Origin of the sequence: Amycolatopsis australiensis, from assembly GCF_900119165.1 — a bacterium.
GTDB lineage: Bacteria > Actinomycetota > Actinomycetes > Mycobacteriales > Pseudonocardiaceae > Amycolatopsis > Amycolatopsis australiensis.
Genome location: NZ_FPJG01000006.1, coordinates 6,250,747 through 6,308,417 on the forward strand (window position 1 = coordinate 6,250,747; position 57,671 = coordinate 6,308,417).

Sequence of the window (57,671 nt, forward strand, 5' to 3'; positions counted from 1 at the left end):
GCAGCACGTCCGCGTTGACCGTGTAGTTGCTCCACGCCACGTTGCCCAGCAACGCGTAGGGATCGGTCACCTTCTTCCAGGGGATCGCCTTCTGCGGAGCGGCTTGCCGGACGCACATGCCCGCGCGGCCGGCACCGCAGGCGGCCGTCTCGAACGCGCCCTCCATGTCCATCAGGTACCGGGCCTCCTTGCCCGCCGCGTACCCGTCGAAGTCGTCGCTGTAGGGCAGGTTCAGCGAGCCCGCCGGCGGGCTCGTCGCGGTGCCCTTGCCCTGGCCGGTGGTGGTCGTGACGGTGTAGAGCCGCCCGGGCTGGACGGTCAGCGAGAAGGACCCGCCGGACGGGGTGACGTCGGCCGTGTGCACGAAGAAGTCCGCCGGATTGTTCGAGTTGAGGTCGGTGGACCACACGTGCACCGGGCCGGTGGACAGGCCGCCGGTGGTGGTGAAGGTCAGCGTCTGGGCCGCGCCGGCGTCCATCGTCTCGATGACCGTGCTGTAGTCACCGGTGTTCGGCGCCTTCAGCGTGACGGAGCTGCCGTTGGCGCGGTTCCCGCCGAGGTAGCCGCTGGAGGTGTCGAGGTACTTCCAGCCCGGGGCGGTGAACTGCGTCGTGTGCGCCAGTGCCCAGGTGTCCTTGCCGACCGCGTAGGAGCCCGACCACGGCTGGTTGGCCAGCACCAGCCCGACGGTCGGCCACGGGATGTTCGGCGTGGTCGCGGCGATCAGGTCCCAGTTGAGGTAGGCGGTCATCTTGCCGTCGAGGTAGACGCGGTTGATGCCGCGGGCCAGCGGCTTGGCGCCGTCGTTGTAGTCCTGGGAGCCGTTTTCGCTCGACCACAGCGTCTTGCCGGTACCGACGACGTCGGACGGCACGCCGCAGGAGGTCTGCGCGCTGAGGTAGCCGCAGGTGTAATGGGCGCTGAGCACGTCGGTCGCGTTGCGGTAGGCCGTGTTCGTCGAAATGGCGCTCGCCGGACCCCAGTCCCCCGGCCACGAGTCGCCGGAGATGATCTTCACGGCGCTGTAGCCGTTGGCGTTGAGCGCGTTGCGCATGGTGACGGTCCAGTCGGCGCTCCACTGCTTCTCGTTCTGGACGGTCGTGAGGTAGTCGATGGTGAGCCCGTGCTGCTTGGCGCAGCCGAGCCACGAAAGGTAGTAGCCGACCAGGTCGTTCGAGAAGAACGTGCCGTTGCCGATCCAGCCCGGCGCGCCCCACGGCAGGCCGACCAGCTTGATGCCCGGGTTGCGCGCCTTCGCCTGTTCCATGATCCACCACTCGTAGCCGCGGCCGCAGTCGAGGTCGCCGCGGAAGTGGGCGTGGCTGGGCTCCGCTCCGCTGGTCGAGTTCGTGTCCCCGCCCATCTCCACCTTGAGGATCTGCAGGGCGGCGCCGTAGCCGGGCTTGAACAGGTAGTCGAGGATCTGGCCGCGCTGCGGCTCCGGGTAGTCGATCAGCAGGCGGCTGTTGCCCCCGCCGCCGCTGACCGCGCCGACGCCGTCGAACGTGCGGCCCGCCGAAGCGCCGTCGAGCGTGATCGAGGTGGCGGCCTGGGCCGGCGCGGCGGCGGCCACCACGCACCCGGCCAGGACGAGCGCCGCGACGGCCGCGGTGCGCACCCGCCGGAGCAGGGTTCGGGGCATGGCTGTTCTCGCTTCCGACGAAGGGGTCAGACGGCCGTGACGGTCCACTGGTTGTTGGTGCTGCTGTTGGGCGCCCACAGGACGACGGTGGACCCGGACGTGGTGTTGCCCGCGCCGTCGAGGGCGGTTCCGGTGGCCCGGTTGACGATCTGGTAGCGCCCGTCGCCCAGCGCGGCCAGCCGCCATTGCTGGTTGTCGCTGCCGGTCCACGGCGCCTGCACGGCGCTGACGCCGTTGCCGGTCCGGCCACCGCTGTCGGCGACCATGCCGTTGGTGCGGTTGACGATCCGGTGGTATCCGGTGCCGAGGTCGACGAGCTGCCAGTGCAGGTTGGTCGAGCCGTCGTAGGACCACTGCTTGAGCACCGAGCCGGACGCGACGTTCCCGCCGCTGTCGAGCACCAGCCCGGTGGTGACGTTCGCGATCCGCACCCAGCTCGCCGGCACCGGAGGAGACCCGAGGGCCGGGATCCGGCCCGAGAAGGCCAGCCGCACCACGTACGCCGGGGCGCTGAACGGCGCGGTCGCCGAAGGCATCCGGATGTGCAGCCCGGAGCCGTCCTGGGTGCGGCCGGGCAGGTCGACGAACGACCCGGCGGTGGCGCCGAGCAGCTGCACGGCCCGCAGCGAGCCCAGGTCGATCCGGCCCGTGGCGAGCGTCGCGATGTCCAGGGTGGCGCCGGGCCAGCCGAGAACCGTGGCGTACAGGACGGTTTCGTCCTTGCTACGGGTGAACCGGATGTCGCGGGCGGTGCCCTCGCGCGGGGTCGTGAAGGAGCCGCCGCCCATCTGCGTCGAGCCTTCGCCGTAGGCCGACCAGGCGCGGGTCGCGTAGATCGACTCGCCGAAGCGGGCCAGGTAGTCGCCGATGCCGAGCAGGATCGTGCGCTGTCCCGGAGGGATGGTGCCGTCGGCCGTCGGCGCGATGTTCAGCAGCATGGTGCCGTTCTTGCTGACGCGGTCGATCAGCGCGTGCAGCATGGCCTTCATCGAGTAGTAGCCGATGCCGGTCGTGTAGCACCAGCTGGAGCTGGAGATGCTGTCGTCGGTCAGCCAGTACGGGTTCTGGATGTCGCCGGGGCCGCCGCGCTCGAAGTCGAAGACCTCGCCGCGGTTGTCGAAGCCGTCCTTGTAGGTGGCGACGACGTCCTTGTTCCACGCGACCGCCCGGTTGTAGTAGTACGCCAGGAAGTCCAGCCGCCGCGACTCGTCGACGTGGGACAGGTTGAAGTCCTGCCACAGCAGGTCCGGCCGGTAGCCGTCGACGACCTCGGCGAGCTTGGCGTACCACAGCTGGTTTTCCGCCGCCGAGCCGAGCTGGCCGTACAGCTTGCGCAAGCCCGCGTCCGACTGCGCGGGCACGTGGTCGTAGTAGCCGGTGAAGTGGTAGGCGTGGTGCAGCGACACCATGAACTTCAGGCCGCGGGCGCGGATCGCGTCGGCGTGCAGCCGCACCAGGTCCAGCCGCGGACCCTTGGCGACGGAGTTCCATTCGTTGGCCGCGCTGTTCCACATCGAGAAGCCGTCGTGGTGCTCGGCGACGGGCCCGGCGAAGCGGGCGCCGGCGTCGGCGAACAGCTGCGCCCACTCGGCGGGGTCGAAGTTCCCGCCCGCGGACTTCAGCTTCGGGGCGAACTGGACCCAGGCGCCGGACTTGTCGCGCGCCCCGTTGATGAAGTTGTGGTACGGCCACACCGACGGGTCGCCGTACACGGCCTTGTGGTGGTCGTTCTCCGCCGAGCCGGCGATGTACATGGTGCGCGGGTACCACTCGTTGCCGAAGGCGGGGACGCTGAAGACGCCCCAGTGGAAGTAGATGCCGAACTTGGCGTCCTGGAACCACTCCGCCGCGGGCGGGTGCTGGTCGACCGACGACCAGGTGGGTGTGTACGCGGCCGGGCCGGCGGTGGCCGACGCGGCACCGCCGCGCAGCAGGCCGGCCGCCGCGGCGCCGCTCACGGTGACCAGGCCCAGCATGGTGCGACGGCTGAACGGGGACATGACGGGCGGCCTCCTCGGCTCCGGGACGCGGTTTGAGTTAGCGCTAACATTCACGCCGCCCGACCGTTTCCGGGCGTTCGGACCGGCGGAACTGCACCATGTCTAGGCGCGGGTGACCCGGTGGTCAAGCCCTCTTTCCCGGCCCGGCGGCAAAGCGGGCCGAAACGCCGGGCAGGAACCGACGAAAGATGTGTAAGTTTCATTCCTCGCGCCGGCGGGAAACGCGGCGACGCAATCGCGGCGCACGTCTTGTGAGCGTGAACATCGCCGTGTCACACTGCTGTTCGCCTGGCCCCGGAGCGCGCGAAACAACGGTGACCACTACCGAAGGAGCACCCGTGAAAGTCGCGTCCCCCTCTTCGGCGATCCGCAAGTCCCGGCGCGGATTCGCCTTGCTCACCGGCCTGCTGTGCGCACTGGCGCTGTTGCCCGCCGTGGCCAGGGCCGACAACCCGATCGTCCAGACCATCTACACCGCCGATCCGGCACCCCTGGTCCACGACGGCCGCGTCTACCTCTACACCGGCCACGACGAAGACGGGTCGACGAACTACACCATGAAGGAATGGCGCGTGTGGTCGTCGGCCGACATGGTGAACTGGACCGATCACGGATCCCCGTTGAACCTGGCCAGTTTCGGCTGGGCGAGCGCCAACGCCTGGGCCGGGCAGGCGATCTACCGCAACGGCAAGTTCTACTGGTACGTCCCGATGACGGTCCGGGCGACCGGCGCGATGGGCATCGGCGTCGCCGTTTCGACCAGCCCGACGGGCCCGTTCAGTGACGCGCTCGGCCACCCGCTGGTCGCCAACGGCGAGTTCGATCCCACGGTGTTCGTCGACGACGACGGCCAGGCCTACCTGTACTGGGGCAACCCGCACCTGTGGTACGTCAAGCTCAACCCCGACATGATCTCCTACTCCGGCAGCCCCACCCAGATCCCGCTCACCACCGCCGGCTTCGGCACGCGCCCGGGCAACACCTCGCGGCCGACCCTGTTCGAAGAAGGACCGTGGGTCTACAAGCGCAACGGCCTGTACTACAACGTCTTCGCCGCGAGCTGCTGCCCGGAGTTCATCGCCTACTCGACGGCGCCCGGGCCGACCGGGCCGTGGACCTACCGCGGGACCATCATGCCCACGCAGGGAAGCAGCTTCACCAACCACCCCGGCGTGATCGACTTCAACGGGAACTCGTACTTCTTCTACCACAACGGCGCGTTGCCGGGCGGTGGTGGCTACACCCGCTCGGTGGCCGTGGAGAAGTTCAGCTACCGCGCCGACGGCACGTTCCCCACCATCACCATGACCACGACGGGCGCGCCGCAGGTCGGCACGCTGAACCCGTACACGCGGCAGGAAGCGGAAACGATCGCCTGGGAGTCCGGCGTCGAGACCGAGCCGTCGGGGGAAGGCGGGCGGGACGTCGGCTGGCTCGAGAACGGCGACTGGATCAAGGTGAAGGGCGCCGCCTTCGGCGCCGGCGCCAAGACGTTCACCGCGCGCGTGGCGTCCGCGACCTCGGGCGGCCGGCTCGAGATCCGCCTGGACGACGCCGCCGGCACCCTGGCCGGCACCTGCACCGTGCCCGGCACCGGTGGCTGGCAGACCTGGACGAGCGTGTCCTGCCCGGTGACCGGGACGGCGGGGACGCACGACGTGTACTTCCGGTTCACCGGAGGCGGTGGCTACCTGTTCAACGTGAACTGGTGGCAGTTCGCCGCCTGACGTTTCCCGCACCCCACACCGAAAGGGGCGAGATGCCCGTTCGACCGCTTCACCGCGTGCTGTCCTTGCTCACCGCCACGGCGGCGGCGCTGGCCGTGGCCGCCACGACACCGTCCCCACCGGACGCGGCCGCCGCGCCCGGCAGCCCGGCGCTCACCCCGCCGCTGGGCTGGAACAGCTGGAACAGCTTCGGCTGCAACGTCAGCGAAACCGCCGTCCGCCAGGCGGCCGACGCGATGGTCTCGTCGGGGATGAAGGACGCGGGCTACCAGTACGTCGTGGTGGACGACTGCTGGTTCGACCCGCAGCGCGACACCCAGGGCGCGCTGCGCGGCAGCCCGTCGAAGTTTCCGAGCGGGATGAAGGCGCTGGGCGACTACATCCACAGCCGCGGCCTCAAGTTCGGCATCTACCAGGTGCCGACCGAGCGCACCTGCGCCCAGCGGACCGGCACCTACCCCGGGTCCACCGGCAGCGCCGGGCACGAGGCGCAGGACGCGCAGACGTTCGCGTCGTGGGGCGTGGACTACCTCAAGTACGACTGGTGCTCCCCCGCCGGCACACGGGACGAGCAGGTCGCCCGGTTCACCGTGATGCGCGACGCGCTGCGGGCCACCGGGCGCCCGATCGTCTACAGCATCAACCCGAACAGCTACCACGCCATCACCGGGGACAAGTACAACTGGGGCGAGGTGGCCGATCTCTGGCGCACCACCGAAGACCTGCTCGACATCTGGCAGAACGGCAACACCAACAGCTACCCGATGGGCGTGGGCAACGTCCTCGACGTCACCGCCCCGCTGGCCGCCCAGGCCGGGCCGGGGCACTGGAACGACCCGGACATGCTGGTGGTCGGGCGGCCGGGGCTGTCGCTGACGGAGTCGCGCACCCACTTCGCCCTGTGGGCGCTGATGGCCGCGCCGCTGATGGCCGGCAACGACATCCGCAGCATGGCGGCCGACGTCAGTGCCATCCTCCGGAACCCGCGGCTGCTGGCGGTCGATCAGGACCGGCTCGGCGCGGGCGGGCGCCGGGTGCGCGACGACGGCGACGTCGAGGTCTTCGCCAAGCCGCTGGCGGACGGCTCGGTCGCGGTGGGCCTGCTCAACCGCGGCGGCGGCACCTCGACGGTCGGCACGACCGCGGCGCAGATCGGGCTGGCGGGGTCGGCGTTCACGCTGACCGACCTGTGGACCGGCGGCACGTCGCCGACGAGCGGCCCGATCACCGCGAGCGTGCCCGCCCACGGCATCGCGGTGTACCGGGTGTCCGGCGGCACCCCGCTGGCGGCGACGACGTCCCGGCTGCGCGGCACCGGGTCGGGCCGCTGCCTCGACGTGGACAACGCGTCGACGGCGCCGGGCGCGGGCACGCTGATCTGGGACTGCCAGACCGCGGCGAACCAGCTGTGGACGACCTGGGGAAACGGGGAGATCCGCGTGTTCGGTGACAAGTGCCTGGACGGGACCGCGAGCGGCGCCCGGGTGCTGAGCCAGCCGTGCACGGGCCAGGACAACCAGAAGTGGACCTTCAACCAGGACGGCTCGCTCCGGAACGTCCGTTCCGGACTGTGCCTCGACGCCGAGGGCGCGGCCACGGCCAACGGGACGCACGTGATCCTCTGGAGCTGCAACGGCCAGGCGAACCAGCGCTGGGCACGGGCCTGAGAAGACGCGAGGGCGCCCGGACCGTCATGCGACGGCCCGGGCGCCTCGTGCGTCACCCGGCAACCCCGCCCGGGCTTCCGGCGAACACACGGGTGCCCGGGCCGTCCCCGAACGGCCCGGGCACCCGCCTCTCCCCGGGGGACTCGCCGTCAGCGGTAGCCGGCGGCGATGATGTTGGCCTGGACCGCGTTCTCCGTCGCGTCGGACGGGTAGCCCGCCACCATCGCTCCTTCGTAGAACGTCCCCGCGCTGAGGTTGGCGCCGCCGCCCGGCTTGCAGCAGTCGCCGCCGCTGCCCAGCACGATCGCGCCCTGCTTCTTCATCGGGCTGTACCCCGGCGGGAGCCCGCCGTCCCACAGCGTCGTCAGGCCGCCCGACTGCGCGTCGCTGCCCCTCAACGCGAACCGGGACGTGCCGTTGTTCTTCAGCACCGCCGTGACGAACTTGCCGGTGAACGCGCGCTGGTTCGGGTTCCACGACTGGCTGCCGCCGGGGTAGAGCCCCCATTCCAGGTCGGCCTGCACCCACGGGCCCGTGCCGGCGCAGCCGCCGAACCAGCACTGCGTGCCGAAGTTCAGCGCGTCCATCGCGCCGGCCGCGTCGGCCTTCCTCGTCGTCTCGCTGTTGCCGTAGTCGAAGCAGCAGCCGTTGTTGACGTGCTTCCCGCTGGTCACCATGTACATGCCCTCCGGCGCGCCGCCGGTCGGCACGCCGGTCAGGTGGCCGTCGCGCCAATAGCTGTTGCCGGGATTGATGAACAGCGAATACGCCTTCCGGCCGCCGACCGTGAGCGACTCCGAGGTCGCCTTGGCGGGGCTGCTCTGGCTGGACCCGGGCACGACGCTCGATCCCTGGTACCACAGGTCGTTTCCGTGCCCGGACTGGTCGTAGACCACCGTGATGACGCAGGAAGTCCCGGCGCAGAAGGAATCCTGGGCCGCGGCGTCGGCGGCGCCGCCCGCCGCGACGACACCGACGTCACGGGTCGTGTTGTCCGACGCGCGCCGGACCTGGTACAGCTTCCCGCCGTAGGAACCGAAGAGCGCGCGAACCGTGCTGTGCGCGGCCACGCACGGCGTGCCGCCCGAGGCGTAGATGTCGCACGGGCCCGTTCCGGACGGCGGCGGTGTCCCGGTCGTCCAGCGCTGGTTGGCCTGGCCGTGGCAGGTCCAGAGGATGACCGCCGTGCCGTTGGCGGTGGCGGCGCCGGTCACGTCGAGGCACAGCCCGGACTGGACACCGGTGATCGTCCCGTCGGCGTTCCGCCGCCACTGCTGGTTCGCCGCGCCGGTGCACGTCCAGATGATCACCGCGGTGCCGGGCGCGGTCCGGTTGCCGTAGGCGTCCACGCACCGTGTCCCGCTCATCGCCCGCAGCTCGCCGGCGGCGGTGAACTCGAAGGCCTGGCTCGCCTGCCCGGTGCAGTCCCGGATCTCCAAGGCCGTTCCCGGTGTGTCGACGGCGCCCTTGACGTCCAGGCACCGCCCCGACGCGGCGCTCGTCAAGGCCGTCGCCGCCGCGGCCGCCGGGACCGCGCCGGTCAGCGCGGCCGCCACCAGCACGGCCAGGACCACGAAGGCCCGCGCCGGATTGGCTCGAATGCTCACCAGACCTCCATGAGGTGCCGAATGTTAGCGCTAACATCAAGCCGAAGCTCGAATGACGAGCTCGGTGTCCAGCACCGCGCAGCCCGGCGCGGCCGAGCCGCCCAGCATCGCCAGCAGCTCGGCCGTCATCCGGGTGCCCATCTCTTCGATCGGCTGGCGCACGGTGGTCAGCGGCGGGTCCGTGCGGCGGCCGACCGGCAGGTCGTCGAACCCGATGACGGCGACGTCACCGGGCACCCGCCGTCCCACGCGGCGCAGGGCCCGCAGCGCGCCGACCGCCATCATGTCCGACGCGGCGAAAATGGCGTCGACGTGCGGCTTGCGGTCCAGCAGGCGCGCGGTGGCGTGCTCGCCCGACGCCTGGCCGAAGTCGCCGAACACCACCAGCCCGCGGTGGTCCCGGCCGGCGCCCGCCGCCGCCTGCCGGTAGCCGAGGAGCCGGTCCACGCCCGCGGTCATGTCCTGCGGCCCGGCGATCGTCGCCACCGTCCGCCGTCCCGCGTCGATCAGCCGCTGCGTCGCCCGCTGGGCCCCGCCCCGGTTGTCCACGTCGACGTAGGAGAAGCGGCCGGGCTCCCGCGGGCAGACCGGCCGTCCGGCGAAGACCACGGGGATGCCGAGCCAGCCCAGGTCGAGCGGGCGGCGGCCGTGCATGCCGACGACCAGTGCGCCGTCGACGTGCCCGCCGTCGAGGTAGCGCACCACCGGCGCCTGGTAGTCCTCCGTCGCGGGCACGGTGAGCAGCACGAGCTGCAGGCCCGCGGCGGTCAGCTCCTTGCCCGCCCCGGCGGAGATGCGGGCGAAGTAGGGGTCGGCGAACAGCCGCAGCACCTCCTCGCACACCACCAGCGCGACCGAGCCGGTGCGCCCGCCGGTCGAGGCGCGCGCGGCCCGCTGCCGGGCGTAGCCCAGCGACGACATCGCCGACTCGACCTGCCTGCGCGTTTTCGGCCGGACCCGCGGGAAGCCGTTGAGCACGCGGGACGCGGTGGCGGTGGACACCCCGGCCGCCCGCGCGACGTCGGCCAGGGTCGGACGGAGTTCGGGTGACTCGACGGACGACACGTTCGCTCTCCCAAGACGTCGTTGTCCGGATGGGCTCGCTCGAGGATATCCCCTCCAATCGGCTGACTCAGGCGCGTTGGAGCCGGAATCGCTGGTTCGCACCACCGGTGGCCGTCCACTGGGAGACCCGCGTGCCGTCGGCGGCCGAGGCGCCCCAGACGTCCATCGTCAGGCCGCTCAGCCGGTTGACCAGGCTGACCACGCCGCCGCCCAGGTCGGTGACCCGCCACTGCTGGGCCGCGGACCCGGAGTCGGGCTGCTGGCTGATGTCGGCGCCGGTGCCGGAACCGGCCACCTGGAGCACCAGGCCGCTGTGGCGGGCCCGGACGCGGTAGTAGCCGTCACCGGAGTCGAGGAAGTCGAACTGCTGGTTCTGGCCGCCGGTGGCCGTCCACTGCTGCAGCAGGGCGCCGGCCGCGGTCGAGACGCCGGCGATGTCCAGGAGCTTGCCGCTGTGCTCGGCCGTCAAGGTGTAGCTGACGCCGACCTGGACCGGCGAGCCGGACGGCGGCGGGGTGGTGGAGTCGAACTGGGTGATGAACTTCCACACCTCGCCCGAGGTCCAGGTCTGCCAGCCGTCACAGGTGCAGCCGTCGCGCGGGCCGGGGTCGTGCCCCGCGCCGTCGAAGGCGGCCCAGACCACCGGGTAGCCGGCCCGGCAGCCGGAGTAGGCGGTGACGATGTGCGTCAGGCTGCCGTAGGCCGGTTCCGGCGGGTTCTGCGGTGTGCAGCCGTTGTTCCGGACGAACGTGTCCCGCAGCGCGCGTCCCGACGCGATCGGCAGGACGTCGTCCCGGATGCCGTGCAGGCCGATGTAGGCGACGGGCTGGGTGCCGCCGCTGCAGCCGCTCAGGTTCGCCCCCGAGTAGACGGCGACCGCGCGGAAGACCGACGGCCGGGCGCAGGCGAGCGCGTAGCTCATCGCGCCGCCGTAGCTGAACCCGCCGGCGAAGACCTGCGAAGTGTCGACGCACAGCGCCGCCTCGAGCTGCCGCAGCATGTCGTCGACGAACGTGACGTCCTGGCCGCCGGGGTTGGCCCAGCCGTTGCCGTTGCCCTGGGGCGCCACGAAGATCGTGCCGTTGTTCGCGTTGTCGGCCAGCCGCCGGAGCCCGTAGTAGGACCAGTTGTAGCCGTCGGTGCCGCCCGAGTCGACGTCGTTGGCCGTGCCGCCGCGCCAGTGCAGCCCGACGAAGAGCCGGTAGGGGTGGTTGTTGTCGTAGTTGTTCGGCACCCGCAGGATGTAGCTGCGGTTCTGGCCGCCGCTGGAGATCGTGTGGCTGCCGCTCGCCAGCCCGGGGGCCTTTCCGCAGCCCGCGGTGCCCGCGGCGGCCGCCGCCGGCGTCGCACCCGCACCGGCGGCTTCGGCCGTGCCGTTCCCCGCCATCGCGAGCAGCGCTCCGACGGCGACGGAGGCGAACAGGGCTCGGTATCTCACCATGACGCGGCTCCCTCTGGTCTTCGACATCGTGGCCTTCAGTTCCTGGTCCATTGCTGGGTGGTGGCGTGGGTGCAGGTGCCGAGCCGCACGGCGGTGCCGTTCGCGGTCGCGCCGCCGGCGAGGTCGAGGCACAGGCCCGACTGCGTCCCGGTGACCGTGCCGTCCGCGTCGATCCGCCACTTCTGGTTGGCCCCGCCGTGGCACGGCCAGATGATCGCGGCCGTGCCCGGGGTGGTCGCGCCGCCCTCGGCGTCGAGGCAGCGGAGCGTGTCGCCGGAGTAGACGGTCAGCTCGCCGGCCGCGGTCGTGGTCCACGTCTGGTTCGTGCCGCCGTGGCAGTCCCAGATCTGGGTGCGCGTGCCGGCGGTGGCCGACACGCCCGGCACGTCCAGGCACCGCCCGGCCGCCACCGAGCGCAGCGGGGCGCCCGTGGTGGCCGCGCCGCCGGTGTCCAGGCCGAGGAAGGAAACGGCGTAGGCGAGCATCCCCGCCTGCGGCAGGGTGTGCCCGGCGCCCGCGACGGTGATGCCCTCGACGGTCGCGCGGGTCCCGGTGCCGCCGTACCGGTTCCGGGTCCAGCTCTGCTGCGGGTGGTCGGTGAAGGACGGCGTCTGGCCCAGCCCGTGCAGCGCGGTCCACTGCTTGATCTCTTCGCCGTAGTTCGGGTACGCCAGGGTGGTGTCCTGGTTCCCGTGCCACAGCTGCATCCTCGGGTAACCGCCGGTGTAGCCCGGGTACATCGCGTGGGCCTGATCGGCCCACTGCTGCGCGGACTTGATCACGTTCCCGCCGGCGCACTGGCTGTTCCAGAGCGACCCGTCGGTGGTCGCGAAGCAGCCGGCGGGCACGCCGGAGAACGCCGCACCGGCGGAGAAGACGTCCGGGTACTCGGCGGCCAGTACGTTCGTCATCATGGCGCCCGAGGAGAAGCCGCTGACGACGATCCGGGCCGGGTCCACGTCGTAGTGCTGGCGGGTCCAGGCCACCATCGCCATGATGCCGGTCGAGTCGCTGCCGCCGTTGCGGGTGAGGCCGGCTTTCGTGGACACGTCGAAGCAGTGCCCGTCACGGGTGGCCTCGGGCACGACGACGAGGTAGCCGTACCGGTCGGCGGCCGTCAGGTAGTCGTGGCCGTTGCCGTTGGCGATGGCGCTGGCCGAGCCACCGCAGTAGTGCACGAGCACGAGCAGCGCCGGCTTCGGCGCCGGCCGGTCCGGCACGTACAGGTACATGCCGAGATTGGTCGGATTGCTGCCGAAGCCGTCGATGCGGGTCAACGCGGCCGCTTCGGCGGGCCGGGCGGTCACGATCTGCGCGGTGACGGCGAGCAGGGCCAACGCGAACAGGACACGGATCAGGCGGTTCACCACGGGCTCCCTGGTTGGTCCACAATGGTCGGAGCGCGCGGGGGTGCGCGCCGTGCGCTCGTCCGGTCACCGAACGGCAAGAGCCAAGATAGGAGCGGGCGGCGGCAAGGTCAATGCGGTGTGAAAGTTACTCGCGGCAAGGGGATCCGGCGCCGGACGCGCGTCTGTCCACAAAGGAATCGGCGCAGCACGGCATGCTGCGCTCACTGGCCGAAGATGCGCTGCTGGATCTCGCGGCGGTAGTCCTCCAGCGTGTTGTCGATGTGGACGGCGGCCGCGCGGGCCGCCGCGTCCGGGTCGCCGTCGCGGATCGCGCGGTGGATGGCGTCGTGCTCGTCGAGCGCGTCGGCGGCGTGCCCGCCGACCGTGCCCGACATCCCGACGATGTTCGTCCGGCGTTGCAGCCGGCGGGCTTCGCGCACGGCCACGACGAGGAACTGGTTGTGCGAGGCGGCCGCGACGCAGAGGTGGAACTCGTCGTCCCCGCGGTCGAACAACGCGCTCCGGCCGGTCAGGTGACCGCGACGGCAGGTCTCGGCGGCGGCCTCGATCGCGCGCAGCTCCCCGGGCGTGGCGTTGACGGCCGCGAGCCGGCCGGCGGCGGTCTCCTGGATCCGGCGGGACTCGAAGAGCATGTGGACGTGGCCGAGATCGGCGGGCAGGAAGAACCCGCCCCACCCGGAAGCGCCGAGCATGCCTTCGTCGTCGGACACATACAGCCCACGTCCCTTGTGCGCGCGCACCCGGCCGAGCGCCGAAAGGATCTTGACGGCCTCCCGCACCACGGTCCGGCTGGTTCCCATCCGCGCCGCCAGCTCGTTCTCCGTCGGCATCCGGTCGCCGGGCCGCAGCCGCAGCTCGGCGATGAGCCGGAGGATCTGCTCGGCCACCACCTCGTAGCCGGGCCGGCACGGGACGGACGGCGCCGTTTCCTCGTCACTGGTCACTCGATGAGTACGACTCAGTGACTCTACCGCCGGGCGGCGCTGGCGCGTCAACACCGGCAAGCCCGGAATGAAACTTACATACTTTTCCGCAGTTGAACGCGTCGAACGCCATGACGATCGTCAACTCCGCGCTGAACTACCTGGCCACGCTGCCGCAGCAGAACCGGATCGAGGTGGAGAGCCAGAACTCCTTCACCGACCGGTACTCCCCCGTCGACCACGTCAGCGGCAGCTCGGTCGTCATGCAACAACCGGCGTGGAACAACAACAACTGGGGTTACGACACGCTCGCCAAGCCTTTCGGTGGCGGCCAGCTGTTCCTGGAGAACTCCTACGCGTTCCTCAAGAACACCGGCCAGTGGTTCCTCGACCCGCAGGCCGGGCGGCTGTACTACAAGGCACCCGGCGGATGGGTGCCCGGCAGCCACGACGTCGAGCTGCCCCGGCTGACGTCGTTGCTGCGGATCAGCGGCAGCTACGGCAACCCGGTGCGCGGCCTCACCTTCAAGGGCCTGCGCTTCGAGCACACGACGTGGCTGACGCCGGGCACGTCGGTGGGCTACGCGAACCAGCAGAGCGGCACGTTCCTGCCGGCCGCGGCGCCGATGCCGGCTGACTTCCTGACCTCGTGCCAGTCGGGCTGCCGCCAGTTCGAGGGCGCCCGCAACGGCTGGGCGCAGGCTCCGGCGGCCATCCAGGTGTCGGCGGCCACCGGGATCACCTTCACCGGCAACACTTTCGCCCACCTCGGGCAGGTGGCGCTGGGCATCGGCAACGACGCGGACGCCCACGCGTCCGGGGTCGGTCTCGGCGCGTCGTCGGTCACGGTGGACCACAACACCTTCACCGAGGATTCGGGGGCGGGCATCGTCGTCGGCGGCGTCCGGCCGGACGCGCACCACCCGGCCGACCCCGCGATGACCGACCGCGACATCACGCTGTCGTACAACACGGTGTCCCGGGTCGCCCTGGACTACCGCGAAATGGCCGGCATCCTGTCGACGTACGTCACGCACGCGGTGATCACGCACAACGACGTCGCCGACCTCACCTACGACGGCGTCGACGTCGGCTGGGGCTGGGGCGCCAACGACCCGGGCGGCAGCCAGGACTACCGCAACCGCGGCCTGTACGACTTCCAGCCGGTGTACTCGACGCCGAACGGACGGCGGCGAGCGAGCTGACGGTCTACGACGGCACGCGGTGCCTGGACGCCTCCGGCCAGGGCACGACCCCGGGCACGAAGGTGGTGATCTGGACGTGCAACGGCCAGGCCAACCAGAAGTGGCAGGCCAACGCGAACGGCACGATCACGGGTGTCCAATCGGGACTCTGCCTGGAGCCGTCGGCCGGCGCCACGGCGAACGGCACCCCGGTCCGGCTGTGGACGTGCACCGGGCAGAGCGGCCAGACGTGGACGACCGGTTGACGCCCGCACCCGGGATTCGCCCCGGGTGCGGGTTGATCGGCCGCCCGTGGGACCGGTGACCGGCACGCGGCCGTGACCCCGCGGCGGCCACCAACCCGTCGCGCCCCTGCGGGCGCGGAGCCGCGGCTGCGCGGTGGCCAGCAACCCCCGCAGTCCTCCCCGCCGAACCCCGCGCAGGTCCTCCCGGCGCGGCAACCCAGCCCTCCCCGGCGCCCATCAACCCGCGCAATCTCCCCGCAGCCATCAAACCCCGCGCAGGTCCTCCCGGGCGCGGCAACCCAGCCGTCCCCGGCTGCCACCAACCCGCGCAGCCTCCCCGCAGCCATCAAACCCCGCGCAGGTCCTCCCGGGCGCGGCAACTCAACCGTCCGCAGCGTCCATCGCCACGCCCGCCAGCTCCACCGGCAGGGGCACCACGACGTCCTCCCCCTCCCGGCGCCCGTGAGCCCGCACGGCCAGGCCGATCAACGCGAGCGTCCCCGCGTGGTGGCGCGTTCGCCGGTCGGCCTCGGTTTCCGCGGCCTCCGGTGCCGTGGTGTCGTCGCGGGCCCAGGCCGCCACCGCGCGCCGGGCCAGTTCCGCCGGCAGCCGGACTTCCACCGGGGGCAACGGCAGCTCGCGCAGGACCGCTCCCACCTCCGCCAGGGTCGCCGCCTCCGTCGCTCGTGCGCTCATCGTTCCAAGATCGCCGCCGGTGCCGGGTTCGCGCATCGGGGAATCTCCCTGACCCGGTGGCCGGGCCGGGCCGCGTCCCGGCCACGCGGTCATGGCACCGTCCGCCTCACCTGACCCGTTCTCAACCAGAAGGTTGACGACAGCGCTCCGGCGGCCTACAGTCCTACTCAACCGAAAGGTTGAGGATACCCGTGGACGACAGCACCGAACAGCTCAACCGGGTGTTCGCGGCGCTGGCCGACCCCACCCGGCGCGACCTGGTCGCCAGGCTGACCAGCGCCGACGCCACCGTCGGCGAGCTCGCGGCACCGTACGAGATGAGCATGCAGGCGATCTCCAAGCACGTGAAGGTGCTCGAGGAGGCCGGCCTGGTCACGCGCAGCAAGGACGCGCAGCGCCGGCCGGTGCACCTCAACGCCGAGACGTTCGACCTGATGACGAAGTGGATCGAGCGGTACCGCCGCCGGGCCGAGGAACGCTACCGGCGGCTGGACGCCCTGCTCGACCGCATGACCGGCGACGACAAGCAGACCCGCGAGGACGCATCATGACCCAGCACGAAACCGAGATCACGGCCGACCCGAAGGTGCCGACGATCGAGATCACCCGCGAGTTCGACGCCCCTCGGGACCAGGTGTTCCGGGCCCACGTCGACCCCGAGCTCTACGCGCAGTGGGTCGGGCCGCACTCGGTCACCACGCGGATCACCCGGTGGGACGCCCGCACCGGCGGCGCGTGGGCCTTCGCGAACGACCGGGACGGCGAGGAGATCGCCGCCTTCTACGGCAGCTTCCACGACGTGCGGCCGCCCGAGCGGATCGTGTGGACCTTCACCTACGAAGGCGAACCGGACGGAGTCGCACTCGAAACCCTGACCCTCGAAGAACTCGACGGCGGCCGCACGCGGCTGAGGGTGCTCAGCGTGGTGCCGGACTTCGCCACGCGGGACGGCATGCTCGCCAGTGGCATGGACGCCGGCGTCAAGCAGGGCTACGACAAGCTCGACGAGCTCCTCGCGAAGGGTGCCTGAGATGACCCCGGATCCCTCGAGCCCGGCCGGGCGCCACGCGCGCGAGGCCGCCCGCTTCACCGGGATCGTCGAGTCCGCTTCGGACGGAGACTGGACGCGGCCCAGCCCGGTCGCGGAGTGGACGGCGCTCGACGTGGTGCGGCACCTGGTCGACTGGCCTCGCGACTTCCTGAAGGGCGCCGGGATCGAGCTCGCGCGCCTGGACGTCGAAGCCGATCCGCGCGCCGCGTGGAAGCAGCACGTCACCGACATCCAAGCGATCCTCGACGCCCCGACGGGGCGGGTGCTGAGCAATCCGCACACCGGCGAAAAGCCCGTGGACGAGGCGATCGACCAGTTCTACACCGGCGACATCTGGCTGCACTCCTGGGATCTCGCCAAGGCGCTCGGCCGGGAGCCCGACCTGGGCCGCGAGCGCTGCGCCGAAGCGCTGGCCGCGATGCGGCCCATGGAGCGGATCCTGCGGGACAGCGGGCAGTTCGGCCCCGCCGTGCCGGTCGGCGACGACGCTTCCCCGCAGGACCAGCTCGTGGCGTTCCTCGGCCGGGACCCCGCCTGGCGGCCGTAGCCGGCGGGCGGTCAGCCGCGGTGCGCGTGCCGGAATTCGCCGGCGTCGAACCCGTGCAGGGCGCTCAGCAAGACGGCGGCCACCATCAGCAGCCCGACCACCCCGGCGACGGCGGCCAGCAGCCGTCGCCGGCGGCCGGGCACGGGCTCGGCGGCGCGCCCGAGCAGGATCGCGAGGTCGGCGAGGAGAGCACGGCGGGCAGCGGCGAGGACGGGCCGCCATCCCGTCGTCTCGTCTGCCTCGGCCACGGGCAGGTCCGCGGTCAGGGCCGCGAGTTCGTGCCGGAAGCGCAGCCGCTCCAGCTGTCCCAGCCGGTCCTCGACCTCGGCCATGGTCAGCCGGCCTTCGCCGGCCGCCGCGTAGAGGGCCGCCCGGACGCGCTCACGTTCCGCGTCCGAGCAGCGGATCCCGTCCGCCACGCCGACGGGCGCGTTCTCGCTCATCGGTTCTCCTTCCGCGCACAATCCCCTGCTGCCGAGGCTAACCGCGGAAAAGCGGGCGAACGTTAAGCTTCGATGAGAGTTTCCGGCCCGGGCGGCCGGCTCGGCTACAGTCACCGTGTGTCATCGCTGGCCGGACGAAGGGACGCCGGGTGCACCTGGTGATCGTCGACGACGAAACGGCCGTGCAGGACTCGCTTTCGCGGACGCTGCGCTTCGAGGGCTACACCGTCTCCGTCGCCGGCGACGGCGCCGCCGGGCTCACCATGATCCGCGACGAGCGTCCCGACGGCGTCCTGCTCGACGTCACCATGCCGGTGCTCGGCGGCCTGGAGACGTGCCGGGTCCTGCGGGCCGAGGGCAACACCGTGCCGATCCTGATGCTGACCGCGCGGACCGCGGTCACCGACCGGGTCGCCGGGCTGGACGCCGGCGCCGACGACTACCTCGTCAAGCCGTTCGCCCTGCAGGAGCTGCTGGCCCGGGTGCGGGCGCTGCTGCGGCGCACCGACTACCACGCCCCGCCCGCGCCGGCCGCGCCCCCGCCGCTGCGGTTCGCCGACGTCACCCTCGACCCGGCGACGCGGGAGGTCTTCCGCGGCACCCGCCCGGTGCACCTGACCCGGACGGAGTTCGCGATGCTCGAGACGTTCCTGCGTCACCCGCGGATCGTGCTGACCCGCACGGTGATGTTCGAGAACGTCTGGGGCTACGACTTCGGGACCGCGTCCAACGGCCTCGACGTCTACGTGAGCTACCTGCGCCGCAAGCTGGAGGCCGGCGGGGAGCCGCGGTTGCTGCACACCGTGCGCGGTGTCGGTTACGTGCTGCGCGAGGAACCGCTGTGAGACGGCCGCGCTGGAAGACGCTGTCGCTGCGGGCCCGGCTCGGCGTGCTCGTCGCCGCCGCGGTGGCGATCGCCGTGGTCACGGTGTCGGCGAGCTCGTGGAGCATCACCCGGGCGAATCTGTACGACGAGTTCGACGCCCGGCTGCAGTCCTACGCCCAGCTGGCGGCGAAGACGTCGTCGCCGGAGGAAGCGCTGGAAACGCTGCGGTCCGCCGACGACCGCGGGTTCGGCCGGGACGACGGGCTGACCGTGCAGTTCCTCGACGCCGGCGGCGCGGTGACCGGCACCGCGGGCGCGATGGCGCTCATCCCGGCGTCCCCGCTCGACGGGTTCGTCGCGGACGGCTCGCTCGGCCGCACCGCCGACCTGCGCCGCATCGACGGCGACCCGTTCCGGGTGTGGACCGCGCCGCGGCCGGGCGGCGGCCTGGTCCAGGTCGCCCAGGACTCCGACGACGTGGAGAAGACGCTGGCCCGCTTGGGTTTCTGGCTTCTGGTCGTGTCCCTGACCGGCGTGCTCGGGGCGACGCTGGCCGGCCGGGCGATCGCCCGCTCGGCGCTGCGCCCGGTCGACGACCTCACCTCGGCGGCCGAGAACGTCGCGCGCACGCAGGAGCTGTCGGCGGCGATCGACGTCACCGCGTCCGGCGAGATCGGGCGGCTGGCGACGTCGTTCAACGCGATGCTCGGCGCGCTGAGCCGCTCGCGCGACGAGCAGCGGCGGCTGGCCGAAGACGCCGGCCACGAGCTGCGCACGCCGTTGACCAGCCTGCGCAACAACATCGAGCTGCTCATCCACGCCGAGGCCAACCCGGAGCGCCGGCTGTCGGCGGAGGACCGGTCCCGGCTGCTGGCCGACCTCGACACGCAGGCCACCGAGCTGACGGCGCTGATCGGCGAGCTGGTCGAGCTGTCCACGGGGGAACGGCCGAGCGAGGCGGCGGAACGGCTGGCGCTGGCCGACGTCGTGGGTTCGGCGCTGGAACGCACGCGGTCGCGGTGGCCGAAGGTGACGTTCGCGGCCGAGCTGACGGGCGCGGACGTCGTCGCCCGGCCGGCGGCGCTCGAACGGGCGGTGCTGAACGTCCTCGACAACGCGGCGAAGTGGTCACCGCCCGGCGGCGTCGTGCGGGTGTCGATGACGGCGACGGCTGACGAGGTGTGCGTGCGCGTCGACGACGAGGGCCCGGGAATCGCGGAAGCCGATCTGCCGCACGTGTTCGAGCGGTTCTACCGCGCGGACGCGGCCCGCGCCCTGCCCGGCTCGGGCCTCGGCCTGGCGATCGTCGACCAGGTCCTGAACCGGCACGGCGGCCACGCGGAGGCCGGCCGCGCCGACACCGGGGGCGCGCGGTTCGACCTCGTCCTGCCCTTGGCCGCTTCTTAAGGAAACCGCGCGTGATCTTCATCGAACTCTCATGGAGGGCCAGCAGTGTCTGAGGGGTGACCCCACAGGTTTCCCCCGCGACGGTGACGCTGACCCTCGCCCTGGCGGCGCAGGCGATCATCGCCGGTCTGACGGTCGGGCTGGCGGGCCACGTGGACCCGTGGCGCGATCCGGTGAGCGACTACGCCTGGCACCGCGGCGGCCGCTGGCTGTTCACGCTGGCGGTGCTGCTGCTGTTGGCCGCGGCGGCGGCGCTGGTCGTGGCGGCCCGGGTGGCCGGCCTGCCCCGCAGCGCGGCGGCGACTGTCCTGTTCGGACTGTGGGTGGCCGGGTTGGTGGTGGTGCTGGTGTTCCCGGGCAATGTGAGCGCGGCGAACCCGACGGTGCCGGGCGAGGTCCACCGCGCGGGCGGGGCGGTGCTGTTCACGAGCCTGCCACTGGCGGCGCTGGCATTGAGCGCCCGGCTGCGGACGGAAGCACGCTGGGTCGCGGCGGGAGCGGCGTTACGCCGCGGCGCCACGGCGGGGATGGCAACGGCGGCGGCATTCGGAGCGGCCCAGGTGGTAGCGGAGCTGCCGGCGGGCCTGCTGGAGCGGCTGGCGTTGCTGGCGGAGTTCGCGATCATCGCCACGACGGCCACCGCGGCCCGGCGGCAGTCCGATGACCGCCCGCGCGGTCGCCGCCGCCCTCACCGGGAGGGCCGCCCGATGACCGCACCGCCCATCACCCCCACCGCAGCCCGGCGGGCAGTCCGATGACCGCCCTAGCGATCGCCGCCGCCCTGCTCGGTGCCGTGTTCTTCGCCCTCGCCGCCACCCGGCAACACGCCGAAGTCGCCAGCCTCGGCGCCGGTCGCGGCCCCGCCCTGCGCACCCTCGCCCGCCTGCTGCGCTCACGCCGCTGGTGGACCGGCACCGGGCTGGCCGCCGGCGGCAGCCTGCTCCACCTGGCCGCCCTGTCGCTGGCCCCGCTTCCCGTCGTGCAGCCGCTCGGTGTGCTCAGCCTCGTGCTCACCGTCCTTTTCGGACGCCGCGTCCGCGACCGCCGGGTCCTCGTCGCGCTCGCGCTCGTCGTGGCCGGTGTCGGCGGATTCGTCGCGCTCGCCACCTCCGCCACCACCGGCGCGGTCACCGCAGGCACCGCCCAGGTCGTCGCCCTGACCGGGTTCGCCGTCGCCGCCGGTGCCTGGTTCACCCGCGCCGGTTGTGCCGTGCTCGCCTCCGCCGCCGCCGTCCTCTTCGGACTCGGGTCCGCCGTCGTGCACGCCGCGGCCGCTCAGCCCGCCGGTTCCGCCGTGCTGCTCGGCGGGCAGGCGCTGCTCCTGCTCGGCGCCGGTGGCGTGCTCCTGCACCGCGCCTACGCCGCCGGGTCCGCGGCCGTCGTCGTCGGCACCGCCACCGTCCTCGACCCGCTCACCGCCGTCGCCGTCGGTGCGCTCGCCTACGGCGAAACGCCCCGCCCCGCGGCCGTCGTCGCCGCGGCCGTCGCTGTCGCCGGCGTGCGCGTGCTCGCCGGGACCGTCCCGCCCACCCGAACCGAGGAGATCCCCGTGCCCCCGTCGTCCGGCCTTCGCGTCCTGATCGGCGCCGACACCTTCCCGCCCGACATCAACGGCGCCGCCTTCTTCGCCGCGCGCCTGGCCCGTGGCCTCGCCCGCCGCGGCCACGACGTCCACGTCGTCTGTCCGTCCACGCGCGGCCGCGCCGGCACCGAGCAGCGCGACGGCTACACCGTCCACCGGCTCCGGTCACGGCCCATCCCGTTCCACGGCGGCTACCGCTTCTGCACGCCGGGTGCCGCGAGCCGGGCCGCCGGGCCGCTGCTGGAGCGGTTGCGTCCGGACGTCGTGCACGTCCAGGCCCACTTCGGCGTCGGCCGCGCCCTGCTCGCGGCGGCGGCCGCGCGCGGCATCCCCGGGATGGCCACCAACCACTTCATGCCGGACAACCTGCTCGGCTACACGCCGTTCCCGCGCCGCGTCAAGGAAACGCTCGCGCGCTGGGCGTGGCGGGATCTCAAGCGCGTCTACCGCCACGCCCGCCTGGTCACCACGCCCACTCCGCGCGCGGCCGAGGTGCTCGCCGGGATCGGGCTCGGCCGCCCGGTCGAGGTCGTCTCCTGCGGCATCGACCTCGCCCACTACGCCGCCCCCGCGCGCCCGGACGGCGAGCCGATGTCCGTGCTGTTCGTCGGCCGCCTCGACGCGGAGAAGAACGTCGACCAGCTGCTGCGCGCGCTCGCCCCGCTGCCGCACGTCCGCGCGGACCTCGTCGGCGACGGCACCCGCCGGGCCGACCTCGAGTCCCTCGCCGCGCAGCTGGGCATCGAAGACCGCGTGACGTTCCACGGCTTCGTCCCCGACGCCCAGCTCGTTCGCCGCTACGCCGAGGCCGACGTCTTCTGCATGCCTGGGACGGCCGAGCTGCAGAGCCTCGCCACGATGGAGGCGATGGCGGCCGGGCTGCCCGTGATCGCCGCCGACGCCGTCGCGCTGCCCCACTTGGTGCACGACGGCGTCAACGGCCACCTCTTCACCCCCGGCGCGATCACGACGATCTCGCGCCACCTCGCCGAACTGGCCGCCGACCCGCCGGCGCGGGCCCGGATGGGCGAGCAGTCCCGCGCCCTCGTCGCCCGTCACGACATCGACGGCGTGCTGAGCGCGTTCGAGACGCAGTACCGGGTCCTGCTCGGGCTACCCACCCGCCCCGCGGTCAGCGAAGCCGCTTAGCCGATCGCGCCCACCAGCGGCGGCACCGCGAACCGCACGTACCGCCCGGTGCCGGCCGCGGCGTTGAGCCGCTCCGGTTCGGCGACGTCACCCCAGCGGCCGGTCGAGACGCGGGCTTCGAGGGCGTGCAGGGCGGCGATCGTCTCCGCCGGCTGGAAGGCGCAATGCCCGGTGCCTTCGACGAAAGCCTGCCGCAGCAGCGGCCCGGCCCCCGCCTCGGCCACCCGGCGCGCGTACCAGTTCTCCTGCTCCACCGGCACGAGCTGGTCGGCGACGGTGTGGACGTCCAGCTCGGGCACCCGCAGGCGGCCGGTCGGCATCGACGTCCTCGCGAGCGTGGCCACCGCGCCCGGGTCGGCCGTGATGTCCGCGTCGCGAGTGAGCTTCGCCAGGTCGGTGTCGAGGTCCAGGCCCGCGCGCCGGTACAGCTCGCCGACCTGCCGGGCGTGGCTGCTGCGGGCCAGCAGCTGCCGGTAGTCGGTGCCGCGGGTGGCGGCGCTGTTGCCGCCCGCGGCCAGCTCGATCTGCCGGCGGCCGGTCACGACGAACCCGAGCACGAACCCGGCGAGCGTCTGTTCCTGGTGCGTCTCCTGGGTTTCGTAGTCCCGGGGCGCGGGCGGCGCGGAGCCGGTGTACCAGGTGGGCACGTTCATCAACGCGGCGGCGAGCGCGATCCGCGCCCGGCCCGCCGGGGTGGCCTGGGCGTCGCCGGTCACCTGCGCCAGTGCGGCGGCCGCGGCGGCGGCCTCGTCCTGACCGGCGTAGCGCACCAGCTTGATCGCCCGCTCGGGCGCGAGCAGGTGGGACAGCGCGTATTCGCCGTGCAGCTGATAGTCGTTGAGGTTCAGCGCGCCCGCGACGAGCCCGCACGTCGTCAGCGCGGCGTCGACGCGGCGGTGCGGGTCCTCCGCCTCCCGGGCGCTGACCAGCCCGCCCATCGACGTCCCCCACGCGATGGTGCGCTTCGCGGGACCGATTTCGGCTTCGAGGGCGGCCAGCGCGGCGAATTGGTCGCCGACCGCGGACTCCAGCGCCCACCAGGACGGCCCCGAGTAGGACGACCCGACGAGGGCGTAGCCGCCGGCGAGCAGCGCCGACGCCGTGGCCGCGTCCGGCGCGTCCTGCGCGGTGAGCGGCCCGAACCCGTGGCTGTAGAGGATGATCGTGCCGTTCCACGCGTCCGGGACGTCGGCCACCCAGCTCGCGCCGTCGGGCAGCTGCCCGGTGTGGTGGCCGGCTTCGGTGGCTTCGGCGGACGGCACGAGACCGCCGGCGAGAAGCGCGGTGACCAGCATCGAGACCAATCCGAAACGGCGTTTCACCGTTCGACCTCCACGGCTCGGGCGACGGCCGGCTCGGCCAGGTCGTCGCGATGGCTTTCGCGCAGGACGAGCACGCACAGCACGGTGACGAGGCAACAGCCCGCGATCACCGCGGAGATCACGCCGGTGCCCGCGCCGGCGACGGCCGCGAACACCACGGGACCGATGCCCGCGCCGAGCCCGGCGACCTGGTAGCCGAGCGACGCGCCGGTGTAGCGGGTGCGGGTGCCGAACAGCTCCGTGCACAGCGCGGCCAGCGGCCCGTACATCGCCGGGTGCGCGACCGACTGGCCGAGCACGACCGCGAGCGTCAGCAGCGCGGCCGAGCCGCTGTCGATCAACGGGAACAGCAGGAACGCGACGACGCCGGTGGCCAGCGCCCCGCCGATGACGACGGGACGGCGTCCGACGCGGTCGGACAGCGCCGAGTAGCCGATGATGCCGATCACCGCGCCGACCGAGGACACCGTGATCGCGTTGAGCACGGTCTGGCGCGGGAAGCCCGCCTGCACGGCGTAGGACAGGACGTACGTGGTGAGCGTGCCCTGCGCGACGAAGGCACCGAACCCGACGCCGATCGCCAGCAGCAGGTTCTTCGGGTGGCGGCGCAGCACCTCCAGCAGCGGGATGCCGGCCGGTCCGCGGGCGGCGGCGAAGACCGGCGTCTCGGTGACCTTCAGCCGGATGAACAGGCCGATGGCCAGCAGCACGACGCTGAGCAGGAACGGCACGCGCCAGCCCCACGCGAGGAACTGCGCGTCGGTGGTGACCGCGCCCATCAGCGTGAGCAGCAGCGTGGAAACCACCATCCCGCTGGGCGCGCCGGCGTTGGTGAAGCCGGCCCACAGCCCGCGGCGGCTGGTGGCGTGCTCGGCCGACATCAGCACCGCGCCGCCCCATTCGCCGCCGACCGCGACGCCCTGCAGCACGCGCAGCACGACCAGCAGGATCGGGGCCCAGACGCCGATCTGCGCGTACGTGGGCAGGAGCCCGATCAGCGCGCTCCCGACGCCCATCATCGACATCGTGATCACGAGCATCCGCTTGCGGCCCAGCAGGTCGCCGAAGTGCCCGAAGACGATCCCGCCGATCGGCCGCGCCAGGTAGCCGGTGGTGAACGTGCCCAGGCTGGCGATCGTGCCGACCACCGGATCCAGGTTCGAGAAGAAGACCTTGTTGAACACCACCGCCGAAGCCGTGGCGTAGAGCAGGAAGTCGTAGTACTCGATCACGCTGCCGAAGTAGCTGGACAGCACCGCGCGGCGCAGCTGCGCCCGCGATCGGAGGTTTTCCGCCATCGCACCCTGCCTCGTCGCCGACCCCACGTGACCCACGCCACGCCGCGACGAACGTTAAGCACATTGGTGACTACGGTCAAGACTCTGCCCAACATCAGGTCCGGGCTTATGCTCGCGAGGTGACCGATCTGGCCGAACCCGCCGCCGCCGAAGGCGTCGGCGCCGACACGCCGCGTCCCCAGACGCTGCTGCTCACGTTCCTCGGCGGCCACGTCCTCGACCGCGGGATCCACGTGGCCACCGCGAGCGTGCTGGACGTGCTGGACCGGGTCGGCGTCTCCGAGCACGCCACCCGTTCGACGCTCAGCCGCATGGCGCGCCGCGGCCTGCTGCACCGGGTGCGCCGCGGCCGGCACGTGTACGTCGGCCTGACCGAGCGATCGCGGGCGATCCTGCACGACGGCGAGCGCCGGATCTGGCACGCCGGGGCGGTCAACCGGCAGTGGGACGGAACGTGGACGCTGCTCGGGTTTTCGATGCCCGAGTCGTGGCAGCGCCAGCGGCACGCCCTGCGTTCCCGCCTGCTGTGGTCGGGGTTCGGCAGCCTCCAGGGCGGCCTGTGGATCGCGCCGGGCCGGGTCGACCCGGCCCCGCTGCTCGACGGCCTCGGCGCCGACGGTCACGTGAAGGTGTTCCAGGCCCGCACGCTGGCACCCACCGAGGTGGCCGAGATCGTGCGCGAGGCGTGGGACATCGAGGAGCTGGCCGGCCACTACCGAGCATTCCTGGCCCGCTGGCAGAACCCGACGACCCAGGCGGCGGACAGCCTCGCCCGCGACCTGCTGCTGGAGTCGGACTGGCTGCAGACGATCCGCACGGACCCCCGGCTGCCCCGGGAGCACCTGCCGGCCGACTGGCCGGCCGAGCCGGCACAGGAGCTGTTCTACGCGCTGAGCACGGAGCTGAAACCGGCCGCACACACGATCGCGGCGAGCATCCTCGACACGATCACCGACGAGCAGGCGGACGAAGACTGACTGTGCGGCAGGGCGGGGCCGTGGGGAGGCGCAGCCGGGCGCAGGCGCGGCGCAGCCGGGCGGCGGCGCAGCGACGCGACGCAGGAGCGCAGCGGGGCGGGGCCGCAGGCGCGGCGCAGCCGGGCGGCGCAGCCGGGCGACGCAGCCGGGCGACGCAGGCGCGGCGCAGCCGGGCGACGCAGCCGGGCGACGCAGGCGCGGCGGCGCAGCCGGGCGGGGCCGCAGGCGCGGCGCAGCCGGGCGGCGGCGCAGCGACGCGACGCAGGAGCGCAGCGGGGCAGGAGCGCAGCGGGGCGGGGCCGCAGGCGCGGCGCAGCGGGGCAACACAGCCCGACGCCGCGGGAGCGGCAGCGAGGGGCAGCGACGGGGCGGTGCAGGCGCCGCACGGCGAGGCGGCGGCGCAGGAGTGCAGCGCGGCAGCGCAGCGGGGCGGGGCGGGGCGACAGCGCAGGCGGAGCGGCGGCGCAGCAGCGCGGTCGGGCAACGGCGCGGCAGGGCGTGCGGAACCGGTGTGCCGGGCCCGCCCCCTACGCGAGCCCGGCACACCGCATCCCCGATGTCGTCCTCCGGCTCCCCAGCCGATCGAGCACGACGGTCCCCGCACCCGATCCCGACGATCGCGTGCAGCGGTGGAACCGGCGTGGCCGAGCGACGTGACGCAGCTCCGGCCGGGGAACCCCCGGATGGGTGATACGTGGAGTGGCAAGGCCGCGTGGCGCTCGGTCCGGACGAGTCCGAAACGCCTGGTAGGACGGGTTCGACCGGCAGGGTCAAGGCGTGCGGGCCGAGCGGCCCGGCGGCAGCAGCCATCTCAGCATCGCCGCCCAGGTGCCATGCCGGGCCCGCGCGAGCCCGATCCTGCACGCCCGAGCCGAGCGGGTTCCGGCGTCGCGCCAGGCGGCCCACTCGTTCAGGCGCCACGCCCGGCCCCGGGCACCTCACTGGTGCAGGCGCTGCGTCCAGTCCTCAGGAACCCGGTCGGCAGGCCCCGGCGCGGTCTGCGTGAGCGGCCGGTGCTGCGGCCCGGCCAGCTCGGGACCGGATTCGTACATCACCTGCTCGCCGTAGTCCCAGAACCACTCCTCACCCGGCTCGAAACTGCGCACGAACCGATGCCCGGTCGCAGCGGCATGGGCGCTGGCATGCTGGCCAGGCGAGGAATCGCAGCAGCCGACATGGCCGCAGCCGGCACAGCGCCGCAGGTGGAACCACCAGCCTCGCGGGTCCGCGGCCTCGCAGTCCGCGCAGCCCGTGCCACTGGGGGGCACCGAGGGATCTACACCGTCCACGCGAACTCCTCTGCTCGACCTCCCGCGCGGCGAAGCGCGGTCACCACGAGGCTACGACGCCGGCGCCGGTTCCGTTGTTCCGCTCAGCACCGGCGGTACGCTGACCGTGGCCGGCTGACGTACGGGGGGCTTGCCGCATGGCCATTCGGGGAATGGACGCCGACGACCCCATCGTGCAGCTTTCCGGCCGGATCGCCGCCCGCGCGAACGGGAACGACCCGCGGGCCGCCCTCGATCCGCGCCTCCTGGACGACGTCGCCACGCTGCGGCGGCTGATCTCCGAGCGCGGAGGCCGCCGCCAGGCGCGCCGGGTCCTGTCCCTCCTCGCCGACTACACCGCCGCATGCGTGCACTTCGCTCGCCACCGGCACCTCGGCGCGGCCGACGGCGAGCGGGACCTCCTCGCCGCGATCGAGCTGTTCCGCCCGGTCCACGAGTACCTGCCCGAGTACGTGCCCTGGTCCGTCCGGAGCCTGCTCGGCCACCGGGCGGAAGTCGTCGGCGGGACGATCGTCGAACGGGCCGAAACCCTGGCCAGGGACGGCGTCCGGCTCGCCGAAGCCGCCGCGGCCGAGCACGACCGGGGGAAGCTCGGCCACGCCGTCGCCATGCTGCGCGAGGCGGTCGACGACACGCCTCCCGGACACCCGCTGCGCGGTCAGCGGCTGAGCAGCCTGTGCGCCGGGCTGGTGGCACGGCACGAGCTGATCGGCGACGAGCGGGACGCGGCCGGCGCGGTGGCCGCCGCCCGCGAGGCCGCCGCCGCCACCCGGCCGGACTCGCCGTTCTACGCGAGCACCCTGTACCGCCTCGGCGCCGTCCTGCGGGCGCGCGCGAACGCCACCGGGGACCAGCCGACCGCGGACGAAGCGATCGAGACGCTGGAGCGGGCGGCCGCGGCGATGCCCGGCGACCACCCGGACCGCGCCGGCTGCCTGCGCGAGCTGGGCCTGCTCCGCGCGCTGCGGTCCGTGACCACGCGGGACGCGGCCGCCATGGACCGTGCCGTCGGCAGCCTCCGCGAGGCCGTCGCCGCGGCGGGTGAAGCCGGCCCGGGCCGGCTCGAGCAGTTCGGGTTCGTCCTCGTGCTGGCGCACCAGCGCACCGGCGACCGGCGGCACATCACGGAGGCTGTCGCCGTGTTCCGCCGCGCGGTCGGCCTCGCGCCCGACCCGGAACGTCCCCGCTACCAGGCCGGGTTGGCTTCGGCCTGCCGCCTGCGGTTCGCGAGCACGCGGGAACCGGCCGCCATCGAGGAGGCCGTGGCCGTGTCCCGGGCCGCGCTGAGCGCGGCCCGTTCGGCGGCGCAGCGCGTGTCGGCCCTCGGCGAGCTGGGGTCGGCGCTGACCGACCGGGCAGCGGTCACGGGCGACGTGTCCGACCTGCACGCGGCGGTGGACGCGTTGCGCCAGGCCATCGCCGCGGACCCGGGCGAAGCCCCCTGGCGGTCGGCGCTGGGCTCGGCGCTGCTCGCGCTGCACCTGGCCACCGGCGACGACGCGTGCCTCGACGAGGCGATCCGGTCCGCGCGGGCGGCCGTGGTGGCCAGCCCGCCCGAAGATCCGATGCGCCCGCTGCGGCAGAACCTGCTGGGGCGGACGCTGTGGCACCGCGGGGACCGCACCGGCGACCGGGAGGCGCTCGCCGAAGCGATCACGACACTCGACGCGGCGGCCGAGCAGCTGCCCGACGACCACCCGCTGCAGCTCACCGTCCGGACCAACCTGGGTGCCGCGTTCGGGGCGCTGTACCGGCAGACACGGGAAGCCGACGCGCTCCACCAGTCGGTCGCCGCCTTCCGGTGGGTGGCCGACCGGATGCCGGAGGACCACGTCAAGCGCGGCTCGTACCTCGGCAACCTCGGCGGCGCCCGCTACGAGACGTACCTGCGCACCGGGGACCGGGCCGAACGCGACGCGGCGATCGGCATCCTCGCCGAGGCCGTCCGGCACCGGAACGGCCAGGACCCGCCGGCGTTCCTGTCGAACCTGGCCGCCGCGTTGATGGACCGCCACGACGAGACCGGCTCCGCGGCCGACCTCGACCTCGCCGCCGACGCGGCCCGCCGCGCGGTCACCCTGCTCGCGGACGACCATCCGACGCGCTGCGTCGCGCTCACGTCGCTGGGCCGGACGCACCTGGCCCGCCACCGCGCCGGCCGCGACCCGGCGCAGCTGGACCAGGCGCTCGAACTGCTCAGCGCGGCCGCGGCGATGCCGACCGCACCCGCCGAAGCCCGGATCCTCGCCGCCCGCCAGTGCGGTGACGCGGCACTCGGCGCCGGGAAGGCGGAGGCGGCGCTCGCCGCGTTGACGACCGCGGTCGAGCAGCTGCCGCTGGTGAGCGGACGGCAGCTCAGCCGGCCCGACCAGGAGCTCCAGCTGGCCCGTCACCACGGCCTGGCCTCCGACGCGGCCGCGTCGGCCATCGCCGCCGGCCGGCCGGAGCGGGCCGTCGAGCTGCTCGAAGCGGGACGGGCGATCCTGCACGCCCGCGTGCTGGAGAGCCGCGGCGATCTCGCGGACCTGCGGGCCCGCGCGCCGGAGCTGGCCCGCCGGTTCGCCGAGTTGCGGGACGACCCGGCGCTGGCCGGGTCGGCGGCCGCGGCACCGGACGCCGGCGGCCCGGAGTTCGCCGATCGGCTGGACACCCGGCACGAGCTGGCCCGCGAATGGGCCGAGCTGGTGCGGACCGTCCGGACCGAGCACGGGGGCGCCGGGCTGTTCCGGCCGCCGCGGCTCGACGAGCTGGTGCCCGCCGCCGCGGACGGACCCGTCGTCATGATCAACGTGAGCCGCTACCGCTGCGACGCGCTCGCCGTGACCGCGTCGGGCGTGCGCGCGATCCCCCTGCCGGGCCTGGCGTCGGCCACCTTGGCCGAGCGGGCCGCCGGCTTCGTCGGGGCCCTCGGCATCGCCTGCGGAGGCGCGCCGACGGCCGCCGCCCGCGACGCCGCCGAGGAGACCATCTCCGCAACGATCACCTGGCTGCGTGACACGGTCACCCAGCCGGTGCTGGCCGCGTTCGACGCGCCGGTCCCGCGGATCTGGTGGTCGCCGACGTCGTTGCTGTCGTTCCTCCCGCTGCACGCCGCCGTGACCGGCGAGACGGTCTCGTCGTACACCCCGACCGTCGGGGCCCTGCTGCGGGCCCGCGGCCGACGTCAGGCGCCGATCCGGCGAGGACTGGTCGTGGCCCTGCCGAACACCCCGGGCCTGGCGCGGTTGCCGGGCGTCACACGCGAACGCGACCTGCTGACCGAGCTGTTCCCCGAGACCGTGGTCCTGCGCGGCCCGCAGGCGACCCGCGCCGGTGTGCTGCGCGAGCTGCCGGCGCACGAGTGGGTCCACCTGGCCTGCCACGGCCGCAACGACGTCATGCGGCCTTCGAGCAGCAACGTCCGGCTGTGGGACGGCCCGCTGTCGGTCCAGGACCTGGCGGCGCTCGACACCGAGCGCGGCGTGCTGGCCGTGCTGACGGCCTGCGAGACCGCGCAGGGCGGTGCCCTGCTGGCCGACGAGGCACTGCACATCGGCGCGGCGTTCCACCTGGCCGGGTACCCCCACGTGATCGCCACGCTCTGGTCGGCGCACGACGCCGCGTCCGCCGAGCTGACGGAGGCCTTTTACCGCGGTCTCGGCGGTTCCGCGGCGTCCGGGCTCGACGCCACCCGCAGCGCGACAGCCCTGCACGCGGCGGTGCGACAGCTGCGTGACCGCTACCCCGACCGGCCGTCGCGCTGGGCCCCGTACCTCCACGTGGGGCCGTAGGCTCCGATGATCCGCACCCGAGGGGAAGGCCGCCCGTGGCAGCGATGTTCGAGCGATACACCGACGAGCTGCGCGCGCAGTTCGACTACCTGCCGGCCTGGCTGCCCAACACCCACCTGGAGCTGGGCGACGTCGGCATCCTGCGCCGCGACCGGTTCGAGCGACAGACATCGCTGACCGAGCTGGGCATCCCGTACCGGACGCGAAACAGCGGCCACGGCATCGACCTGGACTACAGCTCGTCGGGCAACGTCAGCATCACGGTGTCGGGCGCGGCGGAGAGCCCGGTGGCGGGGCCGCTGCGCATCGCGGTCTCGTTCGCCCGCGAGCACGGCGTCGTGTTCCAGGCGAAGTCGTGCCACACGAAGGAGATCGCGGACCGCCACACGCTGGGCCGCGCAGTACTCGCCCTGTCCGAGGCAGGTCGCTGGCCCCGCAACCACGTGGTGATCACGGAGCTGGTCACGACGGGACCGGCGGTGGTGCTGGTCGCGGGCCACCACGACGCCCGCATGGAACTGGCGGCAACGGTCCCGGCCCCGCTGGACGCCCTGCCGCTGGCGTCGGCGTCCGCGGCCCTGGACGTGGTCAGCTCGCGGGGGATCGGGGTGAAGATCATCGCGCCGACGGGCTTGACGCCGTTGTTCCGCGCATCAGGCGTGCGACGCCGTCTGTTCGGTGAAGACCGGTTCGAACATCGAGGGGTGGAGAACGACTGGGGCGAGCCGCCGGCCGTCGATCTGCCCGACATGCCGGCGGAGTTCATCGAGGTCACCTACGAAGACGTCTTCTGAGCGCACGTCCTCGCCCGCGCGACATCACGTTCTCAGCGTCCTCACAGCGATCTTCCGCAAGAGTTGGGGCCGCCGCCCGCTCCCTGTACCACCGAGAAACGAGACTGGCTGTGAACGCCCCTCTGACCAGACGCAGTCTCTTCGGCTTCGCGCTGGGCGCCGCCGCGCTGACCGCGTGCTCGGCTCCCGAACCCGCGCCCACGCCTACGCCCGGCAGCGCGAGCCGGCCGACCGGCACGGCCGCCACCACCTCCTCCGCCGCTCCCGCCGACACCGCGCCCTCCGGGCCGGCCACCGAGGTGAGCCGGTCGGATTCCGGGCGTCCGCAGGTCGCGCTGACCTTCCACGGTGCCGGGGATCCGCGGGTCACCCGGGAGGTGCTCGACATCGTGCACCAGCACGGCGCGCGGATCACCGTGCTGGCCGTCGGCACCTGGCTCGCCGCCCACCCGGATGCCGCCCGCATGGTCCGCGACGGCGGGCACGAGCTGGGCAACCACACCTGGAGCCACCCCGCCCTGTCCGGGTACGCCGCCGACCCGATGTACGCCGAGATCCAGCGGTGCCGGGACAAGCTCGTCGAGCTCACCGGGTCGCCCGGCGGCTTCTTCCGGCAGTCCCAGGGCCAGCACGCCACCGAGCGCGAACTCGCCGAAGCCGGCCGCGCCGGTTACTCGAAAGTGTTGTCCTACGACGTCGACTCGCTGGACTGGCAGGACCCGGGACCCGCCGCCATCCGGGCGGCCGTGGCCAAGGCCAAGGCGGGCAGCGTCGTGAGCATGCACCTCGGCCACCCCGGCACGGTCGCCGCCCTGCCCGGGATCCTGACCGATCTCGCCGGCCGCGGCCTCACGCCGGTCACCGCGTCGGAACTGCTGGCGTAGCCCATGTCCCTGCGCTCGGCCGCCCTGGCCTTCACCGTTGTCACCGTCCTGCTCGCCGGGTGCTCCTCCGGCGGCGACCCGATGTCCGGCATGCCCGGGATGAGCGGACCGGGCACCCCGACGTCCGGGCTGCCGCACGAGCCGACCCCGCCCGCGCCCGCCCTGAACCCGTTGCCCGGCATGCCCGCCGTCCCCGACCCGCACAACGTCGACGCCGCCGCCGGGGCCGGCAAGCTCGCGCCCGCCGTCGCGGCGGACAAGCCGCTGGTCTACGTGCCGCACAGCGGGTCCGGCGACGTCTGGGTGATCGACCCGGCCACCTTCCAGGTCGTCGCCAAGTACCCGGCGGGCAAGGAACTCCAGCACGTCGTGCCGTCGTGGGACCTGCGCACCCTCTACGCCACCGACGACCGCGGCGACCACGTGCTGCCGTTCGACCCGAAGACCGGGCAGCCGGGCAAGCCGTTCCCGGTCGTCGACCCGTACAACATGTACTTCACCCCGGACGGGCGCTACGCGATCTCGGTGGCGGAACGGCTGCGCAAGCTGGTCTGGTACGACCCGCACACGTGGCAGGTCCACGACGAGACCCCGGCGCCGGACTGCGCGGGCATCGACCACGCCGACTTCTCCCCCGACGGCCGCACCGCGGTCTTCACCTGCGAATTCGCCGGCCGGGTCGCGGTCGTCGACGTGGCCACCCACCGGCTCGTGCGGATGATCGACATGCCGCACCGCAACACCCACATGGGCCCGCAGGACATCAAGCTCGCCCCGGACGGCTCGGTGTACTACATCGCCGACTCCGACGCGAACGGCCTCTGGGTCCTCGACGGCGCCGCGACGCACGTCCTGCGCTTCATCGCCACCGGCCGCGGAGCGCACGGCCTCTACCTGTCACGAGACGCGAAGCAGCTGTACGTCACCAACCGGCACGAAGGCAGCGTCAGCGTGCTCGACGCCTACACCGGCGCGCCGGTCACGACGTGGCGCCTGCCCGGCGGCGGCAGCCCCGACATGGGCAACGTCACCGCCGACGGCACGCAGCTGTGGCTGTCGGGACGCTACGACCGGGTGGTCTACGTCCTGTCCACAAAGGATGGTTCGCTGATCAGGAAGATCCCCGTCGGCAACGAGCCGCACGGCCTGTGCGTCTGGCCGCAGCCGGGCCGCTACTCCCTGGGGCACACCGGGATCACGCGCTGACCGCCGTCGTCAGGAGTGCCTCGACGAGCCCGCGCGCCTGCCGGGCCGGGCCGTCGGCGCCCAACGCGGGCGCCGACGCGTACACGCCTTCCATCACCAGGACGAGCTGGTCGGCGAGCGTCCCGGGATCCGCGACCCGCAGTCCCGCCGTCAGCTCGCCGATCCGTTCGCGCACCCACGCCTTCGTGCCGATGGCCAGCGCATGGGCGCGCGCCGACGCGTCGGGCAGCTCGGCCATGGCCATCAGGAACGGGCAGCCGCGGCAGCGGTCCGGCCGCACCTGGTCGGCGAGCGCGGCGAACAGCGACCGGATCGCTTCGGCAGGGCCGGCGCCGGCTGTCGCGTCGAGGAACCACTGCCGGTAGCGCTCGCCCGCGCGCTCGACGTACGCGGCGACCAGGTCGTCCTTGGAAGCGAACAGGCGGTACAGCGTGGTCGGGGCGACGCCGGCCGCCGCCGCGACCGCGTCGACGCCCGTGTTCTTGATGCCACGCCAGTAGAACAGCTCGTGCGCCACCGCCAGGACGTGCTCCCGGGTCTGGTTGGCACTGCGTCGCACAGCCGCTAGGTTAACACGTTAGGGAACGATCCCTAACATTCGAAACGGAGCCTGGGGGCATACCGATGAGAAAGGCATTCGCCGTCCTGCTGCTGCTCGTGCTGCTCGCGCCGCCGGCAGCGGCCACCACCCGGCCGCTCACGGTCGGGCGGTCCGCGTCACCGAACCCGGGGTCGGTCAACGTCCTGTGGGCCGACGCGCCGCGCGGCCTGGTCGTGATCGACTCGGGCCGCACGCTGTCCGAAGCGCGCAAGACCGTGGCCGCGATCCGCGCCACCGGCCGTCCGGTCGCCGCAATCGTCATCACGCACGCGCACCCCGACCACGTCGGCGGGCTCGGCGTGCTGCACGCGGCCTTCCCGCAGGCGCCGATGTACGCCGGCGCCGCGACCATCGAGGAGATCCGCACCGACTCGAAGGGCTTCTACGCGCTGACGCGGCAGATCGACGGGGCCGACTACCCGGCCGTGATGACCGTGCCGGACCACGTGCTGCGGCCGGGCGTGCCGGTCGTCGTCGGCGGGCTGCTGCTGCGGACCGCCGAGTTCGGCCCGGGCGAGACGGACGCCGCGACGGCGTTCTACGAGCCGGTCAGCCGCACGCTGTTCGCGGGCGACCTGGTGGCCAACCACATGACGCCGGCGTTGCTGGAGGGCCACACCTGCGGCTGGCTGGCCGACCTCGACCGGCTCGCCCGCCGGTTCCCGCACGCCCGGGTCCTCTACCCGGGCCACGGCGCCCCGGGCGGCCCGGAGCTGATCGGCGCGCAGGCGCGCTACATCCGCGACGTCCGCGCGCTGGTCGCGCCGGTCGCCGCGCCGTCTTCGCCGGGCGGCACGGCGGTGACGCCCGAGGAGCTGGCGTCGGTGAAGGCCCAGCTGGCGGCGGCCTACCCGGACTACCCGAACGTGGCGTCCCTGCCGACGCTCGTGGACGTCAACATCACGGCCGTGGCCAAGGAGATCGCCACGCAGCCGGCCTGCTGAGTCCCGGACGGGCGCGGCGTCAGGCGGGAGTCGACGCCGGCTGCCGCGCCCATTCCGGGTACTCGCGAGGTTTCCCGGTGCAGCTCCGCGATTTTCGCGCCGGTCCCGGGTCCGCGTCGTCGGTGAACCGCACGGCCTCCCGCGCGCTGCGCACGCTCACACAGGCCAAGCTGGGCCGGTTCCCCGAGCTGCTGACCGAGGCTGCGACCCCGCGCTCGCCGCGGAGCAGTTCTTCGCCCTGCTGACCGGCCCGCTCGAACGCCGCTCCCGGCTCGGGACGCGCCCCCGAGATCGACGCCGTCGACGACCAAGCAGCCGACACGACTCTCCGCGCCTTCGCCGCCCGACCCTCGCCCCGCGCGTCCTTGCCGAAAGTTGCCCAACCCAACTATTGCGTCGGGAAGGTTTGTCGCACCCCGCCCGCGGGAAGACGGCGGACGGACTGGCCGCGCGCGAAAGGGACGATGCATGCGAGCGCTCACCGTGGTGCCGGACAAACCGGGCAGCCTGGACGTCGGCTCGGTCGCCGACCCGCGGCCCGGGCCGGGCGAGCTGCTCGTGCGGGGCGTCGCGCTCGGCGTGTGCGGCACCGACAAGGAGATCGCGCGCGGTGAATACGGCTGGGCGCCGCCCGGGCGGGACCGGCTCGTGCTCGGGCACGAGTCGCTCGGCCGGGTCCTCACCCCCGCCGGCGGCTTCGCCGAGGGCGACCTCGTCGTCGGTGTCGTGCGGCGGCCCGATCCCGTGCCGTGCGGCGCGTGCGCGGCCGGGGAATTCGACATGTGCCGCAACGGCCGCTACACCGAACGCGGCATCAAGGAACGCGACGGCTACGGCAGTGAACTGTGGACCGTCGAGGCGGACTACGCCGTGCGCCTGGATCCGCGGCTGGCCGACGTCGGCATGCTGATGGAGCCCACCACGGTGGTCGCCAAGGCGTGGGAGCAGATCCAGCGCGTCGGCGAGCGGGCGTGGTTCGAGCCGCGGCGGGTGCTCGTCACCGGCGCCGGGCCGATCGGGTTGCTCGCCGCGCTGCTGGGCACGCAACGCGGTCTCGACGTGCACGTCCTCGATCGGGTCGCCGACGGCCCGAAGCCCGGTCTCGTCAAGGCACTCGGCGCGACCTACCACCACGATCCGGTCGACCGCGTCCTCGCCGCGCTGCGGCCCGACGTCGTCGTGGAGGCCACCGGTGTCGGCAGTCTCGTGTTCGACGCGATGGCCGGCACGGCGTCCTACGGCATCGTCTGCCTCACCGGCGTGTCGCCGGCCGGGCGCAGCCTCACCGTCGACGCCGGGTCCCTCAACCGCGACCTCGTCCTCGAAAACGACGTCGTCATCGGCTCGGTCAACGCGAACCTCCGCCACTACCACGCCGCGGCGGACGCGCTCGCCCGCGCCGACCTCGGCTGGCTGAGCGGGCTGATCACCCGCCGGGTGCCGCTCGGCCGCGCCGCGGAAGCCTTCGACGCGGGCGAGGACGACGTCAAGGTCGTCATCGCGCTGCCGGGCGACTGACCATGGCCCCCATCGAGGACTACGCCCTCCTGGGCGACCTGCACACGGCCGCGTTGCTGTCCCGGGAAGGCGCGATCGACTGGCTGTGCCTGCCCCGGTTCGACTCCCCTGCCTGCTTCGCCGCCCTGCTGGGCGACGAGCACGCCGGGACGTGGCGGCTCGCGCCGGCCGCCGGTGGGCCGGCCACGCGCCGCTCGTACCACGGCGGCTCGCTGATCGTGGCGACCGAATGGGACACCCCGGACGGGACCGTCCGCGTGCTGGACTTCATGCCGCCGCGCGGGGAAGCCGCGGACGTCGTGCGGATCGTCGAAGGCGTGTCCGGGCGGGTGCCGATGCGGATGCTGCTGCGGCTGCGGTTCGACTACGGCGCCGTGACGCCGTGGGTGCGCCACGAGCACGGCGAGTTGGCCGCGGTCGCCGGGCCCGAGGCGGTCTGGCTCGACACCCCGGTGCCCCTGCGCGGCGAAGACATGGCGACCTGTGCCGGGTTCACCGTCGCCGCCGGCGACCGGATTCCGTTCGTGCTCACGCACCGGGCGTCCCACCTGCCACGGCCGAAGCGTGTCGATGCCGAAACCGCGCTGCGGGACACGGAGGAGTTCTGGGCGGACTGGATCGGCCAGTGCCGCTACGACGGGCAGTGGCCGGACGCGGTGCGGCGTGCGCTGATCACGCTCAAGGCGCTCACCTACGCCCCGACCGGCGGCATCCTCGCCGCCGCGACCACGTCGCTGCCCGAGCAGCTCGGCGGCGAGCGCAACTGGGACTACCGGTACTGCTGGCTGCGCGACGCCACCTTCACGCTGCAGGCCCTGATCGGCACCGGCTACCACGCCGAGGCCCGCGCCTGGCGGGAATGGCTCGTCCGGGCGGTCGCGGGCGACCCGGCCGACCTGCAGATCATGTACGGCCTCGACGGCACCCGGCGCTTGCCGGAGGCGGCGCTGCCCTGGCTGCCCGGCTACGAAGGTTCCGCGCCCGTGCGCGTCGGCAACGCCGCGGCCGGCCAGTTCCAGCTGGACGTCTGGGGCGAAGTCCTCGACGGCCTGCACCTGGTGCGCGAAGCGGGTGTCCCCACTTCGCACCCGGCGTGGGACCTGCAGCGCGCGTTGCTGGACTTCCTCGAAGGCCACTGGGACCAGCCCGACAACGGCCTCTGGGAGGTCCGCGGGCCGCGCCGTCACTTCGTCCACTCGAAAGTCATGGCGTGGGCGGGCGTCGACCGGGCCGTCCGGACGGTGGAACACCACGGCCTCGACGGTCCGGCGGACGGGTGGCGGGCCCTGCGCGAGAAGATCCACGACGACGTGTGCCGCCACGGCTACGACCCGGAACGGCAGACGTTCACCCAGTTCTACGGTTCCCGCGGCCTGGACGCCGCCTTGCTGCTGATCCCGCGCGTCGGGTTCCTGCCGGCGAGTGACCCGCGGGTCCGCGGCACGGTCGACGCCGTCCGGCGAGAACTGGCGCACGACGGTTTCGTCCGCCGCTACGACCCGGAAGCCGACGGCGGCGTCGACGGCCTCGGCGGCGGGGAAGGCAGCTTCCTGGTGTGCAGCTTCTGGCTCGCCGACGCCCTCCACGGCACCGGCCGCGGCGCCGAGGCGCGGGATCTGTTCGAGCGGCTTCTGGCGCTGCGCAACGACGTCGGCCTGCTGTCGGAGGAGTACGACACGAAGCTGCGGCGCCAGGTCGGCAACACGCCGCAGGCGTTCAGCATGGTCGGCCTGGTCAACACGGCCCGCAGCCTGTCGGGGGCCCGCACGACGACCGACGCCACCGGCGACGCGCAGCGTCCGGGCGGCCGCTGACGACCGCACCCGCCCGACCAGCGACGTCCGCGTCCGGGCGGCAAGGCGCCGTGAGCCCTGCGGTTCGCAGGCCCATCGAACCGTCGTCAAGTGTTCCCTTTTGCGCTCTCCTGAGCGATAGTGATGGAGTCCGTGTTTTTACAACGTTGTAAATCTGTCGGGAGGGACCGATGCGGCAGTCCTGGAGACGTCTCCGGTCGCGGGGGGTGCGAGCCGTCCTCGTCTGGGCGGTCGCGATCGGCCTCGGCGCGCAGGTCCCCGTCGCCGGCGTCGCGGACGCGGCGGGGACCACGCCCGACGCGCCGGGAACGCACTTCCTCGACCACGCCGCCGGCCTCGCCGGCTACGCCGATCCCGGCTGGTACGAGGCGAACATCCCGTTCGTCGACCTGCCCGACGCCACCATGCAGAGCGTCTACTACTACCGCTGGCGCGTCTGGAAAGAGCACCTGCGCTACACCGACCCCGCCGACGGCTGGATCTCGACCGAGTTCCTCGACTGCTGCGGGTACGCCGCGCCGTACCAGGCGATCAACGCGGCCGCCGGGCACCAGCTGACCGAGGGGCGCTGGGTGCGCGACCCCGCCTACGCACAGGACTACCTCCGGTTCTGGCTCACCGGCCCCGGCTCGGGCCCGAAGCCGGCCACGGACGACGTCAACGCCGACACGACCGACTGGGCGCACGAGTACAGCGTGTGGCTGGCCACCGCCGCCTACGGCCAGGCCCAGGTGACCGGGAACTTCGGCGCGCTGCGCGAGCTGCTTCCCGCGCTGGTGCGCCAGTACCGCGGCTGGGACAAGCAGTTCGACGCGGAGCTGGGCCTCTACTGGTCGGTGCCGGTGTGGGACGCGATGGAGTACTCCGCCTCGTCCTACGAGTCGGCCGAGCCCTACCACGGCGGCGCCGGGTACCGCCCGACGCTCAACTCCTACCAGTACGGCGACGCCGTCGCGATCAGCCGCATCGCCGACTCCGCGGGCGACCACCGGCTCGCCACCGAGTACGCCGGACGCGCCGCCGGGCTCAAGGCCGCGATGCAGAAGTGGCTGTGGGACCCGCAGCGCGGCTTCTACTACGCGATGCCTCGCGACGGCAACCCGCAGCACCGGCTGTCCGGCACCCGCGAGCAGATCGGGTACCTCCCGTGGATGTTCGGCGCCGCCGAGCCCGGTGACCACCCGGCCTGGGCGCAGCTGCTCGACCCCCAGGGCTTCGCGAGCGCGTACGGCCCCACCACAGCCGAACGCCGCAGCCCCTTCTTCATGACGGACGCCGGATCCTGCTGCCGCTGGGACGGGCCGAGCTGGCCGTTCGCCACCTCGCAGACCCTCACCGGCCTCGCCACCCTGCTGGACAGCTACCCGGCCCAGAACTCGATTTCGCGGGACGACTACGCCGCCGCGCTGGCCACCTACGCGCGGACCCAGACCAGGGACGGCCGGCCCTACGTCGCCGAGGCCCACGACCCGGACCGCGACGCGTGGATCTACGACGGGCGCGGCCACAGCGAAGACTACAACCACTCCACCTACACCGACCTGGTCCTGTCCGGGCTGATCGGCCTGCGCCCGCAAACCGGGGACACGCTGGAGGTCCGGCCGCTCACACCGTCCACATGGGACCACTTCGCCGCGGAAAACGTGCCCTACCACGGACATACCGTGACCGTGCTCTGGGATCGCGACGGCACCCACTACGGGCAGGGCGCGGGGATGCGGCTCTACGTCGACGGCAGGCTCGTCCAGCAGTCGGCGGCCCTGCGCGCCACCACGATCGACGTCGGCCCCACGCTGCTGCCCCGCTCGCCCGGTCTCGTCGACGACGCCGCCAACCCGCTGCGCACCGGCTACCCGCGGCCGATCACGTCCTACACCTGGACCTACGACAACGCGTGGAACGCCCTCGACGGCAAGGTCTGGTACGACGAGGTGCCCGAGAACACCCGGTGGACCGACTACGCCTCCCCGAACGCGAACGACTTCTACGGCGTCGACTTCGGCGCCCCCACGCAGGTCGGCGATATCCGCTGGCACGGCTACGACGACGGCGGCGGGGTGCGGCCCGCGGCCGCCTACCGCCTGCAGTACTGGGCCGGCGACGGCTGGCAGGACGTCCCCGGCCAGGTCCGCACCCCGGCGAGCCCGGTGGGCAACGGCGTCAACCGCGTCACCTTCCCGGCCGTGACCACCAGCAAGATCCGGCTGCTGTTCACCAACCCGCCGGGCGCCTTCGTCGGCGTGACCGAACTCCAGTCCTGGGCACCGTCGAGCCCGGACGCCCGGATCGACGTCGGGCCGGTCAACGCCACCGGCGTCGTCACGATCGGCCACCGCACCCCGCTCACCGTCACGGTGCGCAACACGACCCGCGGCCCGCTCGTCGCCCCGGACGTGCGCCTCGCCGTGCCGGACGGCTGGTCGGTCACGCCCGCCGGCGGCCAATCCGGCGCGATCCCGCCCGGGCAGTCCCGGACGTGGAACTACACGCTGACCGCACCGCCGGACGCCGCGCCCGGCAGCGCCGCGGCACTCATCGCGACCGCGTCCTACCGCGGCCCCGGCGGCCCGGAATCCACGCACCGCAGCCAGAACCTCCGGATCGCCCAGCCGCCGGGGCAGCACGACCCCGTCGGCGCCTGGAGCCTCGACGAAGGCAGCGGCACGATCGCCCACGACACCGCGGGATCCCACGACGCCACCCTGACCGGCGCTCCCGCGTGGGTCGGCGGCGTGACCGGCACCGCGCTGCGGTTCGACGGTTCGAGCCAGTACGCGCAGACGAGCGGGCCGGTCGTGGACACCACCGGCAGCTTCTCGGTCAGCGCCTGGGTCCGGCTCGACCGCACGGGATCGTGGGCCACGGCGGTCAGCCAGGACGGCGACCCGAGCAGCGGCTTCTACCTCCAGTACTCCGCGGCCGACAACCGGCTGGCGTTCTCGACGAGCGCAGGGCGGGCCCTGTCCGACACGGCCCCGGAAACCGGGCGCTGGTACCACCTGACGGGCGTGCGGGACGCCGACGCCGGGACCTACGTTCTCTACGTCGACGGCGTGGCGCAGGCCAGGACCTGGGCCCAGCCGGCCGGGGACGCGGCGCCCGGCCCGCTGGCCATCGGCCGGGCGGTGTCCGGCGGCCACCACAGCGATCTGTGGCCGGGCAGCGTCGACGACGTGCGGGTGTGGAACCGCGCCCTGACCGCGGCCGAGGTGCCGGAGCTGGCCGCGCGTCCCGGCGTCCCGGCGTGATCGCGGCGGCCTCAGGGAAGGTCGAGGCGCATGAGCCAGCGGACCCGGCGGTCGGCGCGCGCCGCGGTCGGCCGGATCCGCTGGAATCCCGCGGCCGCGAACAAGGTCGCCGTGCCGACGTGGGCGGCGCTCGAGCTGATGCGCGCCCCTTCGGTGTCGACGGGGAAGCCCTCCACCGCCGGGGCGCCGCACGACCGCGCGTACTCGACCGCGCCGTCCAGCAGCGCCGCCGACACCCCGCGCCGCCGGTACGGAGCCCGCACCACGAAACAGATCACGCTCCACACCGGCAGATCGTCCAGCGGCGGCATGGTCCGCGACCGCTTGAGCCGTTCCATCCGCGACCGCGGCGAGACACCGCACCAGCCGACCGGCGTGTCGCCGTCATAGGCCAGCACGCCGGGCGCGGGCTGCCCGGCGCACAGCTCCCGCACCCGCGCGGCCCGCTGCGCACCCCGCAGAGCGCTGTACTCGGCCGAGGTGATCCGGTACGCGAGGCACCAGCAGGCGCGCTCGTTGCCGGTCGGGTTGAGGATCGCGGCGACGTCCTCGAAGCGGGTGGCGGGACGCACCGAGACCATGGCCTCACCCTAGCCGTCCGGCGGCATCGCCCGACTCAGGTCGGATGTCCCCGGTGATCACCCGGCCTACAGTGGAACGGGCCGAGCGAGACCCGGACCGGCGGAGGGGCCGTGGAGCTGGAACTGCGCCACTTGCGCGTGCTCGTCACCGTCGCGGACACGCGCAGCCTCACCCGCGCGGCCCGCGTGCTGCACGTCTCGCAACCGGCGTTGTCGGGGCTGCTGCGGCGGGTCGAACGCTCGGTGGGCGGCCCGCTGTTCGTCCGCTCCCCCGCCGGGTGCGTGCCCACCCGCCTCGGCGCGGACGTCGTCGCCGACGCGCGGACGGTGCTGGCCGGCCTGTCCGCGCTGACCGAGCGGCTCGGCGAACGGCGTGCGCCCGGCGGCCCGCTGCGCGTCGGCGGGTACTGCGGCTTCCTGCACCTGGCGGTGTCGCGCTGGCTGCGGGACCGGCCGTGGAGCCACGGCGTGAGCGTGCACGAAGACCAGGACGAGACCGCCACCCTCGCCCGGCTCGCCGCCGGCGCGCTCGATCTGGCGCTGGTGTACCTGCCGCCGTTGCCGGATCCCGTGGTGCCGGACGGCGTCGCCTCGCTCGTGGTGCACCCGCGCGAACCGGTGTTCGTGGTCCTGGCGCCCGATCACCCGCTGGCCGCGGCCCGCGCGGTCCCGTTCGCCGGCCTCGCCGAGCACCCGTGGGCCGACGACCCGCCCGGCACCACCCGCTGGTCGGCGTACCTGCAGCGCGTGTGCCGCCGCCACGGCGTCGCGCTCGACCAGCCGCACCGGCCGCAGTGCCTGGCGACACTGCTGGACCTCGTCCGCGCGGGCATGGCGGTGGCGCCGGCACTGGCGACGCGCGAGGACCGGCCGTCGAGCATCGCCGTCCGCGCGATCGAAGGCGCGCCGCTGTGGCAGGAGCTGCGGCTCTGCTACCGGCCGGGCACGCCGGTGGCGGCGCACGCCGAGGAGATCCACGCCGCCGTCGTCGCGAGCTACGCCGGCCGGCAGGGCTGCAGCGCCGCGTTCGACGCCTGGTGGCGCGAAGGCGGCCGCGAGCTGCTGCCGGCCGGCTGAGCTCAGACCGTCACCCGCCAGGCGCTGTTCGGCGCCGGGACCTCGAACCGCAGCGTCGGGCAGTCGTAGTCGGACGGCCGCGGGTTCGCGGTGGGCCGCAGCGGCGAGTTCGCCGGCGACGCGTTCACCCAGTGCCCGGCGATCCGCAGCTGCAGCGAGCTGGACTCGAAGACCGCGCCGCGCGCGTCCGAGCAGTAGTACGCGTTGCCCGTGGCGGGATCGCGCGTGGAGTAGAGCTCGAAGATGTCCCAGCCTTCGTCGAGAGAGCTCTGGTCGCTGCCGCTCTGGGCGAACAACGTGTCCCACGCGCCGGTCTTCACGTTGTACAGCGAGGCCGTCCAGCTGTTGCCGGTCGCCCTGGTCCGGACCTCCTGCACGGTGTAGGCGGGGTGCCCGTCCACGGTGCTGGTGTAGGTGGCGAGGAAGGCGCTGTCGATCGGCACGACCTTGGCCGGCGACACCGAGCGGCACCAGTCCCACGCCCAGACCTGGGCGGCTTCGCCGAGCCCGTAGGCGGTGACGACCTCGATGCAGGAGTGGCCGGTGGGCTTCGTCGTCGGGGCGTAGACGACGTCGTCCGGGTTGGACAGCCGCAGGGACGGCGTGACGCTCTGGGTGACCATCAGCCCGTCCGCGCTGGTGGCGAGCTGCGGTACCGGGCCCCAGAAAGTGTGGCGCTGCGCGGCTTGGGCCTGGCGCAGCAGGCGGAAGCGGTCGGCCATGGGGCCGGCGGCCGCCTTCGCGGCGGCGCCGGTCAGGCCGGGGACGGTCCCCGCCGCGGACGCCGGTCCGGCGACGGCCGTGACCGAGACGGTGGCGGTGAACGCGCAACAGAGGACGGCAAGCAGTTTCCGCATCGGCGCATCTCCTCGTCCTTGGCGGACGGGTGACCGCCCGCGGGACCCGGATGCTAGGTCGCGGTTTTCCTTGCGGGACACCGACTTTCGGCGGGCCGGGCCGATCGCGGCAGGTGGCCGCGGGTAGCCGATCCGCCGCCGGGAGGTGTTATGCCGCCGTTCCGGTCAGCGGTCGGCTCCGGCGCAACCGGCGTGGGCCGGTCCGAGCCGTTTGACCGGGACGATGCGCGTGAGGGCGACCGGCACCGGAGGACCCGAGCCGCTCAGCACGGTCGTATAGACCGTTATACGCATGGGGTGGATGAGGGGTGTCGTCGTGCAGTCGGCCGACACTGCCGCGGGGGTGACTCGGTCAGTTCACCTGCACTGCCCCGTAGGGCAGCCGGCGCCTCCGATGCAGTAGGCGTAGAGCAGTCCGGTCGCCGCTACCACGGCCACGCGCACCGGAATCGACGTCGGCTTCCTCGGAATGTGAACCGCCCCCTCGTCCATTCACATCAGTTGGTGAACTCGCTGGCGATCGTAAACTGGCGTGACCCCGCGGGTCAACTGAGGTGAAGCGGCGGCCGTGCAGCGGCCTCACGGCAGTTGGCGCCGGGTACACTCCGGACATGCCGGAGGAGATCGCCGCGGGAACGCTGGCGGCGAAGCTGAACCACCTGTTCGGCGTCGTGCGCCCGGCCGACGGTGACGAGTACACGTTCGACGAGGTCGCCGAGGCGATCCGGGCCCAGGGCGGGCCGACCATTTCCGCGACGTACCTGTGGCAGCTGCGCAAGGGCCTGCGCGACAACCCGACGAAGCGTCACCTGGAGGCGCTCGCGGGCTTCTTCGGCGTACCCCCGGCGTACTTCTTCGACGACGCGGAGGCCGAGCGCATCGACGCGGAGCTGACGCTGCTGAGCGCGTTGCGGGACGCGCCGGTCCGGCAGATCGCGCTCCGCGCGCGGGGGTTGTCGGCGAAGAGCCTCGAAGCGATCAGCGAGATGGTCGACCGGGTCCGCGAGCTCGAGGGGCTGCCGTCGACCGACGCGGACCGATGAGGACGCGGCGGCTGCGGCACCGGTTCGCGGCGGTGCTGCGCGAGCTGCACCTGCCGCGGTCGTTCGACGTCCCGACGCTGTGCGCGGAGCTGGCCGCCCGCCGCGGCCGCCCGATCCGGCTGCTGCCGCTGCCGGGCCTGTCGGAGGTGTGCGGGCTGTGGATAGCCACGGAAACGACGGACATGATCGGCTACGAACAGCACACCAGCGCACCGCACCAGGACCACATCGTGCTGCACGAGATCGGCCACATGCTGTGCGACCACTACCCGGCGTCGTTGACCCCGGCGGAGCAGGCGAGGCTGTTGCTGCCCAACCTGGACCCGGCGATGATCAGCCGCGTCCTGGGGCGCGCGGGGTATTCGAGTGAGGAGGAGCGGGAGGCGGAGTTGTTCGCTTCGCTGCTGGGCCAGCGGGCGGGGGTGGCGCCTCGCGGCGATTCGGCGACGGACCGGCTGAGGTCGGCGCTCGACGATGGTGGCGACCATGGGTGAGCGGGTCGTTCGGCGAGCCACAACCGCCTCGGCGGTGCCTGCGCGGGCTCGATCCCACCCGGCCGGCGCCCGGCCGACCGCTCAGCCGCCTGGCCGCCGTCCGGGCGGACGGGTCCCGGCGATGCCTGCCATGCCGCTCGCCCACCCGGCCGTCGCGCGGCCAACCGCCACTCCCCCGGCCGCCCGCGCGGGCAAGCCGCGGTCATGCCCGCGCGGGCCCCGCCCGGCGGCCACCCCACCAATCACCCAGTCCTCCGGTCGCGGTCCGCAGGCAAGCCAAGCCCGCTCGACCTACCTCGACCCACCGTTTCCCGCGAGCGAACCACACCCAAGCCCAGGCGAGCGGCCCCCATGGCTGATCTGATCCGCCGTTACGGCCCGGCCCTCCTGGCGTGGGCGTTGCTGCTCTGGCTGCGCCCCAGCCCCGCGCCCGGCCGGCGGCTCGTGCGGGTCTGCGTTCTCGGCCTCGCCGTGTCGCAGACCGCTCTCACTCCCGCCGTCCGGTCCCTCAGCCGCGCTCTCGGTGCCCCCGACGTCGAACTTCTCCTCGCCCACCTCGCCATGGTCGTCGCCGTCTGGGCCGGGGCTCAGGTTCTCCTCCGGCTGCACTCGCTGCCCGCGCGGGCGCGCCGGCACACCGTCTGGGCTCTCGGTGCCGGTGTCGTGATGGCCGTGTTGTTCGCCGCCGCGCCCGACGTGATGCCGCAGTCGCCCTTCGTCATGGAGTACTGCATCGCCTATGCCGTGGCGCTGCTGCCCGGGCTCGCCGTCATCGCGCACCTGTGCCTGCGCGACGCGCGCACGGCCCGGGACCGGATCCTGCGCGCCGGCCTCGGGCTGGTCGTCGCCGGCGTCGTCGCCGCGGCCGGGTACATGGTGTGCCGGACCGTCGTCGCCATCACCGCGCGGGCGCCCTTCACCTTCGCGGCCGGCAAGGGTTTCCTGCTGAGCAAGGCGCTGCCGACCACCGCGCACCTGCTCGTGCTCGTCGGCGTCGGCGTCCCCGCGGCCGCCGCGTGGCTGCGCCGGTACCGGCAGTACCGGCGGCTGGGCCCGCTCTGGCTCGCCCTCTACCGCGCCGAGCCCGGGATCGCCCTGGAACCGCCACGCGCCACCGTGTTCCCGACGCGGCTGCAGCTCTACCGGCGCGTCATCGAGATCCGGGACGGCCTGCTCGTCATCCGCCCCTACCGGCGGACGGTCCCCGACTCCGAGCGCCAGGAAGCCGCCGAGATCGCCGCCGCCTTGCGGGCCCGCGAGGAAGGGCGTCCACCCGCGTCGCCCGCACCGACCGTCCACGGTGGACGCGACATCGGCAGCGACACCGAGTACCTCTGCCGCGTCGCCGACGCCTACCGCGAGCTCACGAAGGCGTGACCGGGCGCGGGAAAACGGTGCCAGCCCGGCTCGGACCTGCTCTTCGACGTCATCCCGGCGCGCAACATCCTGTTCGCCTCCGAGATGATCGGCGCCGTCCGCAGCGTCGACCCGCGCACCGGCCACCACTTCGACGACACGCGCCGGTACGCCGAAGCCGCGAAACTGTCCGAAGAGGACTGGGCCGCGATCCGGGAGCACAATGCCCGCGCCGTCTACCCGCGGCTCGACGCCCTCCTGGAAGGGCAGGGCCGGTGACGCCCGGGTGGCTGGACTGGCACCCCCGGCCGTCCCAACCGGACTTCGCGCTGCCACCCGGCACCGTCGACGCGCACTGCCACGTCTTCGGCCCGCGGGCGGAGTTCCCGTTCGCCCCCGATCAGCGCCGAGCAGCCCGCCGGCAGCGCCAGGATCCGCGGCACCGACGCCAGCGCCGCGAACCGCAGCGGGGCCAGCGCTCCCAGTGCCGCGAAGATCAGCAGGTTGCCCGCGATCTGGGCCACCGGCATCGTGGCCAGGTCCCGCAGCGGGACGAGGCTGACGCGGCCGGGGACTTCGCCGGCCCGGCTGCCCGGCAGCAGCGTCAGCCACACCCCCGGCAGCGTGCCGTGGACGAGGCCGACTTCGGCCAGCGACCGGCGCCACGCCCGTCCCGGCGGGACGCCCCGGACCTGTCGGCGGTGGGCCAGCGCCCACGTCACCAGCGCCGACAGCGGCAGCAGCAGCACCGCGCCCGCCGCCACGCCGGTGAACGTCGCGACCCAGCTGTGCCAGCCTGTCAGCACCCCGTCTCCTTCGATCCGCCTGGTGCGGGAACCTGGTTCAGCGGCGCCCGGTGACGGCCTGCACCTCCCGCTCACCCACTTCCTGCAGCGGCAGGCCGTCGCGGTTGCCGAGGATGACGCCGACCCAGCCGGTGTCCGGGTAGATCGTCCAGCCGGCGCCGACGCCGGGGTTGCCGCCGGCGCGGCTGATCACCCACTGGCCGTCGACGAGGTGGACCGGCACGTCGTAGGCCCCGAACGACGGCGTGGCGGGTGCCGGACGGCCATCCTGCGCACCGCCGTGCGGGATCTTGGGTCCGGTGAACAACTCGGCGTAGTGCCGCTCCAGCACCGTGCCGTCGCGCAGCGCGTTCGCGAACCCGGACGAGGTCCGGCGCGGTCGCGAAGCCGCCGTCGCCCGGCGCGTCGATGAAGGCGCGCCCGGGGTTCTTGCCCAGGACGTACGGCAGCGGGCTGCTCTGGTCCAGGTGGCGGACCGCGTCGACCTGGCCGCCGCCGGCCGCTGTCATGTACGGGTGCGCGATGTGCTCGTCGGTGAGCCACTGGGGCCGGGTGCAGAACGCCGTGCCGGTCATGCCGCAGCGGCGGAAGATGTGCTCCTCGACGTAGTCCCAGTACGTCGTCCCGGCCACCGCCGCCACGATCTGCGCGGAGATGGCGACCTCCGCGCCGGCGTGGTCGGTGGGCGTGCCGGGAGGTGACACGAGCTTCGCCCGGCGGGCCCACTGCTCGTTGTACTCGAGCACCTCCTCCCGGCTGGTGAAGACGCGCTGCACGTCCTCGTCGGGGCCGTTCAGCCCGGAAGTGCCGGAGAGCACGTGGTACACGGTCACCTGCTCGGCGATGTCCTTCGGGAAGCCCGTCAGGAACGCGCCCACCGGGTCGGACAGCCTCAGCTCCCCCCGCTGCGCCAGCTGCAGGAGGGCGACCGCGCGGAACGGCTTGCCCGCCGAGCTGAGGCTGAACGCGGTGCCTTCGTGGTTGGCGATCCCGCGCTCCTCGTCCGCCATGCCGTAGCTGCGCGAGAGCACGGTCCGGCCGCGGTGCGACAGCAGCACCACCCCGGAGAACTCGCCCTCGGCGGCCAGGTTCGCGAGATACCGGTCGTAGGCCCCGCCGGGCAGCGTGTCCGGCGGAATCCGGTCGTCACCGGGCGGGTGGGGCGCGGCGCCGGCAGGTGCCGCCCCGGCCGCCACCACGCCGGCGGCCGCCAGCCCGCCCCACCCGAGCAGCCGTCGCCGGTCGATTCCGTGTGCTGTTCCCGATTCCTCCATGCGTCCACTGAACCGGCAACACCGTTGCGGCGGCGTAGCCGAATTTCGATACGCCCGCGAAATACCCGCTGCTGGCCAAGGCCGAGAAGCGGAACAGCAGCGTCGGAGTCACCTCGACCGGCCACTCCCCCGCGGCGGGTGGCACCTCGGGCCTCTCGTCCGGCGCGTGCGTGGGCCCGGCAGGATCGGCTCGGTGACTTCGGAGACGGGCCCGGTCAGTCCTGCTTCAGCGCGGCACGGCCGGCGTCGAAGCTGCGCAGGGCCGCGCCGACCGCCGCGGCCACCGTGACCTCGAAGATCTCGTCCTCGGTGTGGCCCGCCGCGACCAGCCGCCGGACGTCGTCGTCGGTGACGCGGTGGGAAGCGTCGCGGACCGAAGCCGCGTAGTCCCGCCACGGCGGCTCCAGCCCGTCCCCGGTGGCGGCGGCCCGCCGCAGCTCGGGACTCGTGTGCGCGGGCTGCTCGAAGACGCTCTCCCGGAGATCGTCCGGGCCGGCGGCGAGGAGGAAGCCGGGGAACCGGTAGCCGGCGCGGTGCAGCGCCCGGGTGCCCGTCTTCAGCTGCCCGTCGAGCAGCTCGAAGCCGAACGCGTTGGCGAGGCGGTTGACGATGTTCCACACCAGGTTCACCTTCAGCGCCTCCGCCACGGCCTGCCCGGGCAGGTCGCGGACCGGCGCGGGATCCGGATCGGCGGCACGCGAGACGTCCGCCAGGAACCGTTGCACGGCCAGCAGTTCCGGCCGCGCGTCCGCGGGCCGGTCCGGGTCGACCTCGCCGTGGCCGGCGATCCGCGTCAGCTCCGCGTGCGTGACGACGCAGAACGGGCACTCGTGCACCCGCGCGGTGCTCATCGCCAGGTATTCGCGCTCGCCGGCCGTCCAGTACGACGGGCCGCGCATCGCCGGCGCGGTCAGCTCCAGCAGCGGCCGGGTCAGGAAACCGGGCCGGTAGAGCAGGAACTTGACGATGTCCGGGCTCGGCACGCCGGAGAGCTTTCCGGTGACGGCCAGGAACAGCCGGGCCCGGCGGCGGTGGCCGTGTTCCAGGATGGACAGTCGCATCAGGACTCCAGTTCGCGCAGGCGGGTGGTGAGGAAGCGGTGGTCGGCCGGGGCGCGGGCCAGCTCGCGCGCCCGCCGGTACGCGGCGGCGGCGTCGGCGGAGCGGCCCAGGCGGCGCAGCAGGTCGGCGCGGGCGGCGTGCCAGAGGTGGTAGGTGCCGAGCCCGTCGATCGCCTCGACGAGGGCGAGGCCGGTTTCCGGGCCGTCGGTCATCGCGACGGCCACGGCGTGGTTGAGCGCCACCACGGGCGACGGCGCGAGCGTCCGCAGCTGCGCGTAGAGGGCGGCGATCCGCGCCCAGTCGGTGTCCGCGGCCGAACGCGCCTGGGCGTGCTGCGCCGCGATCGCCGCCTGGAGCTGGTACTGCCCGACCGTCCCGCGACGCAGGGCCCGCCCGAGCACGCCGAGCGCTTCGGCGATCTCGGCCCGGTCCCAGCGCGTGCGGTCCTGGTCTTCGAGCAGGACGACGTCGCCGCCGGCGGTGTAGCGCGCGGCCGAGCGCGAATCCTGCAGCAGGAGCAGCGCGAGCAGGCCGAGTGTCTCCGGCTCGTCCGGCATCAGCGCGGCCAGCAGCTTCGCCAGCCGGATCGCCTCGCGCCGCAGCTCGGCCGGCTCGTCCCGGTCCGACGGCGAGACGTAGCCGCGGGTGAAGACCAGGTAGATGACGGCGAGGACGCCGGCGAGCCGGTCGGGCAGCAGGTGGTCCGGCGGGACGCTCAGCGCGATGCCCGCGTCACGGATCTTGCGTTTCGCCCGCACGAGCCGCTGCGCCAGCGCCGGCTCGGCGACCAGGAACAGCCGGGCGATCTGGGCCGCGGTCAGCCCGGCCACCGCCTGCAGCGTCAGCGCCACCCTCGCGTCCTCGGCCAGCGCCGGGTGGCAGCAGGTGAACAGCAGGCTCAGCCGGTCGTCGCCGACCTCGGCGAGCCGGTCGTCGGGCAGGCTCAACGTCTTCACCCCGCTTTCGCCGGCCGCCAGCCGGGCGAGCTTCGCCTGCCCGACGCGGGTGCGGCGGATCCGGTCGAGCGCGCTGTTGCGCGCCGTGGTCAGCAGCCAGGCCGCGGGGTCGTCCGGGACGGCGGACTCCCACGTCCGCAGGGCCCGCGCGACGGCGTCCTGCAGCGCGTCCTCGGCCAGCTCGAAGTCGCCGAGCACCCGCACGAGCGCGGCGAGCAGCCGGGCGCGGTCGGCGCGGTAGACGCGTTCGACGACGCCGGCCGCCGCCTCACCCACGGGCGGCCGGGTGCCGCAGCCCGGGCACCCCGGCGATCGGGCGGACCTCGATGGACCCCTGGGACGCCATCGGGCACAGTGCCGCCAGCTCCAGGGCCTCGTCGAGGTCGGGGCAGTCGAGCACGTACACCCCGCCGAGGTGCTCGTGGGTCTCGGTGAAAGGCCCGTCGGTGATCAGCGTGCGGCCCTCCTGGACGGTCACGGTGGTCGCGGTGTGCTCGCCCTGCAGCGGATGCCCGGAGACGAACACGCCCCGCCGCCGGCATTCGTCGGCGAAGGCGTTGACGGCGGCCAGCGCCTCCTCGAAGCCGGGGTCACCCGGCTCGGGCCGCTCGCAGTTGTAGATCAGCAGCATGTACAGCACGTGCGCTCCTTCGTCCGGCGTCGGTCGTAACTGAGGACGAACGGGAAGACGGTAACTCGACAGGCCCGCCGGGACCGGACAACCGAAATTACCAAAGGTACGTTCTGATGCCGTCTTGACTTTACCAATGGTCAGGAGGAGAGTCCTCGCCACTGATTCGTCTAGACCAATCAGAGCTCCGGCGGACGGCCATCCCCAGGAGGAGACCCATGTCCCGCAGAACCCGGACCACCACAGCCGCCTTGACGAGCCTCGCGACCATCGCCGCGACGGCCCTCGTCCTCTCCGGCGGGGCCGACGCCAGCCCGGCGGCCGCCGCCGGCTGCGGCGTCCTGTTCGACGACTTCCACTACGCCTCGCCCACCGACGCGGCGTTCGGCAGCGCCGGCTGGACCACGCGCAACGACGTCGGCAGCCCGGGCGTGCCCGGCGCGCGCTGGCTGACGAGCAACATCAGCTTCCCGGCGGTCGACGGCGAACGCGTCGCCCAGCTCACCGCGTCCACCGACGGCAGCGCGGCCGGCACCACGCACGCCGAGATGTACCAGAACCAGCTGCGGTTCCTCGAAGGCACGTACGCCAGCCGCGTCCGCTTCACCGACACGCCGGTCAGCGGTTCCGACGGCGACCACGTCAACGAAACGTACTTCACGATCTCGCCGCTGCGGTACGACCGGGACCCGCTCTACAGCGAACTGGACTTCTCGGAATACCTGCCCAACGGCGGCTGGGGCGGGCCGACGGCCGACTACCAGACCAGCTGGTACACGTACTGGAACAACCCGACGTGGGACGGCCTGCGCACGTCCACCGCGCAGAACCGCAGCTTCGACGGCTGGCACGACATCGTCACGCAGGTGTCGGGCGGGCACGTGAAGTACTACCTCGACGGCGTGCTCACCGCCGACCACACCACCGACGCCCAGGGCGACCCGGTGTACCCGCGGACGCCGATGTCGATCAACTACAACATGTGGTTCATCGACACGGCCGGGCACACCGGCGGCACCAGCGTGTACACCGAGCAGGTCGACTGGACGTACTACGCGGGCGACCAGGTCGTCTCGCCCGCCGACGCGGTGGCGAAGGCCGGGCAGTACCGGAGCGCGGGAACGTCCCATGTGGACACGGTCACCGGGTGCACGACGCCTGCCAGCCCGCCGCCGGCCACGACCACCCCGGCCACCCCGACCACGCCGTCCCAGCCCGCCGGCTGCTCGACGGCACCGGAGTGGGACTGGGGCACGGTCTACCTCGGCGGCCAGCGGGTGCAGCACAACGCCCACCTCTGGCAGGCGAACTGGTGGACCCAGGGCTCCGAGCCCGGGCTCACCGCCCAGTGGGCCGACCTGGGCCACTGCTGACCCCGGACCCCCGCGCCGCCCGGTCGTGAGCGGGAAACAGTGTTCTCACTCACGGCCACTGGCACCGGCGCACAGTCGAGCCCTCCTCCGCTACCGCACCCCCGGGAACCCCCATGCGCAGAACCGCTCTCGCCGCCGCGCTGGCCGTCGCCGCCGTGACCGCCACCGCCTGCGGTACCGACTCCCCCGCCCCGGCCGCCCGGAGCGGCGGGCAGCTCACCGTCTGGCTCATGAACGGCGACCTCAGCGACCAGGCCACCGCGGCCGTCAACGCGGCTTTCGAGAAGGCCACCGGCGCCAAAGTCACCGTGCAGGTCCAGGAATGGGACAACATCAACACGAAGATCAGCACCGCGCTCGCCCAGGACACCACGCCCGACGTCATCGAAATCGGCAACACCGACGTCCCGCTCTTCGCCGCCAACGGAGCCCTCACCGACCTCACCCCGCATCTGGCCGAGCTGACCGCCGGCCACACCTGGCTGCCCGGTCTCGCCGGACCGGCCACTGTGAACGGTCGCAGCTACGCCGCGCCGCTGTTCGCCGGCAACCGCGCCGTCATCTACGACAAGCAGGTCTGGGCCGACGCCGGGATCACCGCCCCGCCGGCGTCACTCGCCGAGCTGACCGCGGACCTCGGCAAGGTCAAGGCGAAGCACCCGGGCGCCGACTACTCCGCCTTCCACTTCCCCGGCCGCTACTGGTTCGGCGCGCTGCAGTTCGTCTGGGACGCCGGCGGGCAGCTCGCCACCCAGCGGGACGGCAAGTGGACCGGCGCGCTGGAAAGCCCCGAAGCGCAGAAAGGCCTTCAGGCGTGGAAGGACTTCCAGAACACCTACTCCTCCCCCGCGTCCCGCAACGCCGACACGAAAGCCCCCGACCAGGCGGCCGTCTTCGCCGCCGGCGGCGCGAGCGCGATCCTCGACACGAGCGTCAACACCGTCGTCAAGAACAAGCCGGAGCTGAAGGACCGCCTGGGCACCTTCCCGTTCCCCAGCGCCACCCCCGGCAAGACGCAACCGGTCTTCCTCGGCGGCTCGGACCTGGCCATCGCGGCCAAAAGCCGTCACCAGGACCTCGCGCTCGCCTACCTCGAGGCGGCGGCCGACCCGGCCGTGCAGCGCGCCGCGATCGTCGGCATCGACGGCTGGACCCCCATCTCGGCCGAGCTGATCGACCAGGTCACCCCCAACCTGCCGCCACTCGACGCCGCCTTCGCCACCGCCGCCAAGAGCAGCGTCGCGACTCCGGCCACCCCGGGCTGGGCGACGATCGAGAGCGACAAGTCCATCAACACCTTCTTCGCCGACATCGCCACCGGACGCCGGACGATCGCCGAGGCCGCCGAGGACTTCGACGCCCACCTCACCCAGGCGCTCAACGCCCGCTGACCGGCGGGGTGGCCCGGCCGACCGCCGTCCCCCACCGGGCCACCCCGCCCCCTCCACCCGCGAAGGAGTTCCCGTGTTGCTCGAGAAAGCGCCGCCGGAAGCCCCGCCGGCACCGGCGACCCCGCGCCGGCGACCCTCGCTGCTGCCCTACGGCCTCCTGCTGCCCGCGGCCGCGCTGCTCGGGCTCGTCCTCGGCTACCCGCTGGTCCGGCTCGTCGTCATCTCGCTGCAGCAGTACGGCCTGCGCTCGCTGTTCACCGGCACGACGAGCTTCGTCGGCTGGGACAACTACGCCGCGGTCCTCGCCGACGACCGGCTGCTCCCGGTCCTCGCCCGCAGCGTCGTGTTCTGCGCCGCCCTCGTGCTCGGCACGCTCTTCGCCGGGTTCGGTGTCGCGCTCCTGCTGCGGCGCCTGGGCCGGGGCATGCGCACGGCCGTCACGCTGTGCCTGATCGCCGCGTGGGCGTTGCCGAACGTGGCCTCGACCCTGGTCTGGCAATGGCTGTTCCAGCCCGGCTACGGCGTGGTCGACTGGCTGCTCACCCAGGCCGGGTTCGGCGACCTCACCCAGCACGACTGGACCACGACGCCCGCCTCGGCGTTCACCCTGGTCTGGCTGCTGGTCGTCTGGCAGTCGGTGCCGTTCGTCGCGCTCACGCTCCACGCGGGCCTGTCGCAGATCCCGCGTTCGTACTACGAAGCCGCCGCGCTGGACGGCGCCGGGCCGTGGCGCGTGCACCGCACCATCACGCTGCCGTTCCTGCGGCCGATACTCGGCCTGGTCACGATCCTCTCGGTGATCTGGGACTTCACCGTGTTCAACCAGATCTGGATCCTCACCCAGGGCGGCCCGGGCGAGGGCACCACGACACTCGGCATCTGGACGTTCACCCGGGCCTTCAGCCACAACGACTTCGGGCAGGGCGCGGCGATCGCCGTCGTCTCGGTCGCGCTGCTGGCCGCGATGACGGCGGTGTACGTGCGGCGGCTCGTCCGCTCCGGGGAGGACCTGTGATCCGCCGGGCCGGCCGCAATGTCACAGCCGCCGTCTTCTGCCTCGTGTGGATCTTCCCGGTCTACTGGATGGTGCTCACCGCGTTCAAGCCCGCCGGCGACATCCTCCGCCCCACGCCCGAGTTCCTGCCGTCCGCGGTCACGCTGGACAACTTCGCCGACGCCCTCGCCAAGCCGGGGTTCGTGCCGGGGCTGGTCAACAGCGCCGTGGTCGTCACCGCCGTCGTCGCCCTGTCGGTCGTGGTCGCCTTCCTGGCCGCCACCGCGTTGACGCGCTTCCGGTTCTTCGGACGCCGCAGCTTCCTCGTCGGCGTGCTGGTGCTGCAGATGGTCCCGGTGCCCGCGCTGGTCATCCCGCTGTTCCTCGGCCTCAAGAGCGCGCACCTGCTGGACACGCTCGCCGGGCTGATCCTGACGTACGTGGCGCTCGTGCTGCCGTTCACGATCTGGACGCTGCGCGGGTTCCTGCACGGCATCCCGGTCGAGCTCGAGGAAGCCGCGATGGTCGACGGCGCCACCCGCGCCCGGGTGATGCGCTCGGTCCTGCTGCCGCTCGTGCTGCCCGGGCTGATCTCGACCAGCGTGTTCGCCTTCATCACCGCGTGGAACGACTTCCTGTTCGCCTACGTGATCATGAAGGACAGCTCCGGCTACACGCTGCCGGTGTGGCTGGTGTCGTTCAGCACGAGCACCGGCACCGACTACGGCGGGCTCATCGCCGCCTCGACGCTGTTCGCCCTGCCCGTCGTCGTCTTCTTCGCGCTGGTGCAGCGCCACTTGGTCGAGGGCATGACCGCGGGCGCGGTGAAAGGCTGATGCTCGTCCCCCACCCCGCGCGGCTCACCCGCCGCACCGGCTCCTTCACGCCGTCCGGCGTCCGGCCCGCGCCGGGTACCGCCGGCCCGGCCCGGCTGCTCGCCGCGTACGCGGGCCTGCCGCTCGTCCACAGCGGACCGGCCGTCCGGCTCGCGCTGGCGCCCGGCTTCGGCCCGGAGGAGTACGCTCTCGACGTCACCCCCGGCGGCGCGCTGCTCACGGCATCCACGGAAGCGGGCCTGCTCGCCGGGGTCCAGACGGTCCGCCAGCTGCTCCCGCGGCTGCCGTGCCTGCACGTCCGCGACGCGCCGCGGCTGCCGTGGCGCGGAGTGCTGCTCGACGTCGCCCGGCACTTCATGCCGCCGGAGTTCCTGCGCCAGTTCGTCGACCTGCTGGCGCTGCACAAGTTCAACGTCCTGCAGCTGCACCTCACCGACGACCAGGGCTGGCGGATCGAGATCGGCGGTTGGCCACGGCTGACCGAGGTCGGCGCGTGGCGGGCCGAATCGATGGTCGGGCCGGCGGGCAGCGCCGTGTTCGACGGCGTCCCCCACGGCGGCTTCTACCCCCAGCGGCAGCTGCGGGACCTCGTCGCGTTCGCGGCCGCGCGCGGGGTCACGATCGTGCCCGAGATCGACGTGCCCGGGCACGTGCGCGCGGCGCTGGCCGCCTACCCCGAGCTGGGCAACCGGCCGGGGACCCCG

General features: G+C 73.3%; 49 protein-coding genes and 1 pseudogene (2 of these 50 only partly in view). 30 read left to right on the forward strand and 20 right to left on the reverse strand.

Annotated features, from left to right (window positions below):
* Both BT341_RS30535 and BT341_RS30540 read right to left on the reverse strand, forming a co-directional pair.
* A protein-coding gene (locus tag BT341_RS30535) for a ricin-type beta-trefoil lectin domain protein (RefSeq protein ID WP_072479558.1) crosses the window boundary here: on the reverse strand, window positions 1–1,642 show its 5' portion. The gene continues 749 nt to the left of window position 1, outside the view; only the first 1,642 of its 2,391 coding nucleotides appear in the window; its start codon is at window positions 1,640–1,642; its stop codon lies beyond the left edge, outside the window.
* 26 nt (window positions 1,643–1,668) lie between these two features.
* Window positions 1,669–3,642 carry an alpha-L-fucosidase gene (locus tag BT341_RS30540; protein WP_072479559.1) on the reverse strand — a complete coding sequence of 658 codons (1,974 nt, stop codon included), beginning with the start codon at window positions 3,640–3,642 and terminating at the stop codon, window positions 1,669–1,671.
* Window positions 3,643–3,980: 338 nt separating this feature from the next.
* On the opposite strand from BT341_RS30540, the gene BT341_RS30545 reads away from it, so the two are divergent.
* A complete protein-coding gene (locus BT341_RS30545; RefSeq protein ID WP_245805158.1) occupies window positions 3,981–5,369 on the forward strand; it encodes a glycoside hydrolase family 43 protein in 1,389 nt (462 codons plus the stop codon).
* 32 nt (window positions 5,370–5,401) lie between these two features.
* The gene (locus BT341_RS30550) at window positions 5,402–7,036 is read left to right on the forward strand and encodes a glycoside hydrolase family 27 protein (protein ID WP_072479560.1); all 1,635 of its coding nucleotides are present in this window, start codon (window positions 5,402–5,404) and stop codon (window positions 7,034–7,036) included.
* A gap of 149 nt (window positions 7,037–7,185) precedes the next feature.
* On the opposite strand, the gene BT341_RS30555 is transcribed toward BT341_RS30550, so the two are convergent.
* The 5 genes from BT341_RS30555 to BT341_RS30575 all read right to left on the reverse strand — a co-directional run bounded on the left by BT341_RS30555 (window position 7,186) and on the right by BT341_RS30575 (window position 13,463).
* Window positions 7,186–8,643, reverse strand: coding sequence for an arabinofuranosidase catalytic domain-containing protein (locus BT341_RS30555; protein ID WP_245805159.1), 1,458 nt, complete (start codon window positions 8,641–8,643; stop codon window positions 7,186–7,188).
* A gap of 36 nt (window positions 8,644–8,679) precedes the next feature.
* The gene (locus BT341_RS30560) at window positions 8,680–9,708 is read right to left on the reverse strand and encodes a LacI family DNA-binding transcriptional regulator (RefSeq protein WP_072479562.1); all 1,029 of its coding nucleotides are present in this window, start codon (window positions 9,706–9,708) and stop codon (window positions 8,680–8,682) included.
* 67 nt (window positions 9,709–9,775) lie between these two features.
* Window positions 9,776–11,149 (reverse strand): RICIN domain-containing protein, encoded by a 1,374-nt coding sequence (locus BT341_RS30565; protein WP_072479563.1) that lies wholly within the window; start codon window positions 11,147–11,149, stop codon window positions 9,776–9,778.
* 35 nt (window positions 11,150–11,184) lie between these two features.
* Window positions 11,185–12,516 (reverse strand): extracellular catalytic domain type 1 short-chain-length polyhydroxyalkanoate depolymerase, encoded by a 1,332-nt coding sequence (locus BT341_RS30570; protein ID WP_072479564.1) that lies wholly within the window; start codon window positions 12,514–12,516, stop codon window positions 11,185–11,187.
* A gap of 203 nt (window positions 12,517–12,719) precedes the next feature.
* Window positions 12,720–13,463, reverse strand: coding sequence for a FadR/GntR family transcriptional regulator (locus BT341_RS30575; protein WP_245805160.1), 744 nt, complete (start codon window positions 13,461–13,463; stop codon window positions 12,720–12,722).
* 92 nt (window positions 13,464–13,555) lie between these two features.
* Here BT341_RS30575 and BT341_RS30580 point away from each other — a divergent pair, with 92 nt between their 5' ends.
* Entirely contained in the window at window positions 13,556–14,647 is a 1,092-nt protein-coding gene (locus BT341_RS30580; RefSeq protein WP_245805161.1) for a right-handed parallel beta-helix repeat-containing protein, read from the forward strand.
* Window positions 14,626–14,892 (forward strand): annotated as a pseudogene (locus tag BT341_RS46775) (RICIN domain-containing protein); the annotation flags it as partial. The gene BT341_RS30580 and the pseudogene BT341_RS46775, both read left to right, overlap by 22 nt.
* Before the next feature lie 360 nt (window positions 14,893–15,252).
* On the opposite strand, the gene BT341_RS30590 reads toward BT341_RS46775, so the two are convergent.
* Entirely contained in the window at window positions 15,253–15,567 is a 315-nt protein-coding gene (locus tag BT341_RS30590) for a hypothetical protein (RefSeq protein ID WP_072482270.1), read from the reverse strand.
* A gap of 191 nt (window positions 15,568–15,758) precedes the next feature.
* On the opposite strand from BT341_RS30590, the gene BT341_RS30595 reads away from it, so the two are divergent.
* Genes BT341_RS30595 through BT341_RS30605 form a run of 3 tightly spaced genes read left to right on the forward strand, consistent with a single transcriptional unit; the run spans window position 15,759 to window position 17,165 of the window.
* Window positions 15,759–16,118 (forward strand): ArsR/SmtB family transcription factor, encoded by a 360-nt coding sequence (locus BT341_RS30595; RefSeq protein WP_072479565.1) that lies wholly within the window; start codon window positions 15,759–15,761, stop codon window positions 16,116–16,118.
* Window positions 16,115–16,597, forward strand: coding sequence for an SRPBCC family protein (locus BT341_RS30600; RefSeq protein WP_072479566.1), 483 nt, complete (start codon window positions 16,115–16,117; stop codon window positions 16,595–16,597). The genes BT341_RS30595 and BT341_RS30600 overlap by 4 nt, the downstream gene beginning before the upstream one ends.
* Window position 16,598: 1 nt before the next feature.
* Window positions 16,599–17,165: a maleylpyruvate isomerase family mycothiol-dependent enzyme gene (locus tag BT341_RS30605; RefSeq protein ID WP_072479567.1), complete on the forward strand. Its 567-nt coding sequence runs from the start codon at window positions 16,599–16,601 to the stop codon at window positions 17,163–17,165.
* Window positions 17,166–17,176: 11 nt separating this feature from the next.
* Here BT341_RS30605 and BT341_RS30610 read toward each other — a convergent pair whose 3' ends face one another.
* A complete protein-coding gene (locus BT341_RS30610; protein ID WP_072479568.1) occupies window positions 17,177–17,608 on the reverse strand; it encodes a DUF1707 SHOCT-like domain-containing protein in 432 nt (143 codons plus the stop codon).
* Between the two features lie 149 nt (window positions 17,609–17,757).
* Here BT341_RS30610 and BT341_RS30615 point away from each other — a divergent pair, with 149 nt between their 5' ends.
* The 4 genes from BT341_RS30615 to BT341_RS30630 are packed head-to-tail and all read left to right on the forward strand — an operon-like array spanning window position 17,758 to window position 22,572.
* Window positions 17,758–18,453 carry a response regulator transcription factor gene (locus BT341_RS30615; protein ID WP_072479569.1) on the forward strand — a complete coding sequence of 232 codons (696 nt, stop codon included), beginning with the start codon at window positions 17,758–17,760 and terminating at the stop codon, window positions 18,451–18,453.
* On the forward strand, window positions 18,450–19,841 hold the full coding sequence (locus tag BT341_RS47430; RefSeq protein WP_072479570.1) for a sensor histidine kinase: 1,392 nt from the start codon (window positions 18,450–18,452) through the stop codon (window positions 19,839–19,841). Before BT341_RS30615 ends, BT341_RS47430 begins: the two co-directional genes overlap by 4 nt.
* A gap of 56 nt (window positions 19,842–19,897) precedes the next feature.
* Entirely contained in the window at window positions 19,898–20,599 is a 702-nt protein-coding gene (locus BT341_RS30625) for a DUF998 domain-containing protein (RefSeq protein WP_245805162.1), read from the forward strand.
* A complete protein-coding gene (locus tag BT341_RS30630; RefSeq protein WP_072479571.1) occupies window positions 20,596–22,572 on the forward strand; it encodes a glycosyltransferase in 1,977 nt (658 codons plus the stop codon). The genes BT341_RS30625 and BT341_RS30630 overlap by 4 nt, the downstream gene beginning before the upstream one ends.
* On the opposite strand, the gene BT341_RS30635 is transcribed toward BT341_RS30630, so the two are convergent.
* Entirely contained in the window at window positions 22,569–23,894 is a 1,326-nt protein-coding gene (locus BT341_RS30635) for an alpha/beta hydrolase (protein WP_245805163.1), read from the reverse strand. The two genes, BT341_RS30630 and BT341_RS30635, sit on opposite strands and share 4 nt — an antisense overlap.
* Window positions 23,891–25,192: an MFS transporter gene (locus tag BT341_RS30640; RefSeq protein WP_072479573.1), complete on the reverse strand. Its 1,302-nt coding sequence runs from the start codon at window positions 25,190–25,192 to the stop codon at window positions 23,891–23,893. The genes BT341_RS30635 and BT341_RS30640 overlap by 4 nt, the downstream gene beginning before the upstream one ends.
* Before the next feature lie 119 nt (window positions 25,193–25,311).
* Here BT341_RS30640 and BT341_RS30645 point away from each other — a divergent pair, with 119 nt between their 5' ends.
* Window positions 25,312–26,169, forward strand: a complete 858-nt coding sequence (locus BT341_RS30645) for a PaaX family transcriptional regulator (protein WP_143168677.1) — start codon at window positions 25,312–25,314, stop codon at window positions 26,167–26,169.
* Between the two features lie 938 nt (window positions 26,170–27,107).
* On the opposite strand, the gene BT341_RS47435 is transcribed toward BT341_RS30645, so the two are convergent.
* Window positions 27,108–27,458 carry a UBP-type zinc finger domain-containing protein gene (locus tag BT341_RS47435; protein WP_072479574.1) on the reverse strand — a complete coding sequence of 117 codons (351 nt, stop codon included), beginning with the start codon at window positions 27,456–27,458 and terminating at the stop codon, window positions 27,108–27,110.
* 137 nt (window positions 27,459–27,595) lie between these two features.
* Between BT341_RS47435 and BT341_RS30655 the strand changes: the two genes are divergently transcribed.
* The 4 genes from BT341_RS30655 to BT341_RS30670 all read left to right on the forward strand — a co-directional run bounded on the left by BT341_RS30655 (window position 27,596) and on the right by BT341_RS30670 (window position 34,112).
* A complete protein-coding gene (locus tag BT341_RS30655) occupies window positions 27,596–31,228 on the forward strand; it encodes a CHAT domain-containing protein (protein WP_143168678.1) in 3,633 nt (1,210 codons plus the stop codon).
* A 35-nt stretch (window positions 31,229–31,263) separates the two neighbouring features.
* Window positions 31,264–32,022, forward strand: a complete 759-nt coding sequence (locus BT341_RS30660; RefSeq protein WP_143168679.1) for a hypothetical protein — start codon at window positions 31,264–31,266, stop codon at window positions 32,020–32,022.
* A gap of 110 nt (window positions 32,023–32,132) precedes the next feature.
* Entirely contained in the window at window positions 32,133–32,906 is a 774-nt protein-coding gene (locus BT341_RS30665) for a polysaccharide deacetylase family protein (protein WP_072479577.1), read from the forward strand.
* Window positions 32,907–32,909: 3 nt separating this feature from the next.
* The gene (locus BT341_RS30670) at window positions 32,910–34,112 is read left to right on the forward strand and encodes a YVTN family beta-propeller repeat protein (RefSeq protein ID WP_072479578.1); all 1,203 of its coding nucleotides are present in this window, start codon (window positions 32,910–32,912) and stop codon (window positions 34,110–34,112) included.
* Here BT341_RS30670 and BT341_RS30675 read toward each other — a convergent pair.
* Window positions 34,102–34,671 carry a TetR/AcrR family transcriptional regulator gene (locus BT341_RS30675; protein WP_218177783.1) on the reverse strand — a complete coding sequence of 190 codons (570 nt, stop codon included), beginning with the start codon at window positions 34,669–34,671 and terminating at the stop codon, window positions 34,102–34,104. The two genes, BT341_RS30670 and BT341_RS30675, sit on opposite strands and share 11 nt — an antisense overlap.
* A gap of 65 nt (window positions 34,672–34,736) precedes the next feature.
* Here BT341_RS30675 and BT341_RS30680 point away from each other — a divergent pair, with 65 nt between their 5' ends.
* The 4 genes from BT341_RS30680 (at window position 34,737) to BT341_RS30695 (ending at window position 42,237) form a co-directional block, all read left to right on the forward strand.
* Window positions 34,737–35,657: an MBL fold metallo-hydrolase gene (locus tag BT341_RS30680; protein WP_143168680.1), complete on the forward strand. Its 921-nt coding sequence runs from the start codon at window positions 34,737–34,739 to the stop codon at window positions 35,655–35,657.
* Between the two features lie 468 nt (window positions 35,658–36,125).
* A complete protein-coding gene (locus BT341_RS30685) occupies window positions 36,126–37,175 on the forward strand; it encodes a glucose 1-dehydrogenase (protein ID WP_072479579.1) in 1,050 nt (349 codons plus the stop codon).
* 2 nt (window positions 37,176–37,177) lie between these two features.
* The gene (locus BT341_RS30690; protein ID WP_072479580.1) at window positions 37,178–38,989 is read left to right on the forward strand and encodes a glycoside hydrolase family 15 protein; all 1,812 of its coding nucleotides are present in this window, start codon (window positions 37,178–37,180) and stop codon (window positions 38,987–38,989) included.
* A gap of 206 nt (window positions 38,990–39,195) precedes the next feature.
* Window positions 39,196–42,237: an MGH1-like glycoside hydrolase domain-containing protein gene (locus BT341_RS30695; protein WP_072479581.1), complete on the forward strand. Its 3,042-nt coding sequence runs from the start codon at window positions 39,196–39,198 to the stop codon at window positions 42,235–42,237.
* An 11-nt stretch (window positions 42,238–42,248) separates the two neighbouring features.
* Here BT341_RS30695 and BT341_RS30700 read toward each other — a convergent pair whose 3' ends face one another.
* The gene (locus tag BT341_RS30700) at window positions 42,249–42,818 is read right to left on the reverse strand and encodes a GNAT family N-acetyltransferase (protein WP_072479582.1); all 570 of its coding nucleotides are present in this window, start codon (window positions 42,816–42,818) and stop codon (window positions 42,249–42,251) included.
* Window positions 42,819–42,929: 111 nt separating this feature from the next.
* On the opposite strand from BT341_RS30700, the gene BT341_RS30705 reads away from it, so the two are divergent.
* Window positions 42,930–43,895 (forward strand): LysR family transcriptional regulator, encoded by a 966-nt coding sequence (locus tag BT341_RS30705; RefSeq protein ID WP_072479583.1) that lies wholly within the window; start codon window positions 42,930–42,932, stop codon window positions 43,893–43,895.
* Between the two features lie 2 nt (window positions 43,896–43,897).
* Here BT341_RS30705 and BT341_RS30710 read toward each other — a convergent pair whose 3' ends face one another.
* Window positions 43,898–44,752: a carbohydrate-binding protein gene (locus BT341_RS30710; RefSeq protein ID WP_072479584.1), complete on the reverse strand. Its 855-nt coding sequence runs from the start codon at window positions 44,750–44,752 to the stop codon at window positions 43,898–43,900.
* 611 nt (window positions 44,753–45,363) lie between these two features.
* Between BT341_RS30710 and BT341_RS30715 the strand changes: the two genes are divergently transcribed.
* The 4 genes from BT341_RS30715 to BT341_RS30730 all read left to right on the forward strand — a co-directional run bounded on the left by BT341_RS30715 (window position 45,364) and on the right by BT341_RS30730 (window position 47,924).
* Complete coding sequence (locus BT341_RS30715; RefSeq protein WP_072479585.1) at window positions 45,364–45,795, forward strand: helix-turn-helix domain-containing protein; 432 nt, start codon at window positions 45,364–45,366, stop codon at window positions 45,793–45,795.
* Window positions 45,792–46,289 (forward strand): hypothetical protein, encoded by a 498-nt coding sequence (locus tag BT341_RS30720; protein WP_072479586.1) that lies wholly within the window; start codon window positions 45,792–45,794, stop codon window positions 46,287–46,289. Before BT341_RS30715 ends, BT341_RS30720 begins: the two co-directional genes overlap by 4 nt.
* Before the next feature lie 351 nt (window positions 46,290–46,640).
* Entirely contained in the window at window positions 46,641–47,666 is a 1,026-nt protein-coding gene (locus BT341_RS30725; protein WP_072479587.1) for an MAB_1171c family putative transporter, read from the forward strand.
* A 69-nt stretch (window positions 47,667–47,735) separates the two neighbouring features.
* Entirely contained in the window at window positions 47,736–47,924 is a 189-nt protein-coding gene (locus tag BT341_RS30730; RefSeq protein WP_245805366.1) for a hypothetical protein, read from the forward strand.
* Here BT341_RS30730 and BT341_RS47440 read toward each other — a convergent pair.
* The 5 genes from BT341_RS47440 to BT341_RS30755 all read right to left on the reverse strand — a co-directional run bounded on the left by BT341_RS47440 (window position 47,882) and on the right by BT341_RS30755 (window position 52,373).
* Complete coding sequence (locus BT341_RS47440) at window positions 47,882–48,451, reverse strand: hypothetical protein (RefSeq protein WP_218177784.1); 570 nt, start codon at window positions 48,449–48,451, stop codon at window positions 47,882–47,884. The genes BT341_RS30730 and BT341_RS47440 overlap by 43 nt on opposite strands.
* A 71-nt stretch (window positions 48,452–48,522) precedes the next feature.
* A complete protein-coding gene (locus tag BT341_RS30740) occupies window positions 48,523–49,725 on the reverse strand; it encodes a serine hydrolase domain-containing protein (protein WP_072479589.1) in 1,203 nt (400 codons plus the stop codon).
* A 215-nt stretch (window positions 49,726–49,940) separates the two neighbouring features.
* Window positions 49,941–50,786 (reverse strand): carboxymuconolactone decarboxylase family protein, encoded by an 846-nt coding sequence (locus tag BT341_RS30745; RefSeq protein ID WP_072479590.1) that lies wholly within the window; start codon window positions 50,784–50,786, stop codon window positions 49,941–49,943.
* A complete protein-coding gene (locus BT341_RS30750; protein WP_072479591.1) occupies window positions 50,786–52,018 on the reverse strand; it encodes an RNA polymerase sigma factor in 1,233 nt (410 codons plus the stop codon). Before BT341_RS30750 ends, BT341_RS30745 begins: the two co-directional genes overlap by 1 nt.
* Window positions 52,011–52,373, reverse strand: a complete 363-nt coding sequence (locus tag BT341_RS30755; RefSeq protein ID WP_425426496.1) for a YciI family protein — start codon at window positions 52,371–52,373, stop codon at window positions 52,011–52,013. Before BT341_RS30755 ends, BT341_RS30750 begins: the two co-directional genes overlap by 8 nt.
* A gap of 218 nt (window positions 52,374–52,591) precedes the next feature.
* Here BT341_RS30755 and BT341_RS30760 point away from each other — a divergent pair, with 218 nt between their 5' ends.
* The 5 genes from BT341_RS30760 to BT341_RS30780 form a co-directional block, all read left to right on the forward strand.
* A complete protein-coding gene (locus tag BT341_RS30760; protein WP_072479593.1) occupies window positions 52,592–53,746 on the forward strand; it encodes a carbohydrate-binding protein in 1,155 nt (384 codons plus the stop codon).
* Between the two features lie 113 nt (window positions 53,747–53,859).
* Window positions 53,860–55,137 carry an extracellular solute-binding protein gene (locus BT341_RS30765; RefSeq protein ID WP_072479594.1) on the forward strand — a complete coding sequence of 426 codons (1,278 nt, stop codon included), beginning with the start codon at window positions 53,860–53,862 and terminating at the stop codon, window positions 55,135–55,137.
* Between the two features lie 73 nt (window positions 55,138–55,210).
* Window positions 55,211–56,152: a carbohydrate ABC transporter permease gene (locus BT341_RS30770; RefSeq protein ID WP_072479595.1), complete on the forward strand. Its 942-nt coding sequence runs from the start codon at window positions 55,211–55,213 to the stop codon at window positions 56,150–56,152.
* Complete coding sequence (locus BT341_RS30775; protein WP_072479596.1) at window positions 56,149–56,967, forward strand: carbohydrate ABC transporter permease; 819 nt, start codon at window positions 56,149–56,151, stop codon at window positions 56,965–56,967. The genes BT341_RS30770 and BT341_RS30775 overlap by 4 nt, the downstream gene beginning before the upstream one ends.
* On the forward strand, window positions 56,967–57,671 hold the beginning of the coding sequence (locus tag BT341_RS30780) for a beta-N-acetylhexosaminidase (protein WP_072479597.1). It continues 789 nt past the right edge of the window; the window shows 705 of its 1,494 coding nt (coding positions 1–705); the start codon lies at window positions 56,967–56,969; its stop codon lies beyond the right edge, outside the window. The genes BT341_RS30775 and BT341_RS30780 overlap by 1 nt, the downstream gene beginning before the upstream one ends.

What these genes read in the sequence shown, in the direction of transcription:
- BT341_RS30540 (WP_072479559.1), bottom strand. Translation starts at nt 3,642, where the DNA reads ATGTCCCCGTTCAGCCGTCGCACCATGCTGGGCCTGGTCACCGTGAGC.
- BT341_RS30550 (WP_072479560.1), top strand. Translation starts at nt 5,402, where the DNA reads ATGCCCGTTCGACCGCTTCACCGCGTGCTGTCCTTGCTCACCGCCACG.
- BT341_RS30565 (WP_072479563.1), bottom strand. Translation starts at nt 11,149, where the DNA reads ATGGTGAGATACCGAGCCCTGTTCGCCTCCGTCGCCGTCGGAGCGCTG.
- BT341_RS30590 (WP_072482270.1), bottom strand. Translation starts at nt 15,567, where the DNA reads ATGAGCGCACGAGCGACGGAGGCGGCGACCCTGGCGGAGGTGGGAGCG.
- BT341_RS30600 (WP_072479566.1), top strand. Translation starts at nt 16,115, where the DNA reads ATGACCCAGCACGAAACCGAGATCACGGCCGACCCGAAGGTGCCGACG.
- BT341_RS30605 (WP_072479567.1), top strand. Translation starts at nt 16,599, where the DNA reads ATGACCCCGGATCCCTCGAGCCCGGCCGGGCGCCACGCGCGCGAGGCC.
- BT341_RS30610 (WP_072479568.1), bottom strand. Translation starts at nt 17,608, where the DNA reads ATGAGCGAGAACGCGCCCGTCGGCGTGGCGGACGGGATCCGCTGCTCG.
- BT341_RS30630 (WP_072479571.1), top strand. Translation starts at nt 20,596, where the DNA reads ATGACCGCCCTAGCGATCGCCGCCGCCCTGCTCGGTGCCGTGTTCTTC.
- BT341_RS30640 (WP_072479573.1), bottom strand. Translation starts at nt 25,192, where the DNA reads ATGGCGGAAAACCTCCGATCGCGGGCGCAGCTGCGCCGCGCGGTGCTG.
- BT341_RS30655 (WP_143168678.1), top strand. Translation starts at nt 27,596, where the DNA reads ATGGCCATTCGGGGAATGGACGCCGACGACCCCATCGTGCAGCTTTCC.
- BT341_RS30670 (WP_072479578.1), top strand. Translation starts at nt 32,910, where the DNA reads ATGTCCCTGCGCTCGGCCGCCCTGGCCTTCACCGTTGTCACCGTCCTG.
- BT341_RS30680 (WP_143168680.1), top strand. Translation starts at nt 34,737, where the DNA reads ATGAGAAAGGCATTCGCCGTCCTGCTGCTGCTCGTGCTGCTCGCGCCG.
- BT341_RS30685 (WP_072479579.1), top strand. Translation starts at nt 36,126, where the DNA reads ATGCGAGCGCTCACCGTGGTGCCGGACAAACCGGGCAGCCTGGACGTC.
- BT341_RS30690 (WP_072479580.1), top strand. Translation starts at nt 37,178, where the DNA reads ATGGCCCCCATCGAGGACTACGCCCTCCTGGGCGACCTGCACACGGCC.
- BT341_RS30700 (WP_072479582.1), bottom strand. Translation starts at nt 42,818, where the DNA reads ATGGTCTCGGTGCGTCCCGCCACCCGCTTCGAGGACGTCGCCGCGATC.
- BT341_RS30710 (WP_072479584.1), bottom strand. Translation starts at nt 44,752, where the DNA reads ATGCGGAAACTGCTTGCCGTCCTCTGTTGCGCGTTCACCGCCACCGTC.
- BT341_RS30715 (WP_072479585.1), top strand. Translation starts at nt 45,364, where the DNA reads ATGCCGGAGGAGATCGCCGCGGGAACGCTGGCGGCGAAGCTGAACCAC.
- BT341_RS30720 (WP_072479586.1), top strand. Translation starts at nt 45,792, where the DNA reads ATGAGGACGCGGCGGCTGCGGCACCGGTTCGCGGCGGTGCTGCGCGAG.
- BT341_RS30725 (WP_072479587.1), top strand. Translation starts at nt 46,641, where the DNA reads ATGGCTGATCTGATCCGCCGTTACGGCCCGGCCCTCCTGGCGTGGGCG.
- BT341_RS30740 (WP_072479589.1), bottom strand. Translation starts at nt 49,725, where the DNA reads ATGGAGGAATCGGGAACAGCACACGGAATCGACCGGCGACGGCTGCTC.
- BT341_RS30745 (WP_072479590.1), bottom strand. Translation starts at nt 50,786, where the DNA reads ATGCGACTGTCCATCCTGGAACACGGCCACCGCCGCCGGGCCCGGCTG.
- BT341_RS30755 (WP_425426496.1), bottom strand. Translation starts at nt 52,373, where the DNA reads ATGCTGCTGATCTACAACTGCGAGCGGCCCGAGCCGGGTGACCCCGGC.
- BT341_RS30760 (WP_072479593.1), top strand. Translation starts at nt 52,592, where the DNA reads ATGTCCCGCAGAACCCGGACCACCACAGCCGCCTTGACGAGCCTCGCG.
- BT341_RS30765 (WP_072479594.1), top strand. Translation starts at nt 53,860, where the DNA reads ATGCGCAGAACCGCTCTCGCCGCCGCGCTGGCCGTCGCCGCCGTGACC.